This window comes from Helicobacter marmotae, from assembly GCF_003364255.1.
GTDB lineage: Bacteria > Campylobacterota > Campylobacteria > Campylobacterales > Helicobacteraceae > Helicobacter_C > Helicobacter_C marmotae.
In genome coordinates, this window is sequence record NZ_NXLR01000004.1 from 57672 (window position 1) to 114596 (window position 56925).

Annotated in this window: 62 protein-coding genes (2 of these 62 running past the window's edge); 40 read left to right on the plus strand and 22 right to left on the minus strand. The window is 39.5% G+C overall.

What is annotated here, in order from left to right:
* Nucleotides 1-401, plus strand: the 3' portion of a protein-coding gene (locus CQA63_RS03515) for a hypothetical protein (protein WP_104699542.1). It extends 355 nt beyond the left edge of the window; 401 of the gene's 756 nt are visible here — the last part of the coding sequence; its start codon lies beyond the left edge, outside the window; the stop codon is at nt 399-401.
* Complete coding sequence (locus tag CQA63_RS03520) at nt 398-793, plus strand: hypothetical protein (RefSeq protein ID WP_233706567.1); 396 nt, start codon at nt 398-400, stop codon at nt 791-793. The genes CQA63_RS03515 and CQA63_RS03520 overlap by 4 nt, the downstream gene beginning before the upstream one ends.
* Here the strand turns inward: CQA63_RS03520 and CQA63_RS03525 are convergent.
* Both CQA63_RS03525 and CQA63_RS09715 read right to left on the minus strand, forming a co-directional pair.
* Entirely contained in the window at nt 768-3680 is a 2913-nt protein-coding gene (locus CQA63_RS03525; protein ID WP_104699543.1) for an FAD-binding and (Fe-S)-binding domain-containing protein, read from the minus strand. The genes CQA63_RS03520 and CQA63_RS03525 overlap by 26 nt on opposite strands.
* A 59-nt stretch (nt 3681-3739) precedes the next feature.
* Nucleotides 3740-3886 carry a hypothetical protein gene (locus CQA63_RS09715; protein ID WP_158655441.1) on the minus strand — a complete coding sequence of 49 codons (147 nt, stop codon included), beginning with the start codon at nt 3884-3886 and terminating at the stop codon, nt 3740-3742.
* Between the two features lie 32 nt (nt 3887-3918).
* Between CQA63_RS09715 and CQA63_RS03530 the strand changes: the two genes are divergently transcribed.
* The 8 genes from CQA63_RS03530 to CQA63_RS03565 all read left to right on the plus strand — a co-directional run bounded on the left by CQA63_RS03530 (nt 3919) and on the right by CQA63_RS03565 (nt 14389).
* Nucleotides 3919-8784, plus strand: a complete 4866-nt coding sequence (locus CQA63_RS03530) for a restriction endonuclease subunit S (RefSeq protein ID WP_104699544.1) — start codon at nt 3919-3921, stop codon at nt 8782-8784.
* 113 nt (nt 8785-8897) lie between these two features.
* Nucleotides 8898-9575: an urease subunit alpha gene (ureA, locus tag CQA63_RS03535; protein WP_104699545.1), complete on the plus strand. Its 678-nt coding sequence runs from the start codon at nt 8898-8900 to the stop codon at nt 9573-9575.
* 7 nt (nt 9576-9582) lie between these two features.
* A complete protein-coding gene (gene ureB, locus CQA63_RS03540; protein WP_104699546.1) occupies nt 9583-11289 on the plus strand; it encodes an urease subunit beta in 1707 nt (568 codons plus the stop codon).
* Between the two features lie 9 nt (nt 11290-11298).
* Complete coding sequence (locus CQA63_RS03545) at nt 11299-11811, plus strand: AmiS/UreI family transporter (RefSeq protein ID WP_104699547.1); 513 nt, start codon at nt 11299-11301, stop codon at nt 11809-11811.
* Nucleotides 11808-12326 (plus strand): urease accessory protein UreE, encoded by a 519-nt coding sequence (locus CQA63_RS03550; protein WP_158655442.1) that lies wholly within the window; start codon nt 11808-11810, stop codon nt 12324-12326. The genes CQA63_RS03545 and CQA63_RS03550 overlap by 4 nt, the downstream gene beginning before the upstream one ends.
* On the plus strand, nt 12323-12985 hold the full coding sequence (locus tag CQA63_RS03555; RefSeq protein ID WP_104699549.1) for an urease accessory protein UreF: 663 nt from the start codon (nt 12323-12325) through the stop codon (nt 12983-12985). The genes CQA63_RS03550 and CQA63_RS03555 overlap by 4 nt, the downstream gene beginning before the upstream one ends.
* Before the next feature lie 9 nt (nt 12986-12994).
* Nucleotides 12995-13594 (plus strand): urease accessory protein UreG, encoded by a 600-nt coding sequence (gene ureG / locus CQA63_RS03560; RefSeq protein WP_104699550.1) that lies wholly within the window; start codon nt 12995-12997, stop codon nt 13592-13594.
* Between the two features lie 15 nt (nt 13595-13609).
* The gene (locus CQA63_RS03565; protein ID WP_104699551.1) at nt 13610-14389 is read left to right on the plus strand and encodes an urease accessory protein UreD; all 780 of its coding nucleotides are present in this window, start codon (nt 13610-13612) and stop codon (nt 14387-14389) included.
* A 167-nt stretch (nt 14390-14556) separates the two neighbouring features.
* On the opposite strand, the gene cysE is transcribed toward CQA63_RS03565, so the two are convergent.
* Nucleotides 14557-15288: a serine O-acetyltransferase gene (gene cysE, locus CQA63_RS03570; protein ID WP_104699603.1), complete on the minus strand. Its 732-nt coding sequence runs from the start codon at nt 15286-15288 to the stop codon at nt 14557-14559.
* Nucleotides 15289-15314: 26 nt separating this feature from the next.
* The gene (gene speA / locus CQA63_RS03575) at nt 15315-17165 is read right to left on the minus strand and encodes a biosynthetic arginine decarboxylase (RefSeq protein WP_104699552.1); all 1851 of its coding nucleotides are present in this window, start codon (nt 17163-17165) and stop codon (nt 15315-15317) included.
* 56 nt (nt 17166-17221) lie between these two features.
* Between speA and ybeY the strand changes: the two genes are divergently transcribed.
* A complete protein-coding gene (gene ybeY, locus CQA63_RS03580) occupies nt 17222-17752 on the plus strand; it encodes an rRNA maturation RNase YbeY (RefSeq protein ID WP_104699553.1) in 531 nt (176 codons plus the stop codon).
* A 376-nt stretch (nt 17753-18128) separates the two neighbouring features.
* Here the strand turns inward: ybeY and CQA63_RS10360 are convergent, their stop codons facing one another.
* From CQA63_RS10360 to rimO, 3 genes are all read right to left on the minus strand, one after another.
* Nucleotides 18129-18260, minus strand: a complete 132-nt coding sequence (locus CQA63_RS10360) for a hypothetical protein (RefSeq protein WP_267891917.1) — start codon at nt 18258-18260, stop codon at nt 18129-18131.
* A complete protein-coding gene (locus CQA63_RS09405) occupies nt 18260-18544 on the minus strand; it encodes a hypothetical protein (protein ID WP_147288717.1) in 285 nt (94 codons plus the stop codon). The genes CQA63_RS10360 and CQA63_RS09405 overlap by 1 nt, the downstream gene beginning before the upstream one ends.
* Nucleotides 18545-18654: 110 nt before the next feature.
* Complete coding sequence (gene rimO / locus CQA63_RS03585) at nt 18655-20001, minus strand: 30S ribosomal protein S12 methylthiotransferase RimO (RefSeq protein ID WP_104699554.1); 1347 nt, start codon at nt 19999-20001, stop codon at nt 18655-18657.
* 237 nt (nt 20002-20238) lie between these two features.
* Between rimO and CQA63_RS03590 the strand changes: the two genes are divergently transcribed.
* Nucleotides 20239-20823 carry a hypothetical protein gene (locus tag CQA63_RS03590; RefSeq protein WP_104699555.1) on the plus strand — a complete coding sequence of 195 codons (585 nt, stop codon included), beginning with the start codon at nt 20239-20241 and terminating at the stop codon, nt 20821-20823.
* On the opposite strand, the gene fabI is transcribed toward CQA63_RS03590, so the two are convergent.
* Nucleotides 20820-21650, minus strand: a complete 831-nt coding sequence (gene fabI, locus CQA63_RS03595; RefSeq protein WP_104699556.1) for an enoyl-ACP reductase FabI — start codon at nt 21648-21650, stop codon at nt 20820-20822. The genes CQA63_RS03590 and fabI overlap by 4 nt on opposite strands.
* A 544-nt stretch (nt 21651-22194) precedes the next feature.
* On the minus strand, nt 22195-22896 hold the full coding sequence (locus CQA63_RS03600) for a triose-phosphate isomerase (protein ID WP_199770685.1): 702 nt from the start codon (nt 22894-22896) through the stop codon (nt 22195-22197).
* Nucleotides 22897-23129: 233 nt separating this feature from the next.
* On the opposite strand from CQA63_RS03600, the gene polA reads away from it, so the two are divergent.
* A complete protein-coding gene (gene polA / locus CQA63_RS03605; protein WP_104699558.1) occupies nt 23130-25850 on the plus strand; it encodes a DNA polymerase I in 2721 nt (906 codons plus the stop codon).
* Nucleotide 25851: 1 nt separating this feature from the next.
* Here polA and CQA63_RS03610 read toward each other — a convergent pair whose 3' ends face one another.
* Genes CQA63_RS03610 through ribE form a run of 3 tightly spaced genes read right to left on the minus strand, consistent with a single transcriptional unit; the run spans nt 25852 to nt 27965 of the window.
* Nucleotides 25852-27024: an ABC transporter permease gene (locus tag CQA63_RS03610; protein ID WP_104699559.1), complete on the minus strand. Its 1173-nt coding sequence runs from the start codon at nt 27022-27024 to the stop codon at nt 25852-25854.
* On the minus strand, nt 27021-27299 hold the full coding sequence (locus tag CQA63_RS03615; protein WP_104699560.1) for an EscU/YscU/HrcU family type III secretion system export apparatus switch protein: 279 nt from the start codon (nt 27297-27299) through the stop codon (nt 27021-27023). Before CQA63_RS03615 ends, CQA63_RS03610 begins: the two co-directional genes overlap by 4 nt.
* Nucleotides 27300-27311: 12 nt before the next feature.
* A complete protein-coding gene (ribE, locus tag CQA63_RS03620; protein ID WP_104699561.1) occupies nt 27312-27965 on the minus strand; it encodes a riboflavin synthase in 654 nt (217 codons plus the stop codon).
* A gap of 78 nt (nt 27966-28043) precedes the next feature.
* On the opposite strand from ribE, the gene CQA63_RS03625 reads away from it, so the two are divergent.
* The 15 genes from CQA63_RS03625 to CQA63_RS03695 all read left to right on the plus strand — a co-directional run bounded on the left by CQA63_RS03625 (nt 28044) and on the right by CQA63_RS03695 (nt 39999).
* Nucleotides 28044-28865 (plus strand): TatD family hydrolase, encoded by an 822-nt coding sequence (locus CQA63_RS03625; protein ID WP_104699562.1) that lies wholly within the window; start codon nt 28044-28046, stop codon nt 28863-28865.
* A gap of 18 nt (nt 28866-28883) precedes the next feature.
* Nucleotides 28884-30005, plus strand: coding sequence for a lytic transglycosylase domain-containing protein (locus tag CQA63_RS03630; protein WP_104699563.1), 1122 nt, complete (start codon nt 28884-28886; stop codon nt 30003-30005).
* Nucleotides 30006-30098: 93 nt separating this feature from the next.
* Nucleotides 30099-30971, plus strand: coding sequence for a septal ring lytic transglycosylase RlpA family protein (locus tag CQA63_RS03635; RefSeq protein WP_104699604.1), 873 nt, complete (start codon nt 30099-30101; stop codon nt 30969-30971).
* Nucleotides 30972-30987: 16 nt separating this feature from the next.
* Nucleotides 30988-31590, plus strand: coding sequence for an imidazoleglycerol-phosphate dehydratase HisB (hisB, locus tag CQA63_RS03640; RefSeq protein WP_104699564.1), 603 nt, complete (start codon nt 30988-30990; stop codon nt 31588-31590).
* Nucleotides 31587-32081 carry a KdsC family phosphatase gene (locus CQA63_RS03645; RefSeq protein ID WP_104699565.1) on the plus strand — a complete coding sequence of 165 codons (495 nt, stop codon included), beginning with the start codon at nt 31587-31589 and terminating at the stop codon, nt 32079-32081. Before hisB ends, CQA63_RS03645 begins: the two co-directional genes overlap by 4 nt.
* Nucleotides 32062-32595, plus strand: a complete 534-nt coding sequence (locus CQA63_RS03650; RefSeq protein ID WP_104699566.1) for a hypothetical protein — start codon at nt 32062-32064, stop codon at nt 32593-32595. Before CQA63_RS03645 ends, CQA63_RS03650 begins: the two co-directional genes overlap by 20 nt.
* A complete protein-coding gene (gene lptA / locus CQA63_RS03655; RefSeq protein ID WP_233706568.1) occupies nt 32595-33062 on the plus strand; it encodes a lipopolysaccharide transport periplasmic protein LptA in 468 nt (155 codons plus the stop codon). Before CQA63_RS03650 ends, lptA begins: the two co-directional genes overlap by 1 nt.
* On the plus strand, nt 33059-33727 hold the full coding sequence (gene yihA / locus CQA63_RS03660; protein WP_104699568.1) for a ribosome biogenesis GTP-binding protein YihA/YsxC: 669 nt from the start codon (nt 33059-33061) through the stop codon (nt 33725-33727). The genes lptA and yihA overlap by 4 nt, the downstream gene beginning before the upstream one ends.
* Complete coding sequence (locus tag CQA63_RS03665) at nt 33724-34194, plus strand: N-acetyltransferase (protein ID WP_104699569.1); 471 nt, start codon at nt 33724-33726, stop codon at nt 34192-34194. The genes yihA and CQA63_RS03665 overlap by 4 nt, the downstream gene beginning before the upstream one ends.
* Before the next feature lie 47 nt (nt 34195-34241).
* Nucleotides 34242-34613: a hypothetical protein gene (locus CQA63_RS03670; protein ID WP_233706569.1), complete on the plus strand. Its 372-nt coding sequence runs from the start codon at nt 34242-34244 to the stop codon at nt 34611-34613.
* The gene (gene mrdA / locus CQA63_RS03675) at nt 34610-36394 is read left to right on the plus strand and encodes a penicillin-binding protein 2 (protein WP_411710130.1); all 1785 of its coding nucleotides are present in this window, start codon (nt 34610-34612) and stop codon (nt 36392-36394) included. The genes CQA63_RS03670 and mrdA overlap by 4 nt, the downstream gene beginning before the upstream one ends.
* 9 nt (nt 36395-36403) lie before the next feature.
* Complete coding sequence (gene pseB, locus CQA63_RS03680) at nt 36404-37402, plus strand: UDP-N-acetylglucosamine 4,6-dehydratase (inverting) (protein WP_104699571.1); 999 nt, start codon at nt 36404-36406, stop codon at nt 37400-37402.
* Between the two features lie 74 nt (nt 37403-37476).
* On the plus strand, nt 37477-37968 hold the full coding sequence (locus CQA63_RS03685; protein WP_104699572.1) for a ferritin: 492 nt from the start codon (nt 37477-37479) through the stop codon (nt 37966-37968).
* A 72-nt stretch (nt 37969-38040) separates the two neighbouring features.
* Complete coding sequence (gene coaBC / locus CQA63_RS03690; RefSeq protein ID WP_104699573.1) at nt 38041-39267, plus strand: bifunctional phosphopantothenoylcysteine decarboxylase/phosphopantothenate--cysteine ligase CoaBC; 1227 nt, start codon at nt 38041-38043, stop codon at nt 39265-39267.
* 9 nt (nt 39268-39276) lie between these two features.
* Nucleotides 39277-39999, plus strand: coding sequence for a hypothetical protein (locus CQA63_RS03695; RefSeq protein WP_104699574.1), 723 nt, complete (start codon nt 39277-39279; stop codon nt 39997-39999).
* A gap of 135 nt (nt 40000-40134) precedes the next feature.
* Here CQA63_RS03695 and CQA63_RS03700 read toward each other — a convergent pair whose 3' ends face one another.
* Nucleotides 40135-40386 (minus strand): hypothetical protein, encoded by a 252-nt coding sequence (locus CQA63_RS03700; RefSeq protein ID WP_104699575.1) that lies wholly within the window; start codon nt 40384-40386, stop codon nt 40135-40137.
* A gap of 263 nt (nt 40387-40649) precedes the next feature.
* On the opposite strand from CQA63_RS03700, the gene tpx reads away from it, so the two are divergent.
* Entirely contained in the window at nt 40650-41144 is a 495-nt protein-coding gene (gene tpx / locus CQA63_RS03705; RefSeq protein WP_104699576.1) for a thiol peroxidase, read from the plus strand.
* A 222-nt stretch (nt 41145-41366) separates the two neighbouring features.
* Here the strand turns inward: tpx and CQA63_RS03710 are convergent, their stop codons facing one another.
* From CQA63_RS03710 to CQA63_RS03745, 8 genes are all read right to left on the minus strand, one after another.
* Nucleotides 41367-41717 (minus strand): TM2 domain-containing protein, encoded by a 351-nt coding sequence (locus tag CQA63_RS03710; RefSeq protein ID WP_233706570.1) that lies wholly within the window; start codon nt 41715-41717, stop codon nt 41367-41369.
* Between the two features lie 104 nt (nt 41718-41821).
* Entirely contained in the window at nt 41822-42466 is a 645-nt protein-coding gene (locus CQA63_RS03715) for a TetR/AcrR family transcriptional regulator (protein WP_104699577.1), read from the minus strand.
* Nucleotides 42467-42563: 97 nt separating this feature from the next.
* Nucleotides 42564-42974 (minus strand): Holliday junction resolvase RuvX, encoded by a 411-nt coding sequence (gene ruvX, locus CQA63_RS03720; protein ID WP_104699578.1) that lies wholly within the window; start codon nt 42972-42974, stop codon nt 42564-42566.
* A gap of 2 nt (nt 42975-42976) precedes the next feature.
* The gene (locus CQA63_RS03725; RefSeq protein ID WP_104699579.1) at nt 42977-43768 is read right to left on the minus strand and encodes a DNA-processing protein DprA; all 792 of its coding nucleotides are present in this window, start codon (nt 43766-43768) and stop codon (nt 42977-42979) included.
* The gene (locus CQA63_RS03730; protein WP_233706571.1) at nt 43768-44712 is read right to left on the minus strand and encodes a divergent polysaccharide deacetylase family protein; all 945 of its coding nucleotides are present in this window, start codon (nt 44710-44712) and stop codon (nt 43768-43770) included. The genes CQA63_RS03725 and CQA63_RS03730 overlap by 1 nt, the downstream gene beginning before the upstream one ends.
* Nucleotides 44713-44722: 10 nt before the next feature.
* On the minus strand, nt 44723-44953 hold the full coding sequence (minE, locus tag CQA63_RS03735; RefSeq protein WP_104699581.1) for a cell division topological specificity factor MinE: 231 nt from the start codon (nt 44951-44953) through the stop codon (nt 44723-44725).
* Complete coding sequence (gene minD / locus CQA63_RS03740; RefSeq protein ID WP_104699582.1) at nt 44950-45759, minus strand: septum site-determining protein MinD; 810 nt, start codon at nt 45757-45759, stop codon at nt 44950-44952. Before minD ends, minE begins: the two co-directional genes overlap by 4 nt.
* A 97-nt stretch (nt 45760-45856) precedes the next feature.
* Complete coding sequence (locus tag CQA63_RS03745) at nt 45857-47065, minus strand: argininosuccinate synthase (RefSeq protein ID WP_104699607.1); 1209 nt, start codon at nt 47063-47065, stop codon at nt 45857-45859.
* Nucleotides 47066-47354: 289 nt separating this feature from the next.
* On the opposite strand from CQA63_RS03745, the gene CQA63_RS09720 reads away from it, so the two are divergent.
* From CQA63_RS09720 to CQA63_RS03795, 11 genes are all read left to right on the plus strand, one after another.
* Nucleotides 47355-47492, plus strand: a complete 138-nt coding sequence (locus tag CQA63_RS09720; RefSeq protein WP_158655444.1) for a hypothetical protein — start codon at nt 47355-47357, stop codon at nt 47490-47492.
* Nucleotides 47493-47609: 117 nt separating this feature from the next.
* Nucleotides 47610-48581: an ABC transporter substrate-binding protein gene (locus CQA63_RS03750; protein WP_104699583.1), complete on the plus strand. Its 972-nt coding sequence runs from the start codon at nt 47610-47612 to the stop codon at nt 48579-48581.
* Complete coding sequence (locus CQA63_RS03755) at nt 48578-49345, plus strand: ABC transporter permease (protein ID WP_104699584.1); 768 nt, start codon at nt 48578-48580, stop codon at nt 49343-49345. Before CQA63_RS03750 ends, CQA63_RS03755 begins: the two co-directional genes overlap by 4 nt.
* Nucleotides 49342-50091 (plus strand): ABC transporter ATP-binding protein, encoded by a 750-nt coding sequence (locus CQA63_RS03760; RefSeq protein ID WP_104699585.1) that lies wholly within the window; start codon nt 49342-49344, stop codon nt 50089-50091. Before CQA63_RS03755 ends, CQA63_RS03760 begins: the two co-directional genes overlap by 4 nt.
* Before the next feature lie 69 nt (nt 50092-50160).
* On the plus strand, nt 50161-50706 hold the full coding sequence (locus CQA63_RS03765; protein WP_104699586.1) for an OsmC family protein: 546 nt from the start codon (nt 50161-50163) through the stop codon (nt 50704-50706).
* A complete protein-coding gene (locus CQA63_RS03770; protein WP_104699587.1) occupies nt 50687-51706 on the plus strand; it encodes an acyl-CoA/acyl-ACP dehydrogenase in 1020 nt (339 codons plus the stop codon). The genes CQA63_RS03765 and CQA63_RS03770 overlap by 20 nt, the downstream gene beginning before the upstream one ends.
* A 57-nt stretch (nt 51707-51763) precedes the next feature.
* A complete protein-coding gene (locus CQA63_RS03775) occupies nt 51764-52786 on the plus strand; it encodes an LLM class flavin-dependent oxidoreductase (RefSeq protein ID WP_104699588.1) in 1023 nt (340 codons plus the stop codon).
* Between the two features lie 26 nt (nt 52787-52812).
* Nucleotides 52813-53592, plus strand: a complete 780-nt coding sequence (locus tag CQA63_RS03780; protein WP_104699589.1) for a substrate-binding periplasmic protein — start codon at nt 52813-52815, stop codon at nt 53590-53592.
* Nucleotides 53589-54335 carry a transporter substrate-binding domain-containing protein gene (locus tag CQA63_RS03785; protein WP_104699590.1) on the plus strand — a complete coding sequence of 249 codons (747 nt, stop codon included), beginning with the start codon at nt 53589-53591 and terminating at the stop codon, nt 54333-54335. The genes CQA63_RS03780 and CQA63_RS03785 overlap by 4 nt, the downstream gene beginning before the upstream one ends.
* Before the next feature lie 311 nt (nt 54336-54646).
* A complete protein-coding gene (locus CQA63_RS03790) occupies nt 54647-55339 on the plus strand; it encodes an amino acid ABC transporter permease (protein ID WP_104699591.1) in 693 nt (230 codons plus the stop codon).
* Between the two features lie 30 nt (nt 55340-55369).
* The gene (locus tag CQA63_RS03795) at nt 55370-56104 is read left to right on the plus strand and encodes an amino acid ABC transporter ATP-binding protein (protein WP_104699592.1); all 735 of its coding nucleotides are present in this window, start codon (nt 55370-55372) and stop codon (nt 56102-56104) included.
* Here the strand turns inward: CQA63_RS03795 and CQA63_RS03800 are convergent.
* Nucleotides 56101-56925 carry the 3' portion of a cation diffusion facilitator family transporter gene (locus tag CQA63_RS03800; protein ID WP_411710138.1) on the minus strand. The gene runs 246 nt beyond the window's last position, so only the last 825 of its 1071 coding nucleotides appear in the window; the start codon falls outside the window, past its right edge — the gene reads right to left on this strand; the stop codon is at nt 56101-56103. The two genes, CQA63_RS03795 and CQA63_RS03800, sit on opposite strands and share 4 nt — an antisense overlap.

Consider the following 56925-nt stretch of genomic DNA (forward strand, 5'->3'; position numbering starts at 1 on the left):
CACTTCATATACAATCCCACCATGATGACATACTTTATTTTGACAAACTCAAAGGTTGGCAAAAGTCCCAAGAAGCCTATCTTTTTACCGAGCCCAAAGAGCCATTTAAGCCATATCATATTGTAGAGCTTAACACTCAAAGCCTCAAGCTTGATAGAAATCCTACTCACACACCCTTAGCCATTCTCCCCATACAAGCCCACCAAATTAGCCTCCATGATAATATACTCTGGCTTGATAACACACCCCTAGCCCACAATGTGCATTCATTCCTTATTACACCCCTCTTTTTTACAGAAGGTACTTTCCTTGAGTTAGAGCTTTGCATAAGCAGAGGCGGGAGAGTGCGTTGCCAAAATGGCGGCGTATGGCTTGATCATATTATGGAGCTTATCTTGTGAGTTTTGCCACTAAGCGTCATAGTGCATTTTATATGATTTATGCGATTTTATTTATCCTATCCATTGGTTTAGCCTGTAGCTTCTATCTCCACCAATCCTATCAACGTTCATACACTCATAGCGCGCTTCATGCCAAAGTCCAGCTTCATCTCTATGCGCGCAGTCTTAAAAATATGCTAAAGCTTTGCTTGCAAACTTATGATTTCAACACTTGCCAAATGCAAACATTCTCCTTCCCTAATGACTATCACTTCCGCGCTGCCCTAACCGAGCTTAACTCTCAAGTCATTCTCCTTGATATACATGGGCATATCCTTCACCCTACAAACAACAACACCTTTCGCATTACTAAACGTTACGTGCTCCTCAATCCCCCAAAGCACTCCCCTTAGGACTACTCACAGAATCCACCAAATAAAGCAGATTCTGCCAAATAAGATGTGTTTTATCATTTAAGCCTATCTCACAAGTACTTGAGCTTGCAAACCCTAGCCTTAGCTTTTGCCCATTATGCGCATAAAATGTGCTTAGCTCTCTCAATGCACTTGCATTCAGTTCGGGGCAAGTAAAGCCCTTATTCCCCGCAAAGCCACAACACTGCGTTTTCTCATGCTTAATAACCTCTCCGCTTACACACGCTCTTGCGATTTTTTCTAAAGAATCTTCCCATTTGCCCTTTTTAGTCGCACACATCGCATATAAAGCTATATCTTCATCTTTTGGGCTTAATAAAAGGCGTGATAAGAGGACAGATTCTATATATTGGGGCATATCATAAATCATCATCTTATCATTTATCTCCCCTATCTCATCACTCACAGAATCTGATTCTATGTTTGCTACATTACTCATAAGCTCATAGCTACACGCACTATGATCACACACTATGGCTATCTTTCCATATTCCTTTTGTGCGGCTTTTAGCACATTGTAGAGTTCTCTTGCTTTTGCTTTTGCAATTTGAGGATAGTCTTTATATGCCTTGCCACAGCAGAGATTGGCTAAGCCCTTAGGATATATCACGCTCACTCCCGCCTTTTTGCATACAGATTCAAACACTTCTTGCAAACTTCGTTTATCCCATGCCTTTTGAGAAGCCCCAAAAGCCCGATTAAGGCACGCACTAACATACAGCACCGCCTCAGTGTTTTTGTGCGTTTGAGCATTGAGCCTATAGGCATTAGATGTAGGCATAGCACTTGGGATATAAGGGGTTTTGATAACCTTATGTGCCCCAAGACTTAGCTTACTTACTCTCTTTGCCCCCAAAGCAGCACTCAAAGCATTATTTAAAACAAGCGCCCCCTTTACCCCTCGCACGACACTAGAGAAATGCGCGCTTGTTTGCTTGGCAATAAATGTAGCCACATCGTTAGATAGCGTGGGCTTTAACTTTAAGGCAATGCGCGCGGTATCAATTTCTAAAGGGCAGAGCTTAGCACACATCGAGCAAGTCGCACAAGTCTCTATACCTTGATACACATAGCCCGCTTCAAGCTCGCTTAATAGTTCCTGCTCTTCACTGCTCTTATCCTCTTTATTCTTAAGTCTTTGTATTTCCTTACGCAAGGCAATTCTCTGCCTTGGCGTTAAGGTTAGCTCTTTGCTAGGGCAGACCTTTTCACAAAAGCCACATTCCATGCATTGGTTGATAAAATCCTCCACTTCACTAGAGGCTTTAAAGTTTTTCATATGGATTTGTGAATCTTTTGAAATAATCACATCAGGGTTAATAAGCCCCTTAGGGTCAAAGATCGCCTTTATTTTGCAATTTATACCATATGCTTTCTCTCCCCATTCTCTCTCTACAAATGGCGCTACCATTCTTCCGGTGCCATGCTCTGCCTTTATGCTCCCTCCTAGCTTTAGCACGTTATCACTCATCGCCTCCATAAAGCTCCCAAAACGCAAAGATTCTGACTCTTTATCCAAATATGGCGTGATGATAAAATGCACATTGCCAGAGAGCGCATGCCCAAATATAATCCCCTTATAATCAAACTCCCTAAAAAGTTGCGTGATTTCCTCTATCCCTTGGGCAAAAGATTCTATAGGGAAGCAAATATCTTCGGTAATAACAATGCTCCCGCTAGGGCGGAGGCTCGCAGAGAGGGGGAGGAGGGCTTTACGAATTTTCCACCATGAAGCCATCTCTTGCTCTTTAGAGCTAAAATGCACGCCAAAGAGGCTAGGGATAGGAGATAAAGCCTCACAAATAAAGGCAATCTTACTTTCTAATGCGGCTTGTGTGCTATCCTCAAGCTGGACTAGAAGCGCACAAGCCCCCTCTTGCAATGTTGATAACTCACTGGGTGCGTCCTCTATATTTTTAGCACTCTGCAAGCACGCATAGTCCATAATCTCTGCAGCACTCACTTTATCTTCATTATGCGCTAGGACTTGCACAGCCAAACTTGCGCTTTTAAGATTAGCATAAAATATCAGCGCACAAGCCTTAAAGCTAAAATCATCGACACATTCATATTCCACCCTTGAGACAAAGCCCAAAGTCCCCTCTGCTCCGATAAAAATATGATTTAATATATCTTTTATATCTGCAAAATCAAGCAAGGTATTAATGCTATAGCCTGTCGTGTTTTTAATAGCAAATTTCCTTTTAATAAGCGCGCTTAAAGAGGCATCTTGGATAATCTCTTCTCTTAGGGCTAAAAGCGCCTTGCACTTCTCTTCATATTTTGCAATAAAGGCTTGAGTGCCCTCACTTGGCTTTGCCTTAGGGCTCGTATCAAGCACAAAGCCATCATGGAGGACCACTCGCACGGATTTAATGGTGTTATAACTATTTTGCTTCACTCCACAGCACATACCGCTAGAATTATTAGAGTAAATGCCTCCAATCATCGCATTATTAATAGTCGCAGGGTCTGGTCCTATCTTTTTACCATAGGGCTTAAGGGCAGCATTTGCCTCACTGCCTATCACTCCACAATCACAAAATATGCTCTCCCCATTTGGAGCTACTTCTATGCCCTGCCAATACGCATTTGCTAGCACAAGTACATTTTCACTGCAACCTTGCCCACTTAGGCTAGTCCCTGCTGCCCTAAAGGTAAGTGGGGCATTGTATTTATCGCTTAGGCTAAAAAGCAAGATAATCTCTTCTTCATTGATTGCACGCACAACTACCTTTGGCACATACGCATAGCATGAGGCATCTACCCCATAAGCAAAGCGATGTAAATAATCTGTATAGATTCTATCCTTAAAGTAAGCCCTAGCCTCCTTGGCAAAGCCCTCAAAATCCGCATTTTCTCTCATCTTTACTCCTTTATTATGACCCTCACATTGTAAGATAAATCACAAAAGATTAGGTTAAGTTAGCTAAACTTGCAAAACACATTCACACAAAGGGTAGAGATGATAGAGAGCAATAATCTCAAAGAGGTATTAAAAATTTTAGGCTTTAAGCCCAAAGATTCAGACACAATCCCACATTCATCTCCAGCATCTCCAGCCCAGCCCATAACTCAACCCAATAATACACAAGTTTTAAGCGATGAGCTCAACAGGGGGGGGGGCAGAACAAGACTTTATAGAGTTTATAAAGCATAATATTTTCATCAAATTTTTTAGCAAAGATACTTTCATAGAAGTAGATTTTAAAAGTGGGAGCATTGCTTATCCAAAAGATATGATAATAGAAAGCTCCACCACAAGCAATTTCTTGCAAAATGAAAATTTTGTCGTGCTTGAATGCGTTTGTTCCTTGCTTGAAAAGGGCTATTTGGCAAGTGATTTAGCCTTAGAAAAAACTTGGACTTTAGGGCATAGTGGCAAAAGTGGAAGAGCAGACATTACTATTTACAAAGAAAATGACAAAAAAGACAAAGAAGTGTATTGTATCATCGAATGCAAGTGTGCGGGCAAAGAATACGAGCAAGCCAAAAGAGATTTAGAAAACAACAGCTTGGGCAAACAGCTTTTTTCTTACGCAGCTCAAGCTAGAAGCGTGGAGTATCTAGCACTTTATGCGAGTGATTTAGAAAAAAATTGCATTAAAAGATATGAAACAACCTTGCGTTTTAAAGATGATAAAAACATCTTAGATTTAAGCAAGAAAGATGATAGTTTGCTCACTTTTGAAGCCGCAAGTGAGGCAAAAGACTTTTTCCGTGTTTGGGAAGAAACGTACAACAAACAAAGTTTTAGCGATATTTTATTTAGCTCAAAAGCTTATGAAATTGGCGTAAAACCGCTTTTAAAAAAAGATTTAAAGCCTTTCAACAAAGAAGATGGCATTAACATCAAATTCAAAGAAATCCTAAGGCACAACAACATCAGTGATAAAGAAAATGCTTTTAATAAACTCCTAAACCTCTTCCTTTGTAAATGTGTTGATGAGCAAAGCAAAAATGATAATGAAGAGCTAGATTTTCAATACAAAAGCTTTAGTGATGATTATTTTAGCCTTTATGAGCGTATTTTTAAGCTTTTCATTAAAGGAATGAATGAGTTTTTAAAAGAAGAGGTCTATAAAACCAAAGATAATTTCATCGCAAATGCCATAGCCTCCTACACAGGCAAAAATCGCAAAGTTTTACAAAAAGAGCTAGAAAAAGAGATTCAAAAAGCTACGCTTTTTTCTTCTAACGCCTTTTCTTTTAAAGAAACGCACAATGAAAACCTTTTCAATCAAAATGGCAAAATTCTCGTTGAAATCATACAGCTTTTTAGCCCTTATAAAATTTCTTATTCAAGCAAAGAGCAGTTTTTAGGTGAGCTTTTTGAGCAGTTTTTGAATGAGGGCTTTAAAGAAGATGAGGGGAGGTATTTTACGCCTATTCCTATTACTCGCTTTATTTGGAATGCCTTGCCTTTTGAGAATTTTATACAAAATTCAAAGCTTCCTAAAGTGATTGACTTTGCTTGTGGTTCAGGGCATTTTTTAACCGAAGGTGTGAGTGCCTTAAGCGAATACCTTAAAAACACGCTCGAACCTAAAGAAGATGAAGAAATTTCAAAATTTTTTTACGGCATTGATAAGGACAATCGCCTTACCCGCACCACTCAAGTAGCAATGCTTTTAAATGGTGCAAATAAGGCTAAGATTAGAGCCATTGACGGCTTAGAATACAATGCAGATTTTTACGGAGATAAGCAACAAGACTTTGACATTCTGGTTTCAAATCCGCCTTATTCTGTGAAAGATTTTAAGCAACATTTAAGTAGAAATATCCTCAAAGCCAAAGAGCCATTTAAGGAATTTAAAGTCCTAGAGCATATCAGCTTAAATTCTAAAGCCATAGAAAATGTATTTGTCGAGCGACTTACTCATTTATTAAAGCCAAATGCCCTAGCAGCTATCATTTTGCCTAGCTCCATACTCTCAAATACCGACCTAGCCACCATTACCACAAGAGAGATTTTACTTCAAAATTTTGCTATTGTGTCTATCGTTTCTTTTGGGAATCAAACCTTTGGCACAACGGGCACAAACACCATAGTTTTGTTTTTGAAAAGATTTAATGAGCCACCTATAAAAACCGAGCTTATAAAAGATAGCATAGAAGCAATTTTAAACGCTGAAAATTTACAAGATTTTGAAGATGAAGTGCTTTTTAAAGCGTATTTAAAAACCTTAAAACTAGATTTTAAGCTCTATGAAGACTTTTTAGCAGAAAATGAATCTTGCTTAGAAAATGAGTATTTTAAGGCTTATTATAAAGATTTTTTAGATTCTAGTGAGGCAAAGGCTCTAAATAATTCCAAAGCCTTTAAAGAGTCTAGCCAAGAAGAAAGGCAAAAACAGCTTTATCATAAATTTTTTAGCCAAGCTAAAGCAAAAGAAAGAGAAAAATTAAGTATCTTTGCTCTCACTTTCAAGCAAACTACCCTTATCATCAACGCCCCAAGCGAGAATGCTGAACAAAAAAGATTTTTAGGCTACACCATAAGCCAAGCCAAAAATAAAAGTAATGGTTTAGTAGAAACAAGCGGGCTTTTAAGCGATAAAAATAACCGCCAAGCCAAAGACAAACTCGCCTATGCTATAAAACTAAGTTTTAACAATGAAATGTTAGAAAATGAAGCCCTAAAACCTTATTTAGTATATGCTAAAACCTGCTCTTTGCTTAGCTTTGATTTGCCAAATTTCACAAAGGCAATTTCTTTAAATCCTAGTAATATCCTAAGCGGTGAAGCAAAAAATGTAAGCGAAAATCCTTTTGCAAATTGTAGATATGAGTTGGTGAGATTGGGGGAAATTCTAAAAAGTTTGGGCAAAGGGAAAAGACCTGCCTCTTTTGAAGATAAAAATGGAACAATCAATTTTTATAAATCTTCATTAGAAATTTATAAATGCAACGAATACGATTTTGACACTCAAGCTTTGATTATAGGCGATGGAGGCAGTGCAAATATACATTATGAGAATGGTAAATTTTCAAGTTCAGACCATACTTATATTTTTACAAAAGCAAATGATGAAATTTCTTTGCGTTATGTGTATTTTGTAATAAGAAATCATTTAGAGCTTTTAGAAGTTGGATTTAAAGGTATTGCATTAAAAAATATTGCGAAAAAATTTATAGAAAATGAAGTTAAAATTCCTAAACCGCCCTTAGAAATTCAAAAGCAAATTGTAGAAGAATGCGAGAGGCTAGAAGAAGCGCATAATACCATTGAAGCAAGCATAAAGCAGTATCAAAAGCTCATTAAAGCGATTTTAATCAAATGTAAAATTTGCCAAAATACCGATGAATTAGGTGAATTTGATAACATCGATGAGCTTATCAATGCCATTTTATTAAATTTACAAAATTTACAAGCAAGGCTTAATGAGAATTTTCTTTACCATTATGAAGACTTTGAGAGCGGAGAATCTTCTAACGAGTCACAAGCCAATCCGTTAGTCTGTCATCACGAACCCCTGCTAGGGGGTGAAGAATTGCTATTCAAATCACTAGTCGCCCACAGAGTTTCTTCACCCTCCATAAAAGCTGAAGCTGACAAACTTAGCGACCCGCACGAGGAAGCTATTTATCAACACAATGCTAAAAATCCCCCCTTGTCCTCCTTTGAAAAGAAGCAAATACAAAATCAAAATTTAGAAGAGTTAAAAAAGCTTTTAAAAACCTTGCCTATCCCTCCCACTGAAGGTTGGGAAAGCGTAAGAATTTCACAAATTGCAGAGGTTCAAAGTGGTGGAACTCCCAGCCGAAATATAGCAGAATATTGGAATGGAACTATAAATTGGATTAAATCTGAAGTTTGTCAAAATTGTTATGTTTATGAAAATCAAGTTGCAGAAAAAATTACTGAATTGGGATTAAAAAAATCATCGGCAAAAATATTAAAAAAGAATTCAGTATTGATTGCACTAGTTGGTGCAACTATTGGTAAGGTAGGTTATCTCACATTTGAAAGCACAACAAATCAAAATATTGCTGGTCTATATCCTTTAGATTTACAAATATTAAATACCAAATTTTTATATTTTGCTTGTGCTGGACTTTACCCAAGATTTAAAGAACTTGGGGATTTTTCTATGGCAAATTTAAGTTTTATAAAAAATCTTAAAATCCCCCTCCCGCCCTTAAACGCTCAAGAGCAAATTGTTTCTGTGATTGAAAATATAGAACATAAAATTTCAAAGATTGATAAAGAGCTTGAAATATTAGAAAATCAAAAAGCATTTATTCTTAATAAAAACTTAAATGCAGACAACGAGAGAGAGAGAGAGAGAGAGAGAGACGAGGCTAAGCTTAAATTAATCTTAAGTCAAATTGCCTTTTTACTTTCTCAAAAAGCTTTTTGGCAAAATGCTATCAGTTTAGCCTTACAAAAATGCGGGATAAAACAAGACTTTTTAACTTCCTTAAAACATCTTATCGCCTCTTTGCCCACTCCTCCCGCTGAAGGTTGGGAAGTAAAAAAACTCGGCGAAATTTTATCTTTAGAATACGGCAAAGCCTTACAAGAAAACAAGAGAATAAAAGGCGAATATCCTGTAATGGGTTCAAATGGAATTGTGGGTTATCATAATGAATATATTGCAAAATCTCCTTGCATTATTGTAGGACGCAAAGGTTCAGCAGGAAAAATAACATACGTAGAAAAAAACTGCTATCCTATTGATACAACTTTTTATGTAAAAACAAAAATTCAATACGATATGAAATTACTTTATTTTGTAATGTTGAATTTAAATTTAGAAAAAGAACAGATTGGAATTGGTGTGCCGGGAATAAATCGCAATCAAATTTATGCTCGACAAATCCCCCTCCCACCGCTTAAAGCCCAAAAGCAAATTATCTCCATAATAGAAACCATAGCACTTCAAACAAGCAGCTTAGAAACGCATTTACACAGCCTAGCACGTCAAAAGCAGCACTGCCTCAAAAGACATCTTTTCACAGAGTAAGAAGGAGCAAGAAGTTTTCTAACTATTAAGATTCTTAATTAATAATTAATAAAGCAAGGCTTTATATAAACTTGCTTTTACACCTCTAATTTATCATTTTACAAGGACTACGTATGCACCTAATGCCAAGAGAACAAGACAAACTTATACTTCATTATGCTGGGGCTTTAGCAAAGCAAAGAAAAGAGAGGGGCATAAAACTCAACTATATAGAATCTATAGCTTTAATCAGTATGGAAATTATGGAAAAAGCCCGAGAGGGAGAGAAAAGCGTAGCCGAGCTTATGAGCTATGGCAGGGAGATTCTCAAAGCAGATGATGTAATGGAGGGCGTAGCATATATGCTCCATGACGTGCAGGTAGAAGCCACCTTCCCCGATGGTACAAAGCTCGTTACTATCCATAACCCCATTGAAGAGCGCGGGGGAGTGAAACCCGGGGAGTATATCCTTAAAAATGAAGACATAATCCTCAATGCCAATAAACCATCCATAACCCTAGAAGTAAGCAATAAGGGAGATAGACCCATACAAGTAGGCTCGCATTTTCACTTTTTTGAAGTCAATAGAGATTTAGCATTTGATAGAGAGAAAGCCTTTGGCAGGCGCCTTGATATACCATCTGGCACTTCTGTGCGCTTCGAGCCCGGAGAGAGTAAAAGTATAGAGCTTATTGAATTTGGCGGGAAGAAAAAAATCTTTGGCTTCAATGACTTAACCAATGGAGAACTTACCCAAACCAAGCAAAATGCCCTTAAATGCGCAAAAGAAAAAGATTTTATAAACAAGTGAGGAAAGTATGAAAACAATCACAAGAGAAGCATATGCCTCTATGTATGGACCAACCACAGGCGATAAAATCCGCCTAGCAGATACGAATTTATTTGCAGAGATAGAAAAGGACTTTACACTCTATGGTGAGGAAGTCAAGTTTGGCGGGGGGAAAACAATCCGTGATGGCATGGCACAATGTGCAAGTGAGAAACCTTGCCTTGATGTGGTTATCACAAATGTAGTGATTATCGACTATAGCGGTATTTATAAGGCTGATATAGGCTTGAGGGGAAATAAAATCATCGGTATTGGCAAGGCGGGTAACCCTGATATACAAGATGGCATAAGTGAAAATATGACCATAGGGGCTAGCACTGAAGTAATCGCCGGAGAGGGGCTTATCTGCACTGCTGGAGGCATTGATACGCATATTCACTTTATCTCCCCTACGCAAATCCCAACTGCACTTTATAGCGGCGTTACTACGATGATAGGAGGAGGCGTAGGACCAAGCGCGGGAAGTAGTGCTACTACCTGCACACCCGGCAAATTTAATATAGAAGAAATGCTCAAAGCCGCAGAGGCTTATACGATGAATATTGGCTTTTTAGCTAAGGGCAATACCTCTAATGAGCAAGCCCTAAGAGAGCAAATAGAATCTGGAGCGGTGGGCTTTAAGATTCACGAAGATTGGGGCTCTACTCCTGCGGTTATTAACCACGCCCTAAATGTCGCAGAAGCGTATGATGTGCAAGTAGCCATACATACTGATACGCTTAATGAAAGTGGCTTTGTGCAAGATACGCTAGAGGCTATAGGTGGTAGGACGATACATACTTTCCACACAGAGGGCGCTGGAGGCGGGCACGCCCCGGATATTATTAAAGCTGCAGGATACCCAAATGTCTTGCCTGCTTCGACTAACCCGACATTGCCCTTTACTCAAAATACGATTGATGAGCATTTAGATATGCTTATGGTGTGCCATCATTTAGATAAAAATATCAAAGAAGATGTAGCCTTTGCTGATAGTAGGATTCGCCCTGAGAGTATAGCTGCAGAAGATACGCTCCATGATATGGGGGTGTTTTCTATCACAAGTTCAGATTCTCAAGCTATGGGGCGCGTGGGAGAGGTTATCATACGCACGTGGCAAATGGCAGATAAATGCAAAAATGAATTTGGAGCACTTAAAGAAGAGCGCGGGGAAAATGATAATTTTAGAATCAAAAGATACATAGCAAAATACACCATAAACCCCGCCATTGCCAGCGGTATAGCCGAATATGTAGGCTCTGTAGAAGTGGGCAAATTTGCAGACTTAGTCCTCTATAAGCCTGCGCTTTTTGGGGTAAAGCCTGAAATGATTATCAAAAATGGAATGATAGTTGGCGCAAAAATGGGAGATAGCAATGCCTCTATCCCCACACCTCAACCCATAGTATATAAAGAAATGTTTGGCGCACACGGAGGGGCAAAATATGACACAAGCATTACCTTTGTCTCACAAGCGGCGTTTAAGGCTAATATCAAAGAAAAACTAGGCTTGCATAAACTCATCTTACCTATCAAAAACTGCCGCAATATTGGCAAAAAGGATATGAAATATAATGATGTAGTAACCTCTATAGAAGTCAATCCCGAAACCTATGAAGTCAAAATTGATAATCAACTCATCACCTCTAAAAGTGTGAGTAAAGTGCCTCTTGCACAACTCTATCATTTATTTTAAAGGATATGTATGTTAGGACTTGTTTTATTGTATGTCGGGGCAGTGCTTATCAATAATGGTATCGCTCGTTTAATCAATATTGAGCCAAAAGCCACAGCGATTTTAAATCTCTTTGTGGCATTTCTCTCTATTAGCGTAAGTCTCATTATGGTGATATGTGCGAGCATAGGCTATGGGGGAGCAGATTCTTATTATGGGGCGGCTATGGGCTTGCTTTTTGGCTTTACGTATTTATTCATCGCTTGTAATTTACTCTTCAATTTAGACTTAAGGGCGTATGGCTACTATAGCCTCTTTGTAAGCATAAACACGATTCCAGCAAGTATCCTTAGCTATGGGGAGAGTTTGCAAGAGAAAGCATTTACTTGTATATGGCTTGCTTGGGGCGTGCTATGGTTTGTGGGCTTTATAGAATGCGCCCTTAAACGACAAATGAGATTTACTCCGCATTTAGCGATATTAGAGGGTATTTTCACAGCATTTATTCCTGCTTGGCTCTTCTTTTTAGGGTATTGGCATTGATATATGTTGAGCATATTTGTGGGAATATCACAGATTTCAATTTAAGAGATATTGAGCTTGATAGCATAGCCATAGAGTGGTTTGATACATATAAAAAAATCGCCCGATTCACTTCAAGCAAGGGAGAAGTGATAGCCCTCAAGCTCCCAACAAATGCAAGGGCTCTTAATAATGGTGATATACTCTCCTTACACAATAAAAGTGCGATTATAATCTCTATTATCCCATCTGCTGCTCTTTGTGTGAGTTTGCAAGAATATATGAGCATAGCTCTTTTTTGCTATGAAGTGGGGAATCTCCACGCACCATTATTTTACATACCCTCGCAAGGGGAGTTTTGCACGCCTTTTGAGCCCCCTGTGCAAAGAATGCTAGAGAGGTTAAAAATCCATTTTGCAATAAAAGATTGTATCTTAGAGCCTAAAGATAGAGTGCAGATAGCAAACCCTATCCTCAAAGAGCCAGAGCTTATAAAAAGCCCAGATTTTCAAATCCACCTTAGGCAAAAAGTATGAACTTCCTCCTTTTGCAAATTAATGATTCCCTCTTCCCCATAGGAAGTTACACGCATTCTTTTGGCTTAGAGAGCTATGTAGCCCAGCAGATACTCCAAAATCAACAAGACGCAAAAGCCTATCTTCACTCATATTTGCATACACAAATCTTATATACAGATTTGCTTTCCATTAAGCTTAGCTTTGAAGCAGAGGATATTGGCTCTATCCTCCACTATGAATCTCTCCTTTATGCTTCAATGGCTGCAACCCCATCACGTAAAGGTATGCAAAAAATAGGCACGCGATTTATAAAAACCATACAATCCCTCCCGCTAAAGCCCCATGCACTTTTTGAATCCTACCTCCACCAAAGTCTTTACTTTATGTATCCTATCAGCTATGCTACCTTTTGCAAGGCATATATAGGTGATTTTGAGAGTGCTCTTAAACACTATATGTATGCTCAAATTGCTAATGCCCTAACTAATTGTGTAAAACTTATCCCCCTAGCCCAAAGTGAGGGGCAAGCTATTTTATATGCTTTATGCGCGGAATTTGATGAGGTTTATGCGAAGTTACAAACCCTCACGCAAGAGGACTTTTGCTGCGCTTGGGCGTATAATGAAATTAAAGCCATGCAGCATGAATATCTCTACTCTAAACTCTATATGTCTTAAGGAGCAAATATGGTAAAAATCGGCGTATGCGGACCCGTAGGAAGCGGTAAAACAGCCCTTATAGAATCACTCACTCGCCTTATGAGCAAGCAGTATTCTATAGCAGTTATCACCAATGATATTTACACACAAGAAGATGCGCAGTTTTTAAGCAAAAACTCTGTTTTACCGCAAGAGAGAATCATCGGCGTAGAGACAGGAGGCTGCCCACATACGGCGATTAGAGAAGATGCCTCTATGAATCTTGAAGCCATAGAAGAGCTACAAAAAAGATTTTCCAACCTTGATATTATATTTATAGAAAGTGGCGGGGATAATCTCGCAAGTAGCTTTAGCCCAGAGTTAGCTGATTTTAGTATCTTTGTCATTGATGTAAGCGCAGGAGATAAAATCCCAAGAAAGGGAGGACCGGGCATTACTCGCTCTGATTTATTGCTGATTAATAAAATTGACTTAGCTCCGTATGTGGGGGCAAGCCTAGAAGTTATGCAAAGAGATTCTAAAATGATGCGCGGGGAGAGGAAGTTTCTTTTTACCAATATTGCTAAAAATGAGGGCATAAGTGAAGTTATTGATTGGATTAAAACTTATGCCCTCTTAGAGCAATAAAAGGCAAAAGTCATAATGAGCCATTTCCCCCAAGCAAGCACGCTTAAGCTTAGCACCAAAGTAGGCTTAAATGGCAAAAGCATTATCGATAAAATGCTTTTTACCCCACCTTTTAAAGTCATAAGCCCGCTTTTTCATAAACATTATAGTGAGATTATGCTCCTTTGCGTGAGTGCTGGGCTTTTAAAAGGCGATAGACAAGATATAAACCTCCATATAGGGGCAAAAAGCCAAATTCTCCTAAGCACTCAAAGTTATGAAAAAATACATGACACACAAAATGGGGCTGCCAAACGTGAAATGTACATCACTTTAGAAGAAAATGCCCTTTTAGAATACGCACCCCTGCCTTGCATTCCCTTTGCAAATGCTTGCTTTAGCAGTTGCACCAATATACACTTGCATGAGCATTCAAAGCTCTACTATAGTGAGATTCTATGTGCGGGGAGGGTAGAGAGAGGCGAGATATTTGCCTTTAGGGAGTTTCACTCCAAGCTTTTTATCTCTCTTAAAGGGCGGCTGATATTTTTTGAAAATACTCATCTTAACCCCCAAACTATGCCTTTAAGGAGTTTATGTGCCTTTAGGGAATACACGCATAGCCTAAGCTATGTGATTTTTGATAAAAACCTAGATAAAAAAGCACTTGAAGCAAAAGTACTATCAAGTCCTATCAATGTGGGCATTAGCTTTTGTGATGATGTGGTTGTGATTAAAGCCTTAGCAAAGCAAGCCCAAGCCCTCATTGAATTAAGAGATAGCCTAAGTGCTTTGAAAACATCTCCCAAGCTTTAATTAGCTCTTCACACATCGCTACACTAAAGATAGCAACGATGCTAAACCCTCAATATTAACTTGTCGCCTCCAGTGAATGGAGGCAAAGAATCTCTCTCTTTTTTAAATCTAGTGTTTCAGATAGAGATTCCTCACACTCTAAAAGCCAACACAAAAAGCAAGTATTACTATGTCGCCAATGTCTCCAAAAAGCTTGCATAGAGGGCATTCAGCTCTTCTAGCTCTTTAGCATGGCAGCATTCTGTACTACTCTCTAGAATCTGCAAACGTTTAAAGAGATATTCAAATAACGCCCTATCAATGTCAGGGAGCTTATTGACAGCATTTATATCTTGTGCGCGCCCTTTGAGGATTACACGTGCAGGGATTCCCACAGCAGTGCAGTCCTTTGGGACATCTTTAATCACAACAGAATTTGCCCCAATTTTTGCATTCGCCCCTACGCGTATATTCCCTAATATCTTCGCTCCTGCGCCTATGACCACGCCATCTTCAATGCTAGGGTGGCGCTTGACTTTATCAAGGCTAGTCCCGCCTAAGGTTACACCCTGATAAATGACTACATCATTGCCTACTTCTGCAGTCTCACCTATCACCACACCCGTAGCATGGTCAATAAAAACCCGCCTGCCAATGCGCGCTGCAGGGTGAATATCTACATTCGTAATAAAGCCTGTAAGCCCCATAATAATGCGTGCTATCACTTTAAAGCCGGCATTATGTATGGCATGAGCTAAACGATAATGCACTAAGGCTATAAGCCCGGGATAATTAAAAAACAATTCTATGCTTTTATTAATAGCTGGGTCTTTTTGCTTAATAACGCAAAAATCCTCTTTAATAATCTGCCATAATGAAGCCTTTTTTTCATCTTTGTTTTGTGCTTGGTTTTCTTGCACTTCAGTGGTATGTCGTTCCACTCTCTCTATTCTCCTTTAGTTGTAATCGTGCGTAAATAGCCATTTTCACTTAGCATCACATAAAGTCGCCCGAGCATTTTCTTTTTGCCCTCACTATCAAGGCTTTGATTATCCTCTATATGTTGTTTTAATCGGCGCTCTATGTCCTTTGTATCATAATCTAAATCATCAAGCACATCTAAAATGGTTTGTGCTTCAATCAAGCGCGATAATTCATAGCCTTTATTTAAGTCATCATCAAACTCCACGCTAAATTCTGTAGGGTGAGTGAAGAGATTATGGCGCATACCGAGCACCTCTTGATACGCTCCCACAAGGAAAAAGCCTAAAAAGTACTCCTCTTTTGTTACATCTACATCATGTAAAAAGAGCGGTTTATTAGCATTAAAGGCAATCTCTCCATCAGAATCACAAGTAATATCCCATAAACTCGCGCTTCGATTGGGGCGGCGATTTAGCCTATCAAGGGGCATAACGGGAAAATTCTGCGCTAAGCCCCAATAATCGGGCAAACTTTGAAAAAAGCTGCAATTAAGCAAATACCGCTCTTGAACTTGCTCTTGAATCTGCAAAATTTCATTGTGGTTTTTATGCTTTAGAAGCTTAATGACCTTTTTAATAATCAAATGCACCAGCACTTCGGTATTTGAGCGGTCTTGCAAATCAATATAGCCTAAATCAAAAAGCGTAAGAAGCGATTCCATATGATCAAGGCTATCATGCAAGTATTCAATGGCATTTTTCTCCACTACACTATTATAGAGGTCAAAAAGCTCTTCGATTAATGGCGGGTTTTGCTCTTTAAGTTTTAGGGCTTTTTCATCATATTCTTGGGAGAAAAGCTCTAAAACAGGGGCGATAAGCACTGCGTGGCTTGCAGCGATAAAGCGACCAGATTCTATAAAAATATCAGGCTCGGGCTCGTTTTTATTTTTCGCAATTTCACGTAAAGAAAACACCACATCACCACTAAATTCACTTAATGTATAGTTGCGATCATTAGCACCCTCATGTTGGGTATATTCTACTGCTAAGCCTCCGCCGATATTCACACATTGCAAATTGCTAGCCCCTTTTTTACGCAACTCCGCATAGATATTACCTGCTTCTCTAATAGCCCGCTTAAGGGGGGAAATATCGCTAATTTGACTCCCAATATGAAAGTGAATCATCGTAAATTTATGCAAAAGCTCCTCTTTTTTGAGCATATTAATCGCCTCTAAAAGTTCTGTGCTTGTGAGCCCAAACTTTGAGTTAATCCCTCCGCTCTTTGCCCAAAGCCCTATGCCTGTGCTATGGAGGCGGATTCTTAAGCCTATATTAGGATAAGGCTCGCCCATTTCTTTTGCCACCTCAATAATGGTTTCTAGCTCATTTAAGCCCTCAATAGTAAGCGTAATATCATGCCCCATATTTGCCGCGCTAAAGCCTAAGGAAATCATCTCCCTATCTTTAAAGCCATTAACCGTTATAGGGGCGTTTTCATTGGTATAAGCCATAGCCAAAATAAGCTCAGATTTACTCCCAGCTTCTAAACCATAGCATTTATCCTTACTTAACTCCACTAAGGGAAGGACGAAATTTGGCATTTGATTTACCTTGAGGGGGAAGACGGCTTTAAATTTACCTTGATAGGAATACTCTTTAATAGCGCCCTCAAAGGTAGCAAAAAGCTTATCAACTTGACTTTTAATCAAATGTGGGAAACGCAAGAGCAGAGGTCCCTTATAGCCCCTCTCTCTTGCATCTTGGACTATATCAATCAATGCGGGCTTATGTTTATAATTGACCTTGACTTTACCATCGATGATAATAAAGTCATTATTGCCCCAAAAGTTAATGCCATAATCTACCATACTCCACCTCGCCTCTCTAGCTAAAGGTGTGCATTATAACACTTTAAAAGTACTTTATGGCTATACTTAAAGCGATAAACTCTTTGATAACGGAGCGACTTTTGGACAAACATATACCCGCACTTGATATATCTAGCCCCATTGATTTGGACTTTTTAGAAGATGTTTTAAGGCATATCTATACTTTGGGTTTGCTTGCTTATAGGGTGCAAAATTGCGTTCTTGAAGTGATTGGCTTAGATAATGAGGGCATAAGGGAGTTAAATGCAAACTTTAGGGGCAAGGATATGCCCACTGATGTGCTAAGCTTCCCTCTAGTGTGTGATATGTATAGCACAGATTTAGCCCAAAATAGCGCGCCGATATGTCTAGGGAGCATTGTTATCAACTATGAAATGGCACAAGATGTGGCAAAGAGACTTCAACATAGCTTGAGAGATGAGCTTAGCTTGCTTTTTGTGCATGGGTTTTTGCATATATTGGGCTATGACCATGAGGTTGATAATGGCGAACAAAGGGCATTAGAGCAGAGCATTATAGAGAGTTTAGGTTTAGCCAAAAGCCTTATAGTGAGAGCAGAGGGGTAGTTTTGTATAATGCAGCCTCTATATGGAAGTTTGTTTGCTTGCAAATCAAATATGGCTATATAAGCAAAAATATTTGTCGCTCTAAAATCTCAAAAAGAGGTAAGAAAGTTTTTGAAATTACATTGATTTAATGTCTTGGTATGTGTGAAATCAATTCACACATACCGCCTAAAGATTGACTTATAGCTAAGCTACGCTTATCTATCAAGTCTTTTTCTAAGGGCTTTAAATTGTCGCCTGAAAGTGCCTGTGGCTAGGGGCATTTCTATTAATTTGATGTCTTGGTTTGCAAAAATAAATTTTGCAAACCACCTAAAGCGCCTTTCGGGGGGCACTATTTTTGACTTTTTACCTTTTTGGGTGATTTGGGTTTCTCCTACAAAAAGATAGTTAGTTTGTCATGTCTTAGGCTTTGAGCTGAAGAATCTCTACTTGGATTTCTAGTAGATTCCATCCCGTTGTCATTCTGAGCCTCCTTTAGGAGGCGAAGAATCTCTATTCGAATCACTAGTCGCCCACAGAGATTCTTCGCTTGATTCTCAAGCTCAGAATGACAATCAATCCAGCATTTACTAGTAATCTAAAAAGCAATTCTTCACCCCTTATTGGGGTCTTGGAATGACAAAGTAACTGCCTTTCTAGCGATTCTGTTAAAGAGTCTTTAGCGGATAAGAGAGATTCTTCGGTCAGGCGTTGCCCTCCCTCAGAATGACAAACTTGGAAAATTTCTGGTGTATCAAATAGCAATTCTTCACCTCCTAGCGGGGGTTTGTGATGAGAAATGAACAGCATCTACTAGCAATCCAAATAGAGTTTTTCGCTTGTTTCACAAACCAATACACTTCCAAAAGTTAGCTATTAACGCTCATGCGCTCAAAGTATAAGCCAAATCTCTTAAAGCCCTATAAAGCCCTTAAAACCTTGCCAAAGAGAAAGCCTTGCTTATATTGCGTGATGAGTGCGCGGTAATAGCCCTCTTTTAGCACAAGCATTTGCCCATTGTCATCGCAGATTTCACTATCATTTATGAGAATCTCCCCATCAATATCCCGCCCCCATAACTTCAGCCGTGCTTTGTAAAAATACTCACTTATCTCACTTTTACCCTCTAGGATTATATCTACTTGCTTGCCTATGAGGGCTTTATGAGAGGCTTTAAGCTGGGCTTTGATGATTTTATTAAGTGCGTTAATGCGTTTGTTGGTGATAGTGGAGCTTGGGCGATTGGGCATATTAAAAGCGGGGGTGTTTTCTTGCGGTGAATAGGCAAAGAGGTTGATTCTATCAAAGGCAAAAGATTCTATAAAATCATACAGCTCTCTAAAGTCCTCTTCCTCCTCGCCGGGGTGCCCGATGACAAAACTTGTGCGCACAAATGCCTCAGGCACTTCTCTCATTGCCTTTAAAAGCTCTATATGCGCTGCTTTGCTCGCTCCTCTTCTCATAAGTTTAAGCATATGCTCTGAAATATGCTGGATTGGCATATCAAAATAAGGCAAAAAGCTTGTAGAGTTGGCAATCGTTTCTATGAGTTTTAAAGAAGTGGAGCTCGGATAGAGATAGAAGATTCTGCAGCTTATATCAAGCTTTAGGCTATCAATACCTTTAATCAAAGCCACTAAGCCATCTTTTTGCCCTACATCACGCAAATATGAGCTACTATCTTGAGCGATAAAGCTAAAGTCCCTAAAGCCCTTCGCATAGAGATTCTCTAGCTCTTTAAGTGTGGAGCTTAATGTGCGCGAGTGGAGTTTGCCCTTAAAGGAGGGAATCGCACAAAAGCTACAAGACTGATTGCAACCTTCACTTAGCTTGATATAGGCATGAAAATGCGAGCCAATAACCACGCGCTCATCTTTTTCATCGCATAAAAATACCTTTTTAGAGTGTATGCCTCTCTTCTCTTCTAGCATGCTATCGATTTTGTCATAATCACTCACACCTGTGATAATATCAATCTCTGGTATCTCCCTTGCAAGCTCTTCTTTGTAACGCTCTGCCAGACAGCCACTGACTACGAGCATCGCTCCTTTTTTGCGATTTATTGAGGCATCAAAGATCGTTTGTATGCTTTCTTGCTTGGCAGATTCTATAAAACCGCAGGTATTAATAATAATCACATCTGCCTCATTGAGATTGGGGGTAAGGCGATAAGCTTTCAATCGTCCTAACATCACTTCAGAATCTACGAGGTTTTTAGTACAGCCTAAAGAAATAAGGTGGAGATGTTTCGCTTCTCTAAAACGCATGAGGGAAATCCTTTGAGATAGTGAATATTGCAAAGCCTGATTATAGGCTAACTTGCCTTAAGGGCTTTGTAAATAACATTACAAAAGGTAACAACAGACATAATATTTATAAATTACATAATAATATTAATTCTTACTATGTAATATCTCATATCAAATCATAATGAAGATTTTAATCCATAAATGTGATTTCTATATTATGGTTTGCGAAATTGATGAGTTGGTGAGGATAAGCTGATGAAAAAAATGATTCTTTTAAGTATGTTTGCCATTGGTCTTTTTGCAAATGAGCAAAAAGCCTATCACATCATAGCTATCGGAGGGATAGGCTCTCAAGCTACTTATTTGAAAGATCAAAATAGCAATGTCAAATGGAGTAATGCAGATAAAACGCTCCATTCCTATGCGGGCAAACTTAGTGGATATGGAGCAATAGGGCTAGAGCTTGATAACACACAGAGGCTTTTTAGCCGAATCTTGCTCGAAGCAAGTTATGCTAACATACCAAATATCGCCCAAAATGCTTCCTATAGGGCTTATGGTATAGTCATAGAAGAGGGTTATAAACTTTTACCGCGATTCTATACTTTTGGAGGACCGGGCATTCATTATGCTTCTCTAAAGCTTGATGATAGCTCCATCAAAGGCATAGCCGTGAATGTAAATCTAGGTTTTGGATTTGTAGTAACACCATATGCAAATCTTGAAATCATGGCAAGGGGTAGCTTCCCCTTAGATAAAGATTTCAAAAAAATAGGTGCAAATGAGCAAACCCTAAGTGCAAGGGTTGATTATTTTGCCAATATAGTAATCCGCTTTTAAGGGCGGATTAAATCCCAGCGGGGTGTAAGCTTACCATCAACTTCTTGTGTAGCACACATTCCCATAATGTTATACCCTGCATCAACATAATGCACTTCCCCTGTAACGCCACTTGAAAGCGGGCTTAACATATACATCGCGGCATTTCCCACTTGCTCAATACTCACATTCTCTTGTAGTGGCGCATTGGCTTCGTTCCACTTAAGCATAATATTAAAATCCCCTATCCCACTTGCGGCTAGTGTTTTAATGGGTCCAGCAGAGATAGCATTAACACGAATGCCCTTTTTACCCAAATCATAAGCCATATATCGCACACTTGATTCTAAAGCAGCCTTTGCTACACCCATAACATTATAATTGGTTACATATTTTACGCTTCCCAAATAAGTAAGTGTAAGGATAGAGGCATTTTCATTCAATAAAGGAAGCATAGCACGAGTAAGCTCGATGAAAGAATATACAGAAATCTCCATAGCAGTATTAAAAGCTTGTTTGCTTGTTTGGATAAACTCTCCCTCCAATGCGTCTTTAGGCGCAAATGCTACAGAATGCACCAAAAAGTCGATGTTGCCAAAGTCTCTTTTAAGCGCGTGAGTGAGTGATGTAAAATGCTCGGGCTTACTCACATCAAGCTCATAAACATAGCTTTTTGAACCCATTTCCTCTGCGATAGGTCGCACTCGTTTTTCTAAGGATTCATTAAGATATGTAAAGGCGAGTTCCGCACCTTGAGCCTTACAAGCTTTTGCTATACCATAAGCGATTGAGCGGTTATTTGCCACACCTACAATCAGCCCCTTTTTTCCACTTAATATCCCAGACATAATGCCTCCTTAAGAATGATATAAGCTCGCATTATACATTTTGCTTTTTAATATTGTTTGTACTTGGCTTATACTTGTGTATTCTCAAACCCCATCTCCTCTGTAGAAAAAGAATCTAAAAAAATTTGTAGTGATTTGGGCAGAGATTCTTCGCTCAGGCTTACGCCCTCTCTTAGAATCACAAAGTGGCGGAGTCTTTAGTGAGTTCCAAGAGAGATTCTTCGGTTTTTACAAAACCTAGGACATGGCAATGTAGTTTGCAAAGGAAATTAGTTTAGCATCACGAACCCCCCTCTAGCGGGGGGAGTGAAGAATTGCTGTTGGAAACACTAGCGAATCTGCCCTTCTTGTCATTCTGAGCCGCAGGCGAAGAATTGCTGTTGGCTTGAGTAGTGATTCCTTTAGGGTTTCTTTGGTCGCTACGCTCCCCCAAGAGCTGATAAATTTGCTACCCTTTAGAGTTTAGGTAGCAATTCCTCACCCCAAAAAAAGGGGGACTCAATATGACAAAGTGTTACATGTAACGCACAAGAAACTCGCCTTATCATAGCCCCGCTTGAATGATCCCCTTAAAACTCTCTAACTCAAGGCTTGCTGAACCCACAAGCACACCATGCACATGCTTTAAGCTTAAAATCTCTTTAGCATTGCTGGCATTGACACTTCCGCCATAAAGGAGTGGTGCGCTTGTAAGGGTAGATAACATCGCATGCGTAGAGGCTATCTCTTCCATACTCGCACTCACCCCCGTGCCAATCGCCCAAATAGGTTCATAAGCAATAATAAGCTTAGGGTAATCAAGCGCTATCCCACTAAGTTGCGAACTCAAATAATCTTTTAGCGCGTTTTCTCCCTGCTTTCGCACATTTAAAGGCTCGCCGATACAATAATACAAGCTAAAGCCCGCTTCTTTATAAAATGCAAACTTTTCATTAATGTGCTCTTGGCTTTCATTAAACATCATTCTACGCTCACTATGCCCGATAATTAAAGAACAAATATTAAATTCTGCTAATTGTTTTAAGGTTATCTCACCTGTGAAAGCCCCATTTTGCGCATAATGTGCATTTTGCGCGCCGATTTGGAAATGTGCGAAGTCATTAGCCAATAAAGCTGTGTGTGAGGGGAAAATGCTTACTTTGAGATGAGGGGCTTGAATGTGGGCAAGGTAAGATTCTAACTCTTGGCTATAGGCTTGCACTTGAGCGCGTGTGAGATTGGATTTAAAATTAGCGGCTATATACATAATGATTCCTTTGTGTGGCTTAGATAAATCAAAATTGAATATTACTTTGTTTTGTTGTACGGCAAGGCAGTGGATAAAAATTGCTAGATTTTTGGCTTTATAAAGGTATATTTACTGCTATCTCTCATTATCTTTACCTTATCTTAGTTTGGGGGCTCTAAGGCAAAATATCAATTTAATTTTTTGCGTTAGAATCCGCAACTTTAGCACTCTATAACCTCAAGTGAGATTCTATGAATACCTTAAATGTAATTGATACTTTTGGATTTTTTTTCAGAAGTTTTTATGCCTTGCCACCTTTGAAAAATGCGCAAGGATTCCCCACGGGATTGCTTGTGGGATTTTGCAATTTATTACAAAGTTTATATAAAGATCCATCATGTACATATATAGCCTTTGCTTTAGAGGGAGGAGGAGAAAACAAAAGGCGCGAGATTTTTAAAGACTATAAGCGCAATCGCCAAGCTCCACCACAAGAGCTTCTTATGCAACTTCCCATAGCTATAGAGTGGATTAGCAAAATGGGTTTTTTAAATATCAGCATAGAGGGCTATGAGGCAGATGATGTGATAGCTTCTGTAAATAAAGTCGCAAATGCCCAAAATATCGCTGTGAGGATTATTAGCCACGATAAAGATTTATATCAACTCATTGATGAGAATACTTACATTTATGACCCTATTGGCAAAAGGGATATTAAAGAAGCAGAATGTATTGAAAAATATGGCGTGAAGCCTAAGCAATTTATTGACTATCAGGCATTAGTGGGAGATAGTAGTGATAATGTCATGGGCGTAAAGGGCATAGGAGCTAAAAGTGCGCAAAAGCTTATAACCCATTTTGGGAATATAGAGACCATGTATCAGAGGGAAGAGGAGCTTACAAATGTAGTAAGTCAAAGGATCGCTAATCTCATTCTTGATGGCAAGGATAATGCGTTTTTAAGCAAAAAGCTTGTGAGCTTGCATGATGATTTATTGCAAGATATTGACTTAAGCAAATGCCTAATGAGCGAATCTAATCCTATGCTAAAAATCTTAGATGAGCTTAAAGCCTATGATTTAAAAAACATTATCTCCAAAGTGCAGTCCCCCCATGAGCGATACGCCCAAAAAAAGGGAGCACAAAAGGGTATAGGTAAAAGCACGCAACCCCCTCATTCAAAAGAAAATTTTAGCTTTAAAGCGCATTTACTTGATAATGTAGCAGATATACAAGCTCTCCTTAACCCTCTTAGTAAAGATGTGAAAATTGGCTTTGATTGTGAAAGTGATAGCCTTGATATACAAGAGGCAAGCCTTGTAGGCTTTAGCTTTTGCTTTGATGGAGAAAATGCCTATTATGTGCCTGTGGGGCATCGATATTTAGGAGCACCCAAACAACTAAGCTTGCAAGAAGCAAGGCATATTATCTCACTTATTTTTACCCATCCTCTAATTGGGCATAATCTCAAATTTGACTTAAGCCTTATTTTCCATACATTGGGCTTAGAGCATAAGGGGGCAATTTATGATAGTATGATTTTAAGCTGGCTTTATGATTCTATCGCGCCTGTGGGGCTTGATAAGCAAATGCTAAAGCACTTTAAGCATACGATGATAAGCTTTGATTCTGTCGTGGCAAAGGGAGAGAACTTCTCGCAAGTGAGTATCGCTGCAGCCACTCAATATGCCGCAGAAGATGCAGCAGCTACCTTTGCACTTTATCATCGTTTGGAAGAGGAATTTTATGCGCGTGAATGGGGCGGGATATTAGAGCTTGCCTATAATTTGGAATTTCCTTTTATCAAGGTGCTTATGGCTATGGAATGTGAGGGCATTAAGGTAAATATGGAACTTTTAGAATCGCTTAAAGAAAAGGCAGGGGAGCATATTACGCATTTAAGCAAACAAATTTTTGAGCTATGTCATGAAAATTTTAACCTCAACTCCCCACAGCAGCTCTCCCATGTGCTTTTTAATCGCTTAGGTTTAAAGCCCGGGCGCAGTGTAAAGGGGGGATTAAGCACTGATGAAAAAACACTGCTAGCTATTGTGGATACCCACCCTGTGATAGCCCTTATCTTAGACTATAGGGAAATCAATAAGCTTAAAAATACTTACATTGAGCCGCTTCTACGCTTTGGCGGGGCAAATAGCGAGCATAGAGTTTATACATCATTTTTGCAAAATGGCACAGCCACAGGGAGATTAAGCTCTAAATCACCCAATTTGCAAAATATCCCTGTGAGACGAGAAGAGGGGCGCAAGATTAGAGAGGCATTTGTAAGCAAAGAGGGGCATAGCCTTATTAGCATTGATTATTCACAAATTGAGTTGCGGCTTTTGGCACATTTTTGCAAAGATGCTTCACTCATTGATGCCTTTAAACATGATAAGGATATTCATTTTGAAACAGCTGCTAGGCTTTTTGGCTTAGAAAATGCTAAGGCAAAGCGCGCTGTGGCAAAGTCTATTAATTTTGGGCTGATTTATGGCATGGGGAGCAAAAAGCTCTCTCAAACACTGCAGATTCCATTAAAAGAAGCTAAAAGCTATATAGAGAGCTATTTTGCACTTTTCCCTACGATTAAGGACTTCCTCAATGCCCAAGAGCACTTTTTGCTCGAAAATGGCTATTCACAGACATTATTAGGGCATAGGCGGTATTTTGACTTTGCGCGGGCTACGGATTTTATGAAGGCAAATTTTTTACGCGAGGGGATTAACTCCATTTTTCAAGGGAGTGCAGCAGATTTGATTAAACTCTCAATGTGTGAGATTCATAAAATCTATGCAAAAAGTGATTTAAAAATGCTCCTACAAGTGCATGATGAGTTAATCTTTGAAGCCCCAAGTGAGAAAGCTCAAAGTTATGCTAAAGAAGTAGCAGAAATTATGAATAATATCTATACCCTAGAAGTACCGCTTAAATGCGGCATTAGCATAGGGCAAAATTGGGCAGAGCTCAAATAGACTAGACTTCCCTTAAAGTTTCACGTCTTTTATAAATCAAAACCCCAAAGGCTAAAAAGAGCAAAAATGGTGCGATTTCACATAATGTTTTGAATGCGCCAAAAAAATCCACTCCATAATTTGCTACTTGCACATAAAGCTTGAGATAATGACTAATAGGCAAGATTGTATGCCAAAAGCTCCCAAAAGCCCCCATAGAGTTTGCAGGGAAAGTAATCCCTGTGAAAGCAAAGCTTGGAGCACAATAAATCGCTGCTAGGGCAAGTGCGCGAGTGTGGTCTTTGAGCAGAGCATAAGCAAATACCCCCACACCCCCATAGCCCAATAGTGTGAGCAATGCGCCGCAATAAAGCGTGAAATAACTCCCGCGGAAGCTAAAGCCCAGCATATGAAAAAATATCATCATCACTGCCCACCAGAATGAAAATATCCCCGTATATGCGCATACTTTCGTCAAAATATAGACATTTGCCTTGATACCTTGAGGCATTTGGCTTGCTTTATTGGGGATAAATCCCACATCACTTTCATCACGAGCTAGAGAATTGATAACGCAAATAATCATAAGCATAATAAGCGAACAGGGTAAAATGCCTGTAATAAGAAATTGTGCGTAGCTATTATTGCTATTATAAAGTGGTGTGATTTGCATAAGGATAGGCGAGCTTAAGGCAAGGGCGGCATTGAGGTTATGGGTTTGGATAAGGTTTTTGCCTAATTTTGCCTTGACATTGCTTGAGAGGATAAGTTGTTTAAATGCCCCCTCAATGGATTTAGCCACCAGCATTAATTGTGCATTATAATAAATGGGGATTTCAGTTAAAATGCCTTTTTTGCTCCGTGCTTGAAGCCCTTGTGGAAGCACCATAAGCGCGTATATATTGACATTACTCATATCAGCCTTTGCTTCTTGCAAACTCTCATAATAATGTGTAACTTTAAGTGTGGGGATACTCTCAAGGTTAGCAATAAGCTCCCTGCTTAAAGTGCTTTTATCTAAATCCACCACGCCAATACCCGCAGCCCTTACAAAACTCTCTGAAAACACCGCCCATACAAATGCCCCAAGCACTAAAGGAGCAAGTGTGCAAAGAAAGAGTGAGAATTTATCCCTAATAAAACCATCAAATTCACGTTTAAAAAACTTCAAAAAATGGAGAAAATATGTGCTCATAGAATATCCTTGCTAAGCTGTGCTTCTCTTTCACATTTTAATAACCACACAAATACCTCAACTACCGCATTATACATCTCTGGGGGTATATGAGATTCAAGGGGGACTTCAAGGAGAGAATCTACCAATAAGGCATTTGCAAAAAGGGGAACATCAAATTCCTTTGCCTTTGCAATAATTCGTGCTGCAAGCTCATTTCTACCTTTGGCAACCACTCTTGGGGCGCTATCATCTTTGATATTATAGCTTAGGGCAACTGCCTTTTTATCCTGCATATTTGCTCCATATTAATAACTCAAATTCAGCATATCAATATCGTTCCATGACGGACTTTTGGACAGACTTTTGGAGAGGTTTTTGTCTTGCTGGGATAAAAGAGCGCGCATAGTGCTTACGACACTGCGAGTGATAATATCTGTTTCAATATTCACTCTTCTGCCTACTTCAAACTTCCCAAAAAGCGTTGTTTGCAATGTGTGGGGAATAAGCGTTAGTTTGAAAGTATTTTTAGTGCATTCAACAATAGTTAGACTGATACCCTCTACGCATATAGAGCCTTTTGGAATGATATAAGGAACTACATCATTTGGAATCTCTATCCAAAAATCACTTGAATCCCCATGGTGGCTGATACTTACAATGCGCCCTACTCCGTCAATATGCCCTTGTACAATATGCCCATCAAATCTATCTCCCACTTGCAATGCGGGCTCTAAATGCACAAAAGCACCTTGTCTGTAATTTTCTAATGCAACGCTCTCTTGTGTGTGCTTGCTAAGCTCCATACTCATACCACCGCTAAAAAACGTCATAGCCGTTAAGCACGCGCCATTAATAGCTATAGAATCTCCGATTTGTGCCTGATATGGAGTGAGTATCTCAAGTGTATTGTGAGTGAAACTTTTGACTTGTGCGATGTGTCGCACCAATCCGCTAAACATACTTTGCCTTTGTTTTTATTTTATTATGCTAGAATCTTGGATTTTAGCATAATTCCACCAATTGTAAGGATTCTTCATATGAGCGCAAGAGAGATTGAGAATTTAAGCTATCTTATAGATACGCATTGTCATTTGGATTCTCAAAGTTTTGAAGATGATCTTAATGAAGTCATTGAACGTGCCTTTAGCCATAATGTGCGTAAAATCATCATTCCCGGAGCTGATATACGCACTTTGCCTAAAGCACAAGCGATTGCACATAAATATGAGCATGTGTATTTTGCCGCAGGCGTGCATCCTAATGATATTGATCTATTTGATATGGCTTTGCTTCAAAGCTTTGCTAAGGATAAGAAATGTATAGCCATTGGTGAGTGCGGATTAGACTACTACTACCTCCCTAGTGCTACCATAGAGGCAGAAGAAGGAGATACAGCACAGCAAAGATTAGAAATCAAGGCAAGACAAAAAGCATATTTTATAGAGCAAATTAAGCTCTCCATCGCTTTGCAAAAGCCTCTTATTTTGCATATACGTGAGGCAAGTAATGATGCCTTTGAGATTCTAAAAGATTTTAATAAAGCCTTTGGAGTGCTGCATTGCTATAACGCAGATAGAATCTTGCTTGAACTCCAAGAGCGGTTTTATTATGGCATTGGCGGGGTATGTACTTTCAAAAATGCAAGACGTTTGATTGAAGTTTTACCCTTAATCCCAAAGTCGCGCCTCCTGCTTGAAACTGATGCCCCTTATCTCACGCCCCACCCTCATAGAGGAAGTCGCAACGAGCCCTATTATATCCCGCTTATTATGCGCCAAATCGCTTCTGTGCTTGGTATGAGTGAGGAAGAAGTGTGCCAATGCAGCACACGCAATGCGTTAAGACTTTTTAATATATAAGAAGACAAAGGAATATAAATGCCTGCATTAAGAAACTTAGCTTTTATCTGCATTTTAAGCTTCGCCCTAGCAGAGCAAGGGGATTTCTACACAATGACTTATAATAAAAACTCTCATGCGGTGTTAAATTCCTTTGGGGTACATGCGGGATTTATGACAAGCATTACCGATAGTGTGCGTGCGCAAAAAATACAAGCAAGATGGCAGTATTTTATACAGAGATTTGATAGTAGCTATGAGTTTATCCCCACATTAAGAAATATGATGGCAAGAGAAGAAGTGCCAAAGGAATTTTTATTTCTTGCTATGGCAGAATCAGAATTTACCACCACTGCCAAAAGTGCGAAAAAAGCCATAGGAATCTGGCAGATTATGCCCGCTACTGCTAAAAACCTGGGATTAGAAATCAATGCTTATATTGATGAGCGCAAAGACCCCATTAAAAGCACAGAGGCGGCTATTAAATATCTTAAATACCTCTATGATGCTACAGGTGAGTGGTATCTTGCTGCTATGGCGTATAACTGCGGATTAGGGCGATTAAAAAGGGGCATACAAGAAGCAGGGGGCGATAGCTCTATTGAAGCATTACTTGATGAGGAGGCACATTATATCCCTGCTGAAACGCGTAACTATATCCGCACAATTCTTGCAATGAGCCTGCTCTTTAATGATGTAGATTTTCTCAAAGCTCAAAATGCAGATTATTTGCTCAATCGAGGTGCGACAGATAGCATTACTAGCGTGAGTGTTAAAGGTGGGATTTCCCTTAGCTCTATTGCCAAAAGTGCGAAGATTCCATTAAGCGAGCTACAAAAGTATAATCGCCATTTTGTCCGCTCTGTACTACCTCCGGGCAAAAAATATTATAATGTCTATCTCCCTTATGACAAACTGCGCACTTTTAAACAAAATTTCAAAGAAGACTTTGAAGAATCAGTGTTTATCACTCATATTGTGCAAAAGGGTGAAAACCTAAGTACGATTGCTAGAAGTTATAAAACATCTATAAGAGAGCTCCAAGATATTAACCAAATCAAGGGTTCGCGCATTTATGCTGACCAAAAGCTGACTATCCCTATTTTAAAAGATAGCAAAGTCGCAGTTGCTGCAGTTACTGATAGCAGGGATAATAGATAGCTAAAGCCAAAGAAAGGAGTACTAACGATGAATACTTGGAATACGATAAAGACTTACAACACCCTAAAACGTTGGAAGCATACTTTAGGATATATGATTATGCTAGCACTTTGTAGCTACTTTTTTGGCTGTGTGGAAAAAAGTGCTGCATGGAATGAAAATGCTAAAAGCACAAAGGGCTTTAATGATAGCTTTGATGATTTAGACGCGTTTAATCAAGGCATTACCTCCAATATTGGCGGAAATTCTATGAGGGAATCTCCTGCTATCCAAGAAGCCACTATGCGCCCCTATCAAGTAGCGGGCAAATGGTACTACCCTGAGAAGGTAAGTTTAGGTGATAAATTTGATGGATATGCAAGCTGGTATGGAGAAGACTTCCATGCGAAAAAAACTTCAAATGGTGAAACCTATAATATGTATGCCCATACTGCCGCTCATAAAACTTTCCCCATGAACACGGTTGTAAAGGTACTCAATGTAGAAAATGGCAAAAGCACGATTGTACGCATTAATGATAGAGGTCCATTTGTAGAGGGGCGTATTATTGACTTAAGCTCTGTAGCAGCCCATGATATTGATATGGTGAAAGTAGGCACAGCAAAAGTGAGACTAGAGATTATTGGCTTTGGCGGAGTCATTAATAAAGATGCCAAAGAAGAAGTACAAAATGTGCAAAGTGATGATGTGCTAAAAAATGAATTTCAAGTCTCAAATACTCCTAAATCTGTAAGCGGAGGGGACTTTGCTATCCAAGTAGGGGCGTTTAGACGATATGAGGGCGCGCAAATTACACAAGAGAGATACTCTCATATGCCTCCCTATCAGAGTGTGATTAAAGAGTTTGAGCTTGATGGCGCACCTATTTATCGTGTATTTTTAAGAGGATTCCAAAGTGAGCAAGAAGCACGCGACTTTTTAAAGAAAAATACACAGATTCAGGGGGGATTTTTTATCCGCGATTGAAAGATAAGGAGCAAATATGAAAGAGGCACAACGTATTCAAAAATCCCGTAAAACCAAAGAAACAGATATTGCATTAGAATTGCTGCTTTATGGCAAGGGGAGTGGGCATATACAAAGTGGCATAGGGTTTTTTGACCATATGCTAGAAGCTTTAAGCAAGCATGCCCTACTTGATTTAACACTCCAATGCAAGGGTGATGTGTATGTTGATGGGCATCATAGCATTGAGGATTGTGGCATACTCTTAGGGCAGGCATTCAAGGAGGCGATTTATCCTGCAGCGGGCATTGAGCGATTTGGCAATGCGAGTGTGGTTATGGATGAAGCCTGTGCAGAATGCGATATAGATGTAAGCAATCGTGCGTTTTTAGTCTTTGACACACATGCCTACAAACTCCCTTTTAAAGGTATGGTAGGAAGCCTTGATGTGGAGCTTGTGGAAGAGTTTTTCCGCGCATTATGCTTTAATGCAAATTTGAGTGTGCATATTGTTTTAAAAAGAGGCAAGAATCTTCATCATATTATCGAGGCTATCTTTAAAGCCTTTGGTGTGGCGTTACGTAGGGCATTACACCCAAATCCTAGAATCTGCATTCCCTCCACAAAGGGTGTGTTGTGATAGAGCTTTTAGTATTTGATGTTGATGGCACACTCAGTGATGGCAAGGTATATTACTCACAAAGTGGAGAGGAGATAAAGGGCTTTCATATCCGCGATGGATTAGCTATCTATGTGTGGAATCACCTTTTAGGGCGCAAGAGTGCCATTATCACAGGCAGAGAATCCTCCATAGTACGCAAGAGAGCAGAAGAGCTAGGCATAGAGCATATTTTTATGGGAGTGAGAGATAAAAAGGAGGCACTTTACAATCTCCTTAAAGACTTACAATTGCAAGCAAAGCAAGTGGCTTGTATTGGCGATGATTTGAACGATTTGGGTATGTTTGTGCTCTGTCCCTATGCCTATATGCCTAAAAATGGCGATAAAGCATTAAAAAAATATGCCTACAAAGTGCTCAAAACTCGCGGTGGCAATGGAGCTGTGCGCGAGATGATAGAAGATGTCTTAAAGCTTAATGGAGATAAAAAACTTGAAAAATATTTCTTATAGAATCTATGCGTTTTTTATCGCGCTTTTGTGCTTTAGCCTAAGTAGTATTGTGTTTTTCACGCAAGATAATGAGCTTCACAAAAGCATTGGCAAAGAAGTGCCAAATATTGAAATCACAGACTTTACTTTATATCGTAGCAATCTTGCATATACACAGGCAATTGTTTTTGGCAAGCAGGCATTGCGATTTGAAGAGCATGAGGAGCTTTATGAAGTCTTTATTAATCAGCTAAACAACACACTCAATGAATATATGTATGCCCCATATGTATATAGCAAGAATCAAATTTATACATTCTCACAAGGCGTAGATTATTTACGCGTAGATGGGCTTGGATTTTGGAGTAAAATGGGGGTGTATGACTACAATAAAAGAATTTTTAATGGTAAAGATGACTTTATCCTCTATGATAAAAGCACACAAAGCAGGGGACAAAATATTTATTATGATATGCCCGGTGGCAAAATCAAGGCAGATTCTATAAAAATTGATATGGCTATGGGGAGTAAATAATGTATAAAATAGCCCAAATACTCTGTATATGTGCGGTATGTGCCCTTGCTTCAACAGAACAACTCCAAGTGAGCGCAAAGAAAATTGAGAGTGATCTCAAAAAGGGGCAAACGCTCCTTAATGGTGATGTGGTGGTAACAAAAGGCGGAGATACGCTCTGGGCAGATAAGGTGCTGATTGAAACCAATAAGAAAAATCAACCTACCCGCTATGTGGCTAGCGGAAATGTGAGATTCCATACAAAGCTCCCCGATAAGGAATTTAAAGGCAAGGCAAAAAAAGCCATTTATGATGTGCAAAAAGATGAGTATCAGCTTATTGATAATGCGATGATTGAAGAAGTGGGCAAGCAAAATAGCATTAAAGGCGATGTGATTACCTTTAGCCCATCTACGGAAGAAGCCCTTGTAAAAGGCTCAGACAAAAAGCCCAGTGTGCTTACATTTATCATGGAGCCATCGCCATGATACAAGTGCTTGAATCTGCCTTTGTCAAAAGCGCAAGCCATATAGGCAATGCCCCAGCCCCGAGTGCTTCAGAAATTGTATGTCTAGGGCGGAGCAATGTAGGCAAAAGTACGTTTATTAATGCGATTTTAAATAAGAATCTCGCCAAAAGCTCTGCTACCCCGGGTAAAACGCGTCTTATGAACTTTTTTTATTCACTATGGGCTATGGATAAAGAGCGCATTCCGCTTATGTTTATTGATTTGCCCGGATTTGGATATGCCAAAGTCAGCAAGGCTACTAAAGAAGAGTGGGGCAAGGTTTTACTTGATTTTTTACACAAACGGCAATCGATAAAGGTATTTTTACATCTTATTGACTCAAGACACCCTGATATGGAGATAGACAAGACAATGAATGCCATGCTTAAAGATATATGTGCCAATGATCAAGCCATCTTAAATCTTTATACCAAAGCAGATAAACTTACACAATCTGCTCTCAATGCCCTTAAAGCCCACATACAAAAAACACATACGCAAAAAACACATACGCAACAAACCAATGCCTTAAACGAGAATAAAACAAGCTTTATTTGTAGCGCTATTAAAAATCATCATAAATTCACCTCTATCCCTCAAATAAGAGAGGAGATTATTTCTTTTGCATTAGGACTAAAACGATGACTTTTGATATAGTAAAGCCCACTCTTAGGGATATTCCGGCTATGCGTGAAATTGTCAGTATTGAAGTGCAAAATGGTCTTATTTTAGAGCGAAGTGAAGATGAAATGGCAAATGCCATTCGCTCCTATCAACTTGCCAGAGAGAGCCAAAGTGGAGAGATAGCAGGATTTTGTGCATTATATATTTATTCTAGAGAGTTAGCAGAGATTCGCTCTTTAGTCGTTAAAGCCCCTTTCCGCGGCTTTGGGCTAGGAAGCAAACTTGTGCAAAAGGCTGTAGATGAGGGGAAATCACTTGGATTAAAGGAAATTCTCACCCTCACCTATCAAGCCAATTTGTTCCAACGATTGGGTTTTGTTATAATTGAAAAGTCTTTTTTACCAAATCACAAAATATGGGCGGATTGTATTAAATGCAAACATTTTCCAATATGCGACGAAATAGCTCTTATAAACAAGCTTTCTTAGGATTCTTATTATTTATAGGACTATATACATATAAGAGTGCAGCAAGTATGCAAATATGGCTACCCCCGCTTATGGGCGTATGTTTAGGCTTATTTATACGATTTGACAAGGAAGATAATTTCTATGCGTTTTTAGCTATTCTTGCATGGATAATGCTTATAGAATCACAAAATAATCTCCCTATGGGTATGGTTTTAGGCTTATATACGGGGCTCTATTTATTTGCTATACCGCGTTTGCAAACACTGCTTACCACTTCTCGCATTACATGGGTTATTTATGTATTTTTAGCCTATAGTGGGTTTTATATTCTTGCATTCATTATCGATACATTTATGGGCAGTGCCATTGCCCCAAGCATTTGGATCATTCTCTATTTTATTACATTTGAATCTATCATAGCGATGTTTTTATCATGAATATTCGTCATAAAGTCTTTATACTTTTTATGATTATTATATGGTCTATAATCTGTATCCGGCTTTTTATCGTTAATGTCATTAATAGCCAATATTATGAAAAACTTGCAAGAAACAATACCTTTAAAACAGAGGTATTGCTGCCTATGCGAGGCTTGATTATGGATAGAAATGGAGAGCCCTTAGCCATTAATGAACTAGGCTTTTCTATCTCGCTGATACCCAAAATACGCAACAAAGCGATTATTGACAAAGAGGTGCAACGCATTGTCTCCTATCTCCCATTTTTAGATAAAGAGAAGCTTATTTATATCTATCAAAAAAATAACCATGTATATAATCATGCCCCCGTTGAACTTGTGAATTTTGTCCCCTATATTCAAATGCTTAAAGTCTATGCTCATCTTAAACGCTCCCCTTATGTAGTCATTGCTGCCAATTCCAAGCGATTCTACCCCAATGAAAGCACAGCCTCACATGTAATTGGCTATGTCGCAAAAGCAAATGAAAAAGATATGCAAAACAACCCCCTCTCTCTTTATAGCAAGGTCATAGGCAAAGAGGGCATAGAAAAAACCTATAATAGCTACTTGCAGGGCGATGCGGGCTATAGAAAGTCTCAAATCAATTCTCTATATAAAGAAATCAAACTCTTGCAAGAAGATAGTGTCTTGCAGCGCAATGATTTAGTGCTTTCACTTGATTTAAACTTGCAAGAGAGCATTGATGCGGAGTTTGGGGAGCGCTCTGGGGCGGTAATTGTTATGGACGTTCATAATGGTGAGATTCTCGCAGCAGGCAGTTACCCTGAATATAATATTAACTATTTTGTTGATGGCATTAGCTTTAAAAATTGGCGAGAATTAACAGAAAATGTCCATAAGCCCCTTATCAATAAGCTTGTGTATGGACGTTATCCGCCCGGCTCGGTCATTAAAATGGGTATGCTTTTAAGCTTTTTAGAATTTGCAAATATTACAGAGGATACCATTATCCAAACACCGCCTTTTGTTGAATTTGGAGGGAGGAAATTCCGCGATTGGAAAGCTTCAGGGCATGGGAGTGCTGATGCACTCAAAGCCATTAGAGAATCTGTAGATGTATATTTTTATATCCTTTCTCAACGTGTGGGGATTGAGCATATCTCAGGTGTGCTAAAAAGAATGGGTATAGGGGAACTCACGGGGGTAGATATTCCTAATGAAGTAAGCGGTATTTTGCCCACGCCAGAGTGGAAATTACGACGTTATGGGGCACAATGGTATATAGGAGACACCATCACGACTTCCATAGGGCAGGGCTATTTCCTCTCTACCCCTATGCAGATTGCACGCTATACCGCCCTTATCGCCTCTGGTAAGCTTGTAACGCCCCATTTTGCAAAAGATTTTAATGGGCAAAGCAGCACATTTGAGAGTAAAGATATACTCAATGACATACAAAAATCAAAACTCCACATTCTACGCAAAGGTATGTACCAAGTTTGCTCAACGCCGGGCGGGACAGCATATAACCGCACACAAGGCACACAAGTAAAACTTGCTTGCAAAACAGGCACAGCCCAAGTGGTAGGTATCCCCCAAGATGTACAAAAACGGATTAAAGAATCTGAAATGGAATATTTCCATCGCTCTCACGCGTGGATTACGGCGTTTTTACCTTATGACAAACCACAATATGCCATAACCATCCTTATCGAGCATGGCGGGAGCGGAGGGAATGGAGGACCCCTACTTGTAAAGATTGCAAACAAACTCAAAGAATTAGGCTACATAAAATAAGGAGCATATATGAAGCATTTAGTCGATGGCAAGACAATTCTCATTACAGGTGGGACAGGAAGCTTTGGTAAGAAGTTTGTGGAGATATTATTAAAAGAGCATAATCCCAAAAAAGTCATCATCTATAGTCGCGATGAACTCAAGCAATATGAAATGGCACAAGTCTTTACTGATAAAAGAATGCGCTATTTCATAGGAGATGTGAGAGATAAAGCGAGGCTTGAAATCGCCCTTAATGGAGTAGATATTTGTATCCACGCCGCAGCCTTAAAGCATGTGCCCATTGCAGAATATAACCCTATGGAGTGCATTAAAACCAATATTGATGGTGCAAGCAATGTCATTAGTGCCGCCCTAAGTAATAATGTCAAGCATATAATCGCCCTTAGCACAGATAAAGCAGCTAATCCCATTAACCTCTATGGTGCAACCAAACTTTGCTCTGATAAGCTTTTTATTAGTGCTAATAACATCAAAGGCAGTAAAGATTCTAAATTTAGTGTTGTACGTTATGGGAATGTGGTGGGCTCACGTGGCTCGGTGATACCATTTTTCCAAAAGCTTATTGAGCAAGGGGCTAAAGAGTTGCCTATCACTGATACGCGTATGAGTAGGTTTTTTATCACTTTAGAGAGAGGCGTGAATTTTGTCTTAAAAAGCCTAGAGCGTATGCATGGAGGGGAGATATTTATCCCTAAGATTCCTAGTGTGAGCATTACTCAACTTGCCCTTGCCCTCGCCCCGCACTTGCCTCATAAGATTATCGGTATTCGCGCGGGGGAGAAGCTACATGAAGTTATGGTCCCTAGCGATGATTCTCGTTTGTGCATAGAGTTTGATGACTTTTTTATCATCGCCCCAACCATTACCTTTCAAACACCTATTGACTACCGCACCACACTTAAAGGTGAGAAAGGTAAGGGCGTGAAAATGGGCTTTGAATACAGCAGTGATAAAAATACTTGGTGGCTCACAGATAGTGATATTCTCAAAATAATCCAAAAATGATAAAATTTTAAGGAAAGTATCAGAAAACACATTTTACAATTCCTTGTTTTTAAATTCTCATTAAAGGACACAAAATGATTTCAAAAGAAATTATCAAATTGCTCAATGAGCAAATCGCAAAAGAAATGTATGCAGCAAATCTCTACTTAAGTATGAGCTCTTGGTGCTATGAAAATAGCTTTGATGGTGCGGGATTGTTTTTATTTCAACACGCTGATGAAGAAAGCGGGCATGCTAAACGTTTGATAACCTACCTTAATGAAACAGATTCTAAGGTGAATATCGCACAAGTAGCTGCTCCAGAATCAGACTTTAAAGGCTTGCTTGATGTGTTTGAAAAAACTTATGCCCATGAGCAAAAAATCACACAATCTATCAATGAGCTTGTGGATTTCACGCTTAAAAATAAGGACTACTCTACTTTCAACTTCTTGCAATGGTATGTAAGTGAGCAACATGAAGAGGAAGCACTTTTCCGCGGGATAGTCGATAAAATCAAGCTTATTGGACTTAAAGATGATGGTCCTTATCTCGCTGATAGATTCATTAAAGACCTCACAAAATAACCTCAAAATAAGCTTTTCTTTGCTAGATTTTTAGAATCTAGCAAACTCTTAATATAGAGTTAAGGAGAGCGTATGCACCATATATTCACTCATAAAAAAATCCTTATTTGTATCACTGGAAGTATCGCTGTATATAAAATGCTTGATTGCATTTCTCATCTTTATAAATGTGGTGCGCATATCAAAGTCATAATGAGCCAAGAGGCGTGCAAATTTGTCAATCCCCTAAGTTTTGAAGCCCTTAGTCGTAATATTGTGCTAAGTGAATCTACCCAAAGCTGGGCAAGTGAAGCAGGCGAAGTAGCCAATCATATTAGCTATGCAAAATGGGCAGATGTAGTGCTTATAGCCCCAGCGAGTGCTAATAGTATCGCTAAACTTGCTTGTGGGATAGCAGATTCTGTACTTTTAAGCGCAATCTTAGCCTCAAATGCCCCCAAAATTCTCGCTCCTGCGATGAATACGGCTATGCTAGAAGCCCCACAAACTCAAAACAATATCGCCACATTGGCACAAATGGGCTATGAAATTATCCCTCCACGTGCTGATTTGCTTGTATGTGGAGAGCAAGGGAGCGGGGCATTAGCAGAACTAGATGAGATTATATTTGCTCTTGCTAAGGCATTCCTTGTGCATTCATTTTGGGCAAAAAGACCAGTGCTTATTACCGGAGGGGGCTCAAAAGAGGGCATTGATCAGGTGCGCTATATTTCTAACCATAGCAGTGGCAAGCAAGCAAGTGCTTTAGCGCTGGCATTTTATGCGCTTGGAGCGGAAGTGTGCTTTATCTCTAGTGCATTTCCTATAAAGCTCCCCTTAGCCATAAAGCGCATTCACACCCAAAGTTTAGAATCTTTTGACCAAGCGATCCATAGCGAGCTAGAGAAGCTTAGTAAGACGGATAAAAAGCCTATCTTGCTTATGGCAGCAGCTCTTGCAGACTATGCCCCGCATATACAAACAGGCAAGCTCAAAAAGGAGCAAGTGGGTAAAACACTTATGCTCCCCTGCTATCAGACAAAGGATATTCTCGCTCAAATCCCTAAACACCTTGCCTATAAGGTAGGCTTTAAAGCAGAGCTTGATGAAACACACGCCTTAAAGCACGCACAAGCGATGCTAGAAAGCAAAGGCTGTGAAATGGTGTGCTTAAATGTCATTAATGAGCAAAATCCCTTTGGCAGTGAGTGCAATAGCATAAAACTCATCACAAAATCAGACACACAAACCATAGAGGGGAGTAAATTTGAAGTGGCTTTAGGTATAGCACAAGCCCTGCAAGGGCTCATACAGGCTTAAGGAGACTCTATGCTTAAAGCTTTAGAGAAAATCTCTCATGCCCTAAAACACACCCAAACCCCTAAACTTTATAATGCACAGCTACCCTTGCTTATTAAGGTTATTGCTAAACTTAAAGGTGATACCTATCTCTTGCAAGTGGGAGCGCAAAAAATTGAGACTAAAAGTCATAAAGCCCTGCAAATAGGCGAGCGCTATTGGGCAGAAATGGCTAAAAGCTCTCTAGGGCATATCACATTAAAAAACCTTATCCCCCAACCTAAAATTATTGAGATGTTTTCCCACGCACCACTTCAATTTTCTTTGCAGGATTTGCAAGAATTAGGCAAAGAGAGTGATATATTTGAGGGATTTAAAGAATTTTTGAGTGCTAAACTCGCAGAGGCAAAAAGCAAGGAGGAATTTATATTTTTAGGGAATCTCCTTTTAGGGCTTAAAAATGGTGTGCTTAGCCTTGTGATTGGTGAGAAAAATGAAGTCCTGCAGATAAAAAAAATAGCCACAAACAAAGTCCGCTTTAGTGCGATAATGCCACTTCTTGGAATTATAGAGGGCGAGATTAGCCTACCTCATAAGCATTTAAGCATAAAGGTGCTTTATGAGAGCACAAAAATCCTTTTAGAAAAACACCTTGAGCTCTTAGTGGGCTTTAATGTAGCTTCAATCACCCTAGAGAAATCCCTAAGCCCGCTTTATGAGTATAAGGAATCCTTGCTTGATGTCAGGGGGTAGTGATTTTAAGCCCTAAAAATATCTGCTATCTTTATGCCATATCTTTAAGGCTAAAGCCCCATTGTGAAAAAATGTGCGAGAAAATGAGTAAGTAAGAAGCAGGGCTTGCTGTGAGTTTTATAGTGAGCATACATTTCACTGCTTAAAGAAGCTAAGGAGCTTTATATATTTAGCTAGCAGGCACAAGGGGAGCTGAATAGACTCGCTTAAAGTGCTAACACGCAAAGAAATTGCTTTGTCGGCTCTTGCTTGCAAAGCAAGCAAAGAATCTCTTTCAAAATACACTAAAGATTCTAAAGGAAACTCCTCATCTCCGCTCACGCCCAAACACAAGAGCGGCAAGAGGTTGAAATCCAAACAGAGATGTTTGGGCTTACTCTCTCTCATTACCCTTTTTGCAAAAGGCTTAATGTGGCAACAAGCCAAACCCACTACACAAGGGAAATAAGGATTCAAAGCTCATATATCCCCACAATGCAATCTCTGCAATCCCCCAAAAGCAACACCCACATAATCCTAAACCATATATGAGCATTTACTCAAATCCTTTCTTATATGTTTGATAATCTAGGCTAGGATTCCGCGATTGTATGAAATTTCACTTTTATTTCTACAAGAAACATTTTACAACACATATGAAAGGATAAAAGATGGTTACTTTTAAAGGCGCTCCTGTGAGCTTAAAAGGCAAAGAAGCAAAGATAGGTGATAATGCTCCTAAAGTGGAGTTAGTAGCGGGTGATTTAAGCCCTAAATCTGTTGGCGGGGCGAGTGGGAAATATCAGATTATTAATGTCGTCCCCTCACTTGATACCGGTGTATGCGCGACACAAACAAGAACCTTTAATCAAAAGGCAGCAAGCTTAGCTAATACTGAAGTGTTTGTCATCTCTTTAGATTTACCCTTTGCACAAGGGAGATTCTGCTCAACTGAAGGGATTAAAAATGTGCTAGCCTTAAGTGATTTTAAAAGCAAGGCATTTGGTGAGGCTTATGGAGTAGTACTTGGCGACTCGCCTTTGGAAGGGCTTTTGACACGCGCTGTTTTTGTCATAGATCCACAAGGTAAGCTTATCTATAAAGAAATCGTGTCTGAAATCACAAATGAACCCAATTACGAAAACGCTATTAATGCCATAAAATAATGCACAGAGCATTTTAATATTCATTAAGCCTTGTGGGCACCCGCCCAAGCAAACTTAAGAGTTTGCATAAGGCTTAAGCTTGCTTTTAACCCCCCTGCTTAATATTTTGCGATAACCCGAATATGCACAGAGAATGAAATAGTCAAAAAAACTTAATGCTAAAAGCACAATTTAAATACTATAAAGATTAGTGCTTTATAAAGGTGCTATTGCTTTTGTTCTCTATACATTGCAGAGCAGCAGTTGATTATTAATCTTCTCAAAATTATCGCGTTTTATGCCTTTCCATACAAGGAAAAAATCTACAATTGTCCAAATCAAGCCAAGCAAGATAAAGCAAGATAAAAATTTCGCTATGCCTAGCCCAATATCACCCTTATAGTATCTATCTACACCCAAGCCACCAAATATAAATCCTAGTATCAAGCCTATAACAGGGCTTTTGAGTTGTAGCATTCCAAAACTTGCAATTTTCTGTTTGTCTTCTATTTTAGCAAGCCTTGCTTTGAGTAACTCTAAAGATTCTTGAGGGACTTTACCATCCCAATTGCTCGCTACAAGCGAAGCTTCCACAATATTTTCTTGTGTTTTTCCATATTTGCTCCTTTATTCTTACTTTAAAGAAGCAATTATACACGCCCCCGGCACTGAAAAGAAAATATTCCTAAATAATGAGATTAAAGCATAAGCTCCCGCCAAACTTCCAAAGCTTTCATATTAAAATCCTCATCAATTAAGCTAAGCCCGACCCCCTCGCACATAATCCGCAAATGCCGCAGTTTGTGTATATATTCATTTTGTTGCAGGGGATAGAGCACATTATCAAGCCACACATACATAGCCCAAAAAAGCATTTCACTTGCCGCCTTAGGATAGGCTACATTTAAGGACGCATCGGCATTTCCCTCTTCGATGATAGATTCCAAAATCGGGCAGATATGAGTATTATGCCTCAAGCGATAAGCAAGCGCCAAAGAAGAGCCAAAAATCTCCCTTGAATTCCGTATAAACACCTTATGTGCGATAATTAGGCTAAAATGCCGCAAAATAATCCCCTTAAGCTTATCTCTGCTATTACTTGAATAAAGCCCAATATGTGAGATATTATTTATCTCATGCTCATAGCGCGCCAAAATCTCTTCTAAAATCTCTTCTTTATTCCTAAAATGATGATAAATCGCCCCCTTACTTAAGCCTTGTGCGGCGAGCTTATCGACAATATCTTGCATTTTAACTTCCACAAAGCCATGTGTATTAAAAAGCTTGAGTGAAATATCAAGGATTTTTTGTATGGTTTTTTTGGGTGTTCTACTTCTTGGCATAACTTTCCTTTATGATAAATATTGACTAAAAATATAGAGATATATAACATACTATATGAAAACAAAAGTATGTTAAGAGGCTTGTAGCCATTATATATTAGGAAAGATAAGATTCTATATATCGTTCTAAAATAATGCAGGCACTTAAAGAATCTATCATGCCATTTTTTTGTGCCCTAGCCCGGGTTTTGACTTTCATATACCCTAAAGATTCTAAGGCTTCAATACTTGTATAGTCTTCATCTATAAAAATAATCTCCCCCTCAAAGCATAGCAATGAGATAAAATGCCTTATGCGCCTTTGCCCCTCTTCATGCCTTGCCCATCCGCCACTAGGTAAGCCCACTACAAGCCTCTCTATCTCCCGCTCTTTGAGCAATTTATCTAAATCTCTAGCAGCTTGGTTGCGATTAATGCGTATAATCGCCTCTAAAGGCAAAATAATGCCATGCATATACACTGCTAGCCCTATATGTTTTAACCCCACATCACAAGCAAGTATATTCATAGCTACAGCACCACGATATTACTACCTTCCCTTGCTATTTTCCCCATAAGCTCGTATTCATAAACTTTCTCGCCAAATCGCTCATACACTTCTTCAAAGCTAGGGTTACTCGCACAAAATGCCAAAAACTCATCATCATGCCCTACTTTCAGCTTAAGCGTAGATTCCACAAAGTCATTTATATTATAAATACCTTGCGCACGTTGCTGGCTTAAAAGCATTTGCGTACCCTCACTCTCGCCCAAACGATGAGGGAAGACAAAAAGCGGCTTTCGAAGTTCTCTGGCGATTCTCGCACTCTGCATTGAGCCACTCATCTTATCTGCTTGGGGTATCACCACATAATCACTTAGAGCGATCACAAGGCGATTGCGCTCTAAAAAGCTATAGTGATGTGGCTGATACCCACGCTCATATTCACTCATCACTAACGCCTCCCTCATCATTTGTGCAATCATCTTGGCATTACTTTTAGGATAGATAATATCAAGGCTTGATGGCGAAAGCATAATCGTGCGCGGAAAGGCATAGCTATGGGCGATAATATCCACACCTAACGCCCCTCCACTTACAACCACACCCCCACATCTACTAATTTTAGCTGCAAGGCTAGCCACTAAGGACTTCGTGTAAGGATTAGGCTTCCTCGTGCCCACAATGGCAACCTTAGGGACAATAGAAAGCAAGCTCTGATCCCCACAAACAAATAATTCCTTTGGAGGATTGGGTAGCTCCTGCAAGGCTTGGGGAAGCTCTGCAAGGGAAAGTGTTTTAGGGAAATCAAATGCTGGCATTATGGTTTAAAGGGTGCGCGCACATAGTGTAAAGTCTCACTGCCTAAGAGATAAGATTCTAACTCTTGTGGAGAGAGCAACTCCACGGAGGCATTAAGCTGGGAGCTCATCTGATGAAGCGCTTTAAAGGTATTATTATGCGGGTGGCAAATGCCAATGGCATAGCCCTTATTTTTTGCCTTAGCAATAAGTTCCTTTAATTGAGCCTTAATATAACCCACACTTGTTTGATTATCTAAAAACACATCACGTGCCATAATAAGCCTATTTTGCTCCTTAGCTATACGCTCACTTGCACTCTGGGCGATAGTAACACTATCGATAAACTTTAACCCCAACTCATCAAATATCTCTAAAAGATTACGCATATCATCATAACTTTGTGTAAATTTACTTCCTGTGTGATTATTAATATATACAAGAGAGGGGAAATCTGCCTTAATATCTGCTAGCCTCTGCCTTAGGAGGGATTTTTGAGTGCCTACTTTAATAGGTGCAAGCTGGCTTTGTGCAAATTGCAATGCTTCAAGCGGCAAATGGAGCATAAATGCCCTCTCCTTTTTCTCTAAATCTTGTGCAAGCTCGGGGGTTATCGCCGTATGCTTGGTTTTAGGGAAAAGTGAGGGTATTACATTAAGTTTAAGCTTCTCTAGCTTTTGAATCTGCTCTAAGGTAGAAATATCATCCATAATTAAAAGCACTTTGGGCTTTTGTGAAGAAGATTTTAAAGGTTTTAAAGATTTGAGAGTTTGGGGTTTAACATCTTCGCTCTTTGGCTCATCTTTATCTAAAACAATAAAATTATCATAATGAAAAAACACTCTACCCAAGCCATAAACAAAGGGGTGATCGCTTATCTTTGTCGCATTAGCATTATCAAAATGCACAAGAGAATCTGCCATAGTATGGCATAGCATACATATGAATATACAAAAACCCCTCACTCTATATGTCCTATTTATTGCCTAGAGTGATTTGCACTTCAAGGGTATTAATATGCTGATTGCTATTGGTAGTAAAATAAATATCACTTGCTTTGGTATATTTCTGCACTACTTGCAAAATTTCCTTTTTCATATCTTCTAAATAAGGGATATTGGCACTACGTTCATGGGATAAAACTAATGTAAGACGCTCCTTAGCCTTTGAAGCACTCTTGTTTGAGTTAAATCCAAATAAATTCATTTAAATATCCTTCTTAAGGCTGCCATAACGCCATCATTCTCAAAAGATTCAAACTCCACATCTTCGCCTAAGATTCTCCTTGCAATACGCATATAGGCTTTCGCACTCGGGGCTTGTGTGTAGATGACAGGCTCGCCTGTATTAGTCGCACTTACGATTTTACTATCCTCTGGGATAATCCCAATAAGTGGCAGGGCAAGTATGCTAAGCACATCTTCAACACTTAGCATTTCGCCCTTTTTAATCAGCTCTGGCTTAATACGATTAATGATAATATGCTTTTGCACCTCTTGCTTATTTTGCGCCCTTAAAGATTTGGCATCAATAATGCCTATCACCCTATCACTATCGCGCACAGAGCTTACTTCAGGCGTTACCACAATAAGAGCCCTATCAGCATAAAGTATCGCATGTTCAAAGCCCCCCTCAATCCCCGCAGGAGAATCAATCAAAATATAATCAAACTCTGCTTTAAGCTCTGCAATCAGCTTGCCTACTTTGTCTTTATCAAGGATCGTTTTATCTTTTGTCTGTGAAGCAGGGAGAAAGTAGAGATTTTTGGTTTTTTTATGATTAATCAAGGCTTGAGAGAGATTGCATTTACCCTCCATAATATCAATCACATCATAGACTATGCGATTTTCTAGCCCAAGGAGCATATCAAGATTCCGCAAGCCTATGTCAAAATCCACCGCTACTACCTTCTTATCGCTTAAGTGCATAGCAAGCCCCACGCTTAAATTTGCTGTAGCTGTGGATTTCCCCACGCCTCCCTTACCTGAAGTGATGGTAATAACTTCTGCCATATATTTCTCCCTTAAAATACATTAAGCCGCCCTCAAAGCAACCCAAACAAAAGCGACATTCTATAATGCTAAACTTTACAATGTGCTTTAAAAGCACTTAGCCCCGAGTTTTACCCGCGATGATAAAGCGCAAGGCATTGAGTTTAATAAACCCTGCAGCGTCCTTTTGATCATATACAGCATCTTCCTCAAATGTGCTATATGCAGGGTTGAAAAGTGAATGAGGCGAACTTCTCCCCACAACAATAACATTACCCTTATAGAGCTTTAAGCGCACAACCCCGCTTACTCTCTCTTGTGTTTTATCAATCAAAGCCTGCAGCGCCTCTCTCTCCGGGCTAAACCAATAGCCATTATAAATAAGCTCAGCGAATTTAGGCATGATAGAATCTTTTAAATGTGCCTCCTCTCTATCAAGGCAGAGGGATTCTATAGCGCGATGGGCTTTGAGGTAAATGCTCCCCCCGGGCGTTTCATAGCAACCCCGTGATTTCATACCCACATAGCGGTTTTCCACTAAATCTAGCCGCCCTATGCCATGCTTTGCGCCCAAGAGATTAAGCTTATGCCAAAATTGTGCGGGGCTAAGACTTGCTCCATTTATGGCTATGCCATCGCCTTTTTCAAAAGTAATGCTTATACTCTCTGGCTCATTGGGGGCATTCATAGGTGAGGTACTCCAACGCCACATATCTTCCTCTGGCTCAGCATTTGGGTCTTCTAATATCTGCCCCTCATAGCTAATATGCAGCAAATTTGCGTCCATAGAATAAGGCGATTTATTGGGCTTTTTATCAATGCTAATACCCGCAGATTCCGCATAAGAGAGGAGCTTCTCTCTACTATTTAAATCCCACTCTCTCCAAGGGGCAATTACTTTAATATTTGGATTCAGTGCATAAGCCCCTAGCTCAAATCGCACTTGGTCATTTCCCTTACCCGTAGCCCCATGAGCGATAGCATCAGCCCCTACACTTTTAGCAATCTCTACAAGCCTTTTAGCAATCAAAGGGCGCGCTATGGAGGTGCCAAGCAAATATTCCCCCTCATATATGGTATTCGCCCGAAACATAGGGAAAACAAAATCTGATATAAACTCTTCCCTTAAATCTTCAATAAAAATATTTTCACTCTTTATGCCGAGCTTGAGTGCTTTCTCTCGCGCACTCTCTACCTCTTCACCCTGCCCAATATCTGCAGTAAATGTTACCACTTCACAATGATAATTATCTCCTAGCCATTTGAGTATCACACTTGTATCAAGCCCACCGCTATATGCTAAAACCACCTTTTTAATCGCTGCCATTGCCTTAACTCCATATAAAAATTCTAAAAATAGGTAAATATTATAATCTAAAATATCTAAAATGTAGGCTATCAAGCCCTTGAGAATCCTCTTTTGAATGCTCTAGCAAACTCTCCACTTTGTCATTCTAAACCCTTTTTGAGGTGTAGAATCTGCCCAAACTCTAAGCGACAGCAAAAATTATCACATCTAAAGAGAGCAAAGCGACCCGAAGAATCTCTATTCGAGTTACTAGAGTGTTATGAGAGATTCTTCGCTCAGGCTTTGCCCTCCCGCAAGAGGCGACAAAATGGCGAATGTTCTAGCGATTCCCTTATGCCTTACTTCACTTTCAATTTTCGCTCCTAACCAACGTATAGCAAGCCCAAAATTGGGTAAAAAAGTAGCACAAAAATACAAATATATTAAAATACATATTGTAATTTAAAAAATATGTAAAATATTGGCTATGATTCTGCCCATAAGTTTAAGAGAAACTTAAGAACAATCTACATTCTAAATTTGGAATAACAATAAAAGTATATGAAAATAAGGAGTTGGGGGAATGGACAGACGAGATTATTTACATCTTTCTTATAAAGCAGCTTTGCTTGCGGGCTTTAGCCCTTATGTGTGGGGGGTAGAGCCACAGATTTTCAAAGATTCTAAAGGTGCTATAAAGATTGGCTATTTGCCTATCACAGACCATTTGCTTATCATCGCTAAAGCCTATAGGAATGCAGCATTCACACCTGTGAAGTTTGCTTCTTGGGCGGATTTAAGTGAGGCTTTGCGAAGCAAATCTATCGATGGGGCTTTTATTCTTACGCCTCTTGCACTACGACTTAGGGCAAGCGGGCTTGATATTAAAGCCCTCTTAGCAGCTCATCGCAATGGCAGTGCATTAGTAGTGAAAAAAGGCATATTACATAATAAAGAAATTGCAAATCTCAAGGGGCTTAAAATCGCTATTCCTAGTAGATTTTCTACGCATTATCTCCTACTTTGCAATCTTTTGGCTTTGGGGAATCTCAGCATAAATGATGTGAAGCTTGTAGATATGGCTCCTCCCGAAATGCTTTTCGCCCTGCAAAGCTCAAATATAGATGCTTTTATCGTGGCAGAGCCCTTTTGTATCGCGGCACAAAATGCGTCTTTGGGCGATGTATTTATCCTCTCTAAAGATATTATTAATAATCACATTTGCTGTGTTTTAAGCTTTCATAATCAAGTGCTAAAAGATCGCACACAAGAAGTTTTTGCTTTGGTGAGAGATTTTCTCTCAAGTGCGGCATTTATTAATAGTGATACAAAAGGTGCAGCTAAGCTCTCTTCTGCCTTTTTAGGGCAGAAACCCGCACTTATTGAAAACTTGCTTGCCATAAATGAGCGGGTGGTGTATAAGCATCTCAAGCTTGAATCAGCTGATATTAAGCATACATTAGCTGATATGAAAACATACAAGGTCGATGAAAAAATCACCATTTCTTATGAAGACTTTGTAGATAATTCATTTATAGATGAGTTTTTGCCATGAAAGCTCTCTTTCCGCGGTTTGTTTCGCTCATTTTGCTTGTTTGCTTCTTGCTGTATTGGGAGTTTTTAAGCGGAGTGAGGCAAAGCTATGAGCTGGGCGGGGCTATCCCTCCTTTAAGTGTGGTGTGGGAGTGTTTTTTGGAGCTTAGCTCTAGTGGGGTTTTGCAAAGTGCTATTGCTCTTTCACTCTCGAGGTTTATTGTGGGCTTGAGTGTAGGCTCATGTATGGGGATTATTGTAGGGCTTATTTTAGGGCGATTTGTGCGCTTAGAGTTAGCCTTAGAGCCATTTATCCAGCTTTTGCGCCCGATTTCCCCCATTGCGTGGCTGCCTATCATTGTCTTTTTCTTTGGCATTGGTGAGCTCGGGTGCATTTTTGTGATTGTTTATGCTGTGTTTTTCCCTGTGCTTTTGCTTAGCATAAGTGGAGTGAGAAACATAGACAAGGCACTTTTAGCCATGGCACATAACTTTGGCGCAAAAGAAGGCTTGATATTTGTAAAAATCATCTTACCCGGGGCTTTTGTGTATATTGCAAGTGGGCTAAAGCTCGCCGCAAGCATAGCGTGGATACATTTGGTAGCGGGAGAAATGCTAGGCATACAAAGTGGGCTTGGGTATTTAATCATTGATGGGAGAAACCTCATACGCACAGATATGATAATTCTATCTATGTTTTTCATAGGGATTTTAGGCTTTGGAATCCACCTTATTTTTAGCTTTTTGGAGAAGCTTATCCTAAAGAGACTGGGGGAGGGGGTATGATACAGATAGAGCACATAAGCAAAAACTTTGAGGGCAAGGAGATTTTAAAAGATTTATCGTTGAGTGTCGGGCAGGGGGAGTTTGTCGCCTTATGCGGTAAAAGTGGCTGTGGTAAGAGCACTTTGCTTAATATCATCGGGGGGTTTGAGTCTTTTGATAGTGGGTGTGTGAGCATAGCGGGGAGAGAGTTTAAAGAAAGGGTGAGGGTGCGGGGCTGTGTGAAGATTGCGCAAGATTACGCGCTTTTGCCTTGGAGTAATGCGCTTGATAATGTAGCCTTTGGGCTTAGGGCAAAGGGTTTAAGCACAAAGGAAGCTAAGCAAGAGGCGAGATATTATCTAAATCTTGTGCATTTGCAAGGCTTTGAGAGTGCCTTTCCTCATACTTTGAGCGGAGGGCAAGCTCAAAGGGTGGCTTTGGCTCGGGCTTTAAGCGTGAAGCCTGATATTTTGCTTTTAGATGAGCCCTTTTCTGCATTAGATTCCTTTACAAAAGAGGCTTTACAAAATGAGCTTTTACATATCTCTCATCAGCTTAAAACCACAATGATTTTTGTAACGCATGATATTGAAGAAGCCATTTTTCTAGCTTCAAGGGTTGTTGTTTTACAAGAGGGTGCTAAAACCACGCAAGTAAGCATAAAACTTGATAAAACACTAAGAGATTCTTTAGAGTTTTTAAATCTCAAAAGAGAAATTGCAAACCTCATATCATATGGCACTTTGGGGCTAGAGTATAGCATTTGATACTAGAGCTTTTATCATCGCGGTTATAAAAGCCCTAGTATTAACTAGAATCTAACACAAAGGATTAAAATGAAAGTAGCACAAACTTCTTGCACAAGGCTAGAGCCTATCAGTAAAAGTGGCTTAGATGAGCTCATTAAGCAAGGCAAGGCAAACCCCAATGCCATAAAAACATTGAAGTGTAAAACCATAGCTGAGGGGAAGTTTAGACATGCCAATTATATTCGCAATCTCCCAGCTTATATAGTCGATGAGCCGCCGACACTTTTAGGCGAGGATAGCGCGCCAAACCCAAGCGAGGCACTGCTAGCCGCACTTGGGTCTTGCTTAGCTGTGGGGATTCACGCTAATGCTGTAGCTAATGATATAGTGATTTATAAGCTTGAGCTAAAGCTTGAAGCGGATATTAATATCACTTCAGTATGGGGAAGCGGAGATTTAAGCCAAGACAAACCTTTAGGCTTTAGTGCCATTAGAGTTAAAGTGGATTTAGAATCTAATGCGAGTAAGGAGCGTGAAAAAGAGCTTATTGCTCATGCCAAAAAATACTCCCCTGTGGCTAATACATTAGAAAAAGCTGTATCGGTGTCAATTAATGAAAGTATCAATCGATAAAACACTTGAGCTAACACTTCTAAAACTTAGCTCTTTGGGGAGGGAGATTCAAAGGGGATTATACCCCTATAAGATTCTAAAAGAGCTAGGGGATTTAGGGCTTTATGCGAGCTTTTATAAAGAGGGGCAAAAGGGCTTTGTAGAGGCATTTAATAACATCGCTTTAATCTCAAAAACTTGTGTGAATACAGGCTTTTGCGTATGGGCACAACTAGTGTTAAACTACTATTTATTACATAGCCATTATGGGGATAAGCCACTTTTTAGGCAAATAGCTTATGGGGAGATTCTAGGCGGGAGTGGATTATCAAATGCGCTTAAAAGCTTTGCAGGGATTGAAGCAAATAAACTCCGCGCTAAAGGGGATAGCAAGGGGTATATTATCAATGGCACACTGCCTTATGTCTCAAATTTAGGAGCATTAGAGCAAGGGCGCAATGTAAGTATTTTTGCCTTTATAGCAATGGCTAAATCTGGGCATATTATGGGCTTAGCAAGGTGTTGTGAGCTTAGACTTAAAGATAGAGATGAGTTTTGCGCATTTAAAGGGAGTGCTACAAAGAGTGTAGTTTTTAAGGATTATTGCTTGCCCTTTAGTGATGTGTTAAGTCTTTCTGCAAGCTCCTTTGCTGCTAAAGTAGCTCCGGGCTTTGTCTTACTTCAAGTGGCTTTAAGTGCGGGGGTGACTTGTGGGGCTTTACAGAGTTTAGAGAAACATCAACCACACATTGCCAAAACGTTAGAGGATAAAAGGCAGGTGCTTTATGATAGGGCTTTAAGGTTAGCCAAAAATCCTACAAAGAGCAGGTTTAAAGCTATTTTAAGGCTAAAAATAGCCTTTGCAAACTTAGCTTTAAAGGCTACGCAAATGGCTCTGCTCTGTGCTCAAAGTAAGGGTTATAAAGAAGAAAGCAAGGAGTGCAAAATGGCGTTAGAAGCGATATTTTGTGCCAATATTAGCCCCTCATTTTCCCATATACAAAGGATTTTAGGAAGTTAATAAAGTTTTAGCTAAAAGAGCCTATAATTTTTCATACTCAAATCTTAAGGAGGCATTATGAAGTTTGGTTATTGGAGTCCGGTTTTTGGGAGTTGGTTAAGAAATGTCGATGATGATAGCACGGCTTGCTCTTGGGAATATTGTAAGGATTTAGCTTTGAAGGCTGAGGAGTGGGGATATACCCTAACATTAGTGCCAGAGCTTTATCTTAATGATATTAAAGGAGAGAAAGCCCCAGCTCTTGATGCGTGGGCTATTGCTAATGGTCTTGCAGCGATTACAAAAAAGATAGAAATCCTAGCAGCCCTCCGCCCCCAATATCACCAAGTCGCCCTCACTGCAAAGCAAATTGCCACTATTTCACAAATGTGTAATGGACGCTTTAGTATTAATATGGTTTCTGCTTGGTGGGCTGAAGAAGCAAGGCAGTTTGGCATTAATTTTGATGGACATGATGACAGATATGCTTTAACTCACGAATATACCGATGTTTTGCGCGGTTTTTGGAGTAAGAGTCCTTTGAATCATAAGGGCAAGTATTTTGAATTTAGCGATGCCTACAATGAGCCAAAGCCTGCAAAAATGCCTTTAGTCTATGCAGGAGGAGAGAGCGAGATAGGACGAGAGGCGATTACGCAGTTTGCAGATATGTATCTTATGCATGGAGGCAAAGTTGAAGAAGTGCGGGAGAAAATCGCAGATATGAAAGCACGTAAGCAAAGAGCGGGGTTAGAGCCATTTAAGGGCTTTGGTATGGCGTGTTATATTATTATAAGAGAGAGCGAGGAAGCAGCCCAAAAAGAGCTAAAAAGAATCACTAGCATTAAAAATTATGCAGATTATGAGAACTCTTATAAGAATTTCACGGATAATTCGGACTTAGATGTGGAGATTTCTAAGCAAGAATACAGCGTATCAAATCGAGGGCTTCGCCCTAATCTAGTGGGTACAGCAGAGCAAGTGGCAGAAAAGATTAAAGCATATGAAGAAGCAGGGCTAAATCTCTTAATCGTGCAATGTGCGAATATGAAAGAAGAACTAGAAAAAATCGCAAAAGAACTTATGCCCTTGCTTAGGTAAGCATAGAGCAAAATGAAAGGTAGAGAGTGGAGAGAATTATAAAGAGAGTTGTAATAAGCATAGCCCTAGCTTTGGGCTTTGCTTTTGGCTTAGATATGAGAGTAGGGAGTGAAAATGCCTATAAACCCTTTGCATATCTCAATGAAAAGGGCGAGGCAAGCGGGTTTGATAATGATGTACTAAGGCTTTTGGCTTCATATATACCAGAAGCTAGCCTTAGCTTTACTTCTATCCCATGGAATGCCATTTTTAGCGGGCTTGATAGTAAGAAGTTTGATATAGTGGCTAATCAAATCACTAAAACCAAAGAGAGGGAAGCAAAGTATATCTTCTCAAAACAGCCTTATTTTTATGATATAAGCACTTTAATAAGCCTTGAAAATAGCCACATTAAAGATATTGCAGAGCTAAATGGGGGCAAAATTGGTGTGAGTGTGGGCTCAAATCATGCAAAAAATTTAGAAGATTATCTCAAATCTCACCCTGAGCTTAACATTGAAGTGGTGTATTATAAAACAAGCCCGACTTTAGTAGCAGATTTAAAAGCAAAAAAAATCGCCGCTATGGTGAATAATCCTATCGCCGCAAGGGATTATGCCAATGCGCAAAATATCACACTTGATGTGAGTGAATTTTATTTCGAAAAAGTCCCTGTGTATTTGCTTTTTAGGAAAGATAGCAAGGGGCTTGCAGAGAGGCTAGATGAGGCGTTAGATAAAGCTTTAAAAGAGGGCAAGATACGAAGCTTGGTTGTGCAGTATTTTGGCGAAGAATATGCGGTGTTTTTAACTAAGGAGAAAAAATGAGAATATGGCTTTTGGCACTGATTTTTAGTGCATTATACGCACAAGGCAAACCCATAGAGGTTGGCACGGGTAATGCCTATCGTCCCTTTGCATTTGTGAATGAAGCTAAGCAAATGGATGGCTATGATATAGAGGTGCTTAAGATTCTAAGTAAATATGATGAGAGTTTAGAATTTTCCTTTAATGGCGTGCCTTGGAATGCTGTATTTCCCGGGCTTGATAGTGGGAAGTTTGATATTTTAGCCTATCAAATCACTAAAACCAAAGAGCGAGAAGAAAAATACATATTTTCAGACTATGCGTATTTTAATGACATAAGCGGTGTGATTATTAGAGAAGATAAGACCATCAATAATTTTAGCGAGCTAAATGGGAGCAAAATTGGTGTGAGTGTGGGCTCAAACTATGCGCGGGATTTAGAGCAGTATCTTAAGAAGCATAAAGAGCTTCAAGTAGAGATAAAGTACTATAAAAACCCTCCAGCCCTCATAGCAGACTTAGGCGCGGATAGAATCCAAGCTATCATAGGTGAGCCCATTAGCTCAATCAACATCGCCAAGGCTCAAAATATCAAACTCAAAGCTACAGATATTATCTTAGACAAAACACCTGTGTATTTTGTGTTTAAAAAACAAGATGTGGAGCTAAAAAATCGCATTTCAAAGGCTCTCAAGCAAGCCATAGAGGCTAAGGATATAACAAATTTGAGCATTAAATACTTTGGGAAAGATTTAAGTCGCTAATGTTTGCGAGATGGAGATAAAGGGCTTTAGAGGATTAATAGCAGCTATGTTTTATTGAAATATTCAAAATCAAGGCGAGTTGTTTCTTTAGTGAAATGGGAGAGTGTAGGCGACCAAACACACAAAGCGCAAAATTGCGGGCTTGAGTAGGATTCTTTGTATCTAAAGATGACAAGCTTTCTAGGTGATTTTTTAAGGATAATTTGCTTTACATAAAGCCAAGAAAAGTAAGGCACATAAAAGCATACATTTGTATATAAAAACTTTATGTGATTATATTAATATGCTTAAAGAGAAAAATAAGGAATATAATGTTTGACTACCCATACTTTCTGCACACATTTTATACACTTTTACCCGCTTTGCCTTTAACGCTCGCCTTGAGTGTTGGGTCTTTTATATGTGGGGGGATTCTTGGCTTTATTTTCGCGCTTATAAGGGTCTTTGAAGTCAAGTATCTTAATGCCCTCTTACTCCTTTATATATCATTTTTCCGCGGTACACCTCTGCTAGTGCAGCTTTTTATGTTTTATTATGGATTGCCTATCTTGCTAAACTCTTATGATATACACATAAATTTTCATAATTTTGATAGCTTTTATTACGCACTCATTGTGTTTTCACTCTATGCGAGTGCGTATCTCAGTGAGATTTTTAGAGCTGCACTTTTAAGCGTGCCTAGGGGGCAGATTGAAGCTGCGTATTCACTAGGAATGAGCCATGCGCAAAGCTTAAGGCGCATTATCTTGCCCCAAGCATTGATGATTACCTTACCTAATGTGCTAAACTTTTTTATCATGCAGGTGAAAAATACAGCCCTCGCCTCTGTTATCACCGTGCCTGAACTTATGGGCTTAGCAGATATAGAATCTGGCAGAAGCTCAAAATTTTTAGAAGTGTATTTAATGGCAGCTTTGATGTATTGGGGTTTATGCGTGCTGTTAGAGACTTTGTTTGCTAGAATTGAGGGCTATTTTACGCGCTTTAGAAAGAAGTTTGCATGACGCGACCATTTCATTAAAAGGGCTATTGGTATGATAGAGCTTATCTCTTTGCACAAAACTTTTAATCATCATGCAGTCTTAAAAGATATTAACTTTAAAGTGCAAAGCGGAGAAATTATTGCCATTATAGGACCAAGCGGTGCGGGTAAAAGCACACTTTTACGGAGTATTAATTTACTAGAAAAGCCCGATAGAGGGATTATTAGAATCGATGATTTAGAGCTTAATTATGCACATTTTAGTCATAAGCAAATGCTCCAGCTTAGGCAAAAATCAGCCATGGTGTTTCAGAATTTCAATCTCTTTATGAATAAAAATATTGTAGATAATGTCAGCGAGGCTTTGATTGTAGTTAAAAAGATTCCCAAACAGGAAGCCCAAGAAATAGCTATGCAAAGACTGCAAGATGTAGCCCTAGCACATAAGGCACAGGCATATCCTTATAGCCTAAGTGGAGGGCAGCAGCAGCGGGTGGCTATCGCTAGGGCTTTGGCACTCAATCCTAATATTATGCTTTTTGATGAGCCTACTTCTGCCCTTGATGTGGAGCTTATCGCGGAAGTGCTAGAGGTGATTAAAGCTATTAAGGATAAAACGATGTTGATTGTTACCCATGAGTTGAAATTTGCTAGAGCCATAGCAGATAGGATTGTTTTTATGAGTGAGGGGGAGATTATCGCAGAGGGTGAGGCAAAGAGCTTTTTTGATAACCCTAAGCATGAGCGTGTATGTGCTTTCCTTAAGAGGGTTTCATCTTTAGGCTAGAGCCATTTAGGATTTGCCGTCCAGCTTACAGAGAGCCATATTTTATAACTTGGTATTTCTAAAGCCTTCTCAATACGTTCGCGTATGCAGTCAAACTCTTCCATACTTGCGGGCTTAAAATTCCTATCTGTGAGGATATTCACCTCTACCATATAGAATCTCCCCGATTTTGCTACATGTGTGTCATAGTCGCTAAAGCCAAATTCCGCACTCAAAGATTCCATAATATATGTGATTTTTTCATCAAGCTCTGGAGGGGCTACCATAATTAAATCTTTAAAGTTAGCAATAGCTATACGCACAGGGGAGACGCATAGTAACAAAGAGAGGATACCCAAAAGCAGTGGGTCGATATAAAGGGCAAATGTGCTTGAATATGTCAAGCCAAAATATGGCATAGCATAAATTACCCCAAATGCCACCAAAGCCCCGAGATAAAGCACACAATCGATTTTCCACTCTGTATTATCAACCTTAATCAAATCACTATCAAGTGCCCTTGCATAGAGAAATGTATAGCTAAAAAGCAAAGCACAAAACATACAAGCACATAGACTATATAAAGCCGCCCCGCCTAGCTCTACCTCATAGCCTCCATGTATAATGCTCTGCAGGGCGTTAATAAAGGCATACACACAGACAAAGAGCAGCACTAAGGATTTGAAAAGATTCACCATAGGCTCAAAGCGAACATAGCCATATTGAAAAATATCATCATCTTCTTTATAAATATAGCGCGAGGTAATTACACTTAGCGCCCCTAGCCCTACACTAATTAACGCCACAAAGCCATCAAAAATCACAGCCATAGATTGCACAAA

What these genes read in the sequence shown, in the direction of transcription:
- CQA63_RS03525 (WP_104699543.1), bottom strand. Translation starts at nt 3,680, where the DNA reads ATGAGAGAAAATGCGGATTTTGAGGGCTTTGCCAAGGAGGCTAGGGCT.
- CQA63_RS09715 (WP_158655441.1), bottom strand. Translation starts at nt 3,886, where the DNA reads ATGGGCTGGGCTGGAGATGCTGGAGATGAATGTGGGATTGTGTCTGAA.
- CQA63_RS03530 (WP_104699544.1), top strand. Translation starts at nt 3,919, where the DNA reads ATGAGCTCAACAGGGGGGGGGGCAGAACAAGACTTTATAGAGTTTATA.
- ureA (WP_104699545.1), top strand. Translation starts at nt 8,898, where the DNA reads ATGCACCTAATGCCAAGAGAACAAGACAAACTTATACTTCATTATGCT.
- ureB (WP_104699546.1), top strand. Translation starts at nt 9,583, where the DNA reads ATGAAAACAATCACAAGAGAAGCATATGCCTCTATGTATGGACCAACC.
- CQA63_RS03545 (WP_104699547.1), top strand. Translation starts at nt 11,299, where the DNA reads ATGTTAGGACTTGTTTTATTGTATGTCGGGGCAGTGCTTATCAATAAT.
- CQA63_RS03555 (WP_104699549.1), top strand. Translation starts at nt 12,323, where the DNA reads ATGAACTTCCTCCTTTTGCAAATTAATGATTCCCTCTTCCCCATAGGA.
- ureG (WP_104699550.1), top strand. Translation starts at nt 12,995, where the DNA reads ATGGTAAAAATCGGCGTATGCGGACCCGTAGGAAGCGGTAAAACAGCC.
- CQA63_RS03565 (WP_104699551.1), top strand. Translation starts at nt 13,610, where the DNA reads ATGAGCCATTTCCCCCAAGCAAGCACGCTTAAGCTTAGCACCAAAGTA.
- speA (WP_104699552.1), bottom strand. Translation starts at nt 17,165, where the DNA reads ATGGTAGATTATGGCATTAACTTTTGGGGCAATAATGACTTTATTATC.
- ybeY (WP_104699553.1), top strand. Translation starts at nt 17,222, where the DNA reads ATGGCTATACTTAAAGCGATAAACTCTTTGATAACGGAGCGACTTTTG.
- CQA63_RS09405 (WP_147288717.1), bottom strand. Translation starts at nt 18,544, where the DNA reads ATGCTGTTCATTTCTCATCACAAACCCCCGCTAGGAGGTGAAGAATTG.
- rimO (WP_104699554.1), bottom strand. Translation starts at nt 20,001, where the DNA reads ATGCGTTTTAGAGAAGCGAAACATCTCCACCTTATTTCTTTAGGCTGT.
- CQA63_RS03590 (WP_104699555.1), top strand. Translation starts at nt 20,239, where the DNA reads ATGAAAAAAATGATTCTTTTAAGTATGTTTGCCATTGGTCTTTTTGCA.
- fabI (WP_104699556.1), bottom strand. Translation starts at nt 21,650, where the DNA reads ATGTCTGGGATATTAAGTGGAAAAAAGGGGCTGATTGTAGGTGTGGCA.
- CQA63_RS03600 (WP_199770685.1), bottom strand. Translation starts at nt 22,896, where the DNA reads ATGTATATAGCCGCTAATTTTAAATCCAATCTCACACGCGCTCAAGTG.
- polA (WP_104699558.1), top strand. Translation starts at nt 23,130, where the DNA reads ATGAATACCTTAAATGTAATTGATACTTTTGGATTTTTTTTCAGAAGT.
- CQA63_RS03610 (WP_104699559.1), bottom strand. Translation starts at nt 27,024, where the DNA reads ATGAGCACATATTTTCTCCATTTTTTGAAGTTTTTTAAACGTGAATTT.
- CQA63_RS03615 (WP_104699560.1), bottom strand. Translation starts at nt 27,299, where the DNA reads ATGCAGGATAAAAAGGCAGTTGCCCTAAGCTATAATATCAAAGATGAT.
- ribE (WP_104699561.1), bottom strand. Translation starts at nt 27,965, where the DNA reads ATGTTTAGCGGATTGGTGCGACACATCGCACAAGTCAAAAGTTTCACT.
- CQA63_RS03625 (WP_104699562.1), top strand. Translation starts at nt 28,044, where the DNA reads ATGAGCGCAAGAGAGATTGAGAATTTAAGCTATCTTATAGATACGCAT.
- CQA63_RS03630 (WP_104699563.1), top strand. Translation starts at nt 28,884, where the DNA reads ATGCCTGCATTAAGAAACTTAGCTTTTATCTGCATTTTAAGCTTCGCC.
- CQA63_RS03635 (WP_104699604.1), top strand. Translation starts at nt 30,099, where the DNA reads ATGATTATGCTAGCACTTTGTAGCTACTTTTTTGGCTGTGTGGAAAAA.
- hisB (WP_104699564.1), top strand. Translation starts at nt 30,988, where the DNA reads ATGAAAGAGGCACAACGTATTCAAAAATCCCGTAAAACCAAAGAAACA.
- lptA (WP_233706568.1), top strand. Translation starts at nt 32,595, where the DNA reads ATGTATAAAATAGCCCAAATACTCTGTATATGTGCGGTATGTGCCCTT.
- yihA (WP_104699568.1), top strand. Translation starts at nt 33,059, where the DNA reads ATGATACAAGTGCTTGAATCTGCCTTTGTCAAAAGCGCAAGCCATATA.
- CQA63_RS03665 (WP_104699569.1), top strand. Translation starts at nt 33,724, where the DNA reads ATGACTTTTGATATAGTAAAGCCCACTCTTAGGGATATTCCGGCTATG.
- CQA63_RS03670 (WP_233706569.1), top strand. Translation starts at nt 34,242, where the DNA reads ATGCAAATATGGCTACCCCCGCTTATGGGCGTATGTTTAGGCTTATTT.
- mrdA (WP_411710130.1), top strand. Translation starts at nt 34,610, where the DNA reads ATGAATATTCGTCATAAAGTCTTTATACTTTTTATGATTATTATATGG.
- pseB (WP_104699571.1), top strand. Translation starts at nt 36,404, where the DNA reads ATGAAGCATTTAGTCGATGGCAAGACAATTCTCATTACAGGTGGGACA.
- CQA63_RS03685 (WP_104699572.1), top strand. Translation starts at nt 37,477, where the DNA reads ATGATTTCAAAAGAAATTATCAAATTGCTCAATGAGCAAATCGCAAAA.
- coaBC (WP_104699573.1), top strand. Translation starts at nt 38,041, where the DNA reads ATGCACCATATATTCACTCATAAAAAAATCCTTATTTGTATCACTGGA.
- CQA63_RS03695 (WP_104699574.1), top strand. Translation starts at nt 39,277, where the DNA reads ATGCTTAAAGCTTTAGAGAAAATCTCTCATGCCCTAAAACACACCCAA.
- CQA63_RS03700 (WP_104699575.1), bottom strand. Translation starts at nt 40,386, where the DNA reads ATGAGAGAGAGTAAGCCCAAACATCTCTGTTTGGATTTCAACCTCTTG.
- tpx (WP_104699576.1), top strand. Translation starts at nt 40,650, where the DNA reads ATGGTTACTTTTAAAGGCGCTCCTGTGAGCTTAAAAGGCAAAGAAGCA.
- CQA63_RS03715 (WP_104699577.1), bottom strand. Translation starts at nt 42,466, where the DNA reads ATGCCAAGAAGTAGAACACCCAAAAAAACCATACAAAAAATCCTTGAT.
- ruvX (WP_104699578.1), bottom strand. Translation starts at nt 42,974, where the DNA reads ATGAATATACTTGCTTGTGATGTGGGGTTAAAACATATAGGGCTAGCA.
- CQA63_RS03725 (WP_104699579.1), bottom strand. Translation starts at nt 43,768, where the DNA reads ATGCCAGCATTTGATTTCCCTAAAACACTTTCCCTTGCAGAGCTTCCC.
- minE (WP_104699581.1), bottom strand. Translation starts at nt 44,953, where the DNA reads ATGAATTTATTTGGATTTAACTCAAACAAGAGTGCTTCAAAGGCTAAG.
- minD (WP_104699582.1), bottom strand. Translation starts at nt 45,759, where the DNA reads ATGGCAGAAGTTATTACCATCACTTCAGGTAAGGGAGGCGTGGGGAAA.
- CQA63_RS03745 (WP_104699607.1), bottom strand. Translation starts at nt 47,065, where the DNA reads ATGGCAGCGATTAAAAAGGTGGTTTTAGCATATAGCGGTGGGCTTGAT.
- CQA63_RS09720 (WP_158655444.1), top strand. Translation starts at nt 47,355, where the DNA reads ATGGCGAATGTTCTAGCGATTCCCTTATGCCTTACTTCACTTTCAATT.
- CQA63_RS03750 (WP_104699583.1), top strand. Translation starts at nt 47,610, where the DNA reads ATGGACAGACGAGATTATTTACATCTTTCTTATAAAGCAGCTTTGCTT.
- CQA63_RS03755 (WP_104699584.1), top strand. Translation starts at nt 48,578, where the DNA reads ATGAAAGCTCTCTTTCCGCGGTTTGTTTCGCTCATTTTGCTTGTTTGC.
- CQA63_RS03760 (WP_104699585.1), top strand. Translation starts at nt 49,342, where the DNA reads ATGATACAGATAGAGCACATAAGCAAAAACTTTGAGGGCAAGGAGATT.
- CQA63_RS03765 (WP_104699586.1), top strand. Translation starts at nt 50,161, where the DNA reads ATGAAAGTAGCACAAACTTCTTGCACAAGGCTAGAGCCTATCAGTAAA.
- CQA63_RS03770 (WP_104699587.1), top strand. Translation starts at nt 50,687, where the DNA reads ATGAAAGTATCAATCGATAAAACACTTGAGCTAACACTTCTAAAACTT.
- CQA63_RS03775 (WP_104699588.1), top strand. Translation starts at nt 51,764, where the DNA reads ATGAAGTTTGGTTATTGGAGTCCGGTTTTTGGGAGTTGGTTAAGAAAT.
- CQA63_RS03785 (WP_104699590.1), top strand. Translation starts at nt 53,589, where the DNA reads ATGAGAATATGGCTTTTGGCACTGATTTTTAGTGCATTATACGCACAA.
- CQA63_RS03790 (WP_104699591.1), top strand. Translation starts at nt 54,647, where the DNA reads ATGTTTGACTACCCATACTTTCTGCACACATTTTATACACTTTTACCC.
- CQA63_RS03795 (WP_104699592.1), top strand. Translation starts at nt 55,370, where the DNA reads ATGATAGAGCTTATCTCTTTGCACAAAACTTTTAATCATCATGCAGTC.